Origin of the sequence: Streptococcus orisasini (genome assembly GCF_001431045.1) — a bacterium.
In the GTDB taxonomy this organism is placed as follows: Bacteria; Bacillota; Bacilli; order Lactobacillales; family Streptococcaceae; genus Streptococcus; species Streptococcus orisasini.
On the sequence record NZ_BCLE01000022.1, the window covers coordinates 57,672 to 98,441 of the forward strand.

Sequence of the window (40,770 nt, forward strand, 5' to 3'; positions counted from 1 at the left end):
ACACAAAACTATATCATGTTCGCTTTCATGCAAGCCATTCAATTTGTTGTCGGTGTCTATATCCTTTTAGCTGGTGTACGGCTGCTTCTGGCTGAAATCGTTCCTGCCTTTCGCGGTATTGCCATGAAGCTGGTTCCGGATGCTATTCCGGCTCTGGACTGTCCCGTGCTCTTTCCTTATTCACCCAATGCTGTGATTCTTGGATTCATCACAACGACTATTGGTACTATCGTGGCCATGCTTATTTTGCCCATGCTGGGTCTGGCTATGATTTTGCCGGGTATGCTGACCAACTTCTTTGCGGGAGGGACTGCCGGTATCTTTGGCAATGCTGTTGGCGGCCGCCGCGGAGCTATTATCGGCGGTATTGCTCATGGTTTCTTTATCACCTTACTGCCGGCTCTCTTGGTTACGGCCTTTAATCAACTTGGTTTTGTCAATGCTACAGCTACCGATGTTGATACGGTCGTTGTCGCCCTGCTCTATGCTTGGCTGTTCAGCCCAATATTTAAAGCTATAGGAATCTGATAAAGGAGATGATGGTGTGTTTGGCTTGTTTAAGAAAAAAGATAAAAAAACAGCAGAAGTCATCCAAGAAGTCGAACTTTCTGAAGAAGCAAAGGCCGATCTTTTAAAGAAAATCGAAAATGAAAAAACTCTTGTAAATGATGGCAGAGAAAAATTAGATGAAGAGTTGGCAAAATCCTATGAAAAAATAGGCTTGTGGTATGCTGAACTGAACGACAGCGATGAGGCTATTGCTAGTTTGGAGAAGAGTCTGGAGATTAAATTATCTATGGGAGATGGTTATAAGAAGCTCATGAGCCTCTACAATGCCAAGCGAGCTCAAGCAGCCCGTAGTAAAGACAATGAAGCTATTGATTATTATATGGGCAAGATGGATGAAATGCGCAATATTGCCAAAAAATTGACCCTTTCCAATAATAAATAAAGGAGGATACGATGTACAGGACTTTGAAAGAACTTACAGACAAAGCAGGAAAACTAAACATGACCATTGGCGCCTTTAACATGCACAATCTGGAAATGCTGCCGGATATGATGCGTGCTGCCAAGGAAGTGGGAGCTCCCATCATTATTCAGACCAGTGTTGAAACGGCCAAATATATTGGTTATTCGGTTATCACTGCGGTGGTCAAGGAATTAGCTGATCATTATATGATTGATGCGGCTCTGCATTTAGATCATGCCAGAGACCTAGATGCCATTCAGGATGCTATAGCGGCTGGCTATTCCAGCATCATGTTTGATGGCTCTAATTTACCCTTTAAAGAAAATATTTTAAAAACAAGATTGGTTGTTGATTATGCTCATGCCAGAGGGGTAAGTGTTGAAGGCGAACTGGGAACCATCGGAGGAACGGAAGAAGGCATTTCCGTTTCAGAAGATGACAAAATTTATACTCGGCCGGAAGATGCCCTTACTTTTGTTCAAGAGACTGAGGTCGATGCTTTAGCGGTAGCTATTGGAACAAACCATGGCCAGTTCAAGTCTAAAACAGATGTTAAAATCCCTCTCTTAAAAGAAATTCATCAAACCGTGGATGTTCCCCTAGTTATCCATGGCGGAACAGGGGTCAAAGAAGCGGACTATCCTGAATTAATCAATAATGGCATTCGCAAGTTTAATGTCGGTACAGAATTGCTGGTCAATTGGACACAGGAAGCTAAGACGGCTTTTGGTGAAAGTCCGGTCAATAAATCGCTGCGCTACAATGTTATTCCGGCCAATCAAAAAGTTAAGGAAATCGTCAAGCATAAAATGACTCTGTTTATGAACTTGGAGTCTCCTTTGCATGTGGAATAGAGTGATGAAAAAATATCTTGTTTTATTAGCTGGTCCGCCAGCAACGGGAAAAAGCTATTTGGTGCGTTTGATACGCAAAGCCCTGCCTCAAATCTATACCGTATCGCCTGATGAGTTCAAAGAAGACATGGCTGAAAGTGTCGGCTTTGATAATTTACAGGAAAAGGTAGCTTTGGAAAAACAGGTCTGGTCTTATTATTATCAGGCTTTGGAGCTTTACATGAGTGTCGGAAAACAATTTATTGTGACAGAATATCCCTTTTCCTTTAAACAAAAAAAGCAGCTGCAGGACTTATCACAAAAGCATGATTATTCAGTCATCACAATCCGCTTGGTGGCAGACTTCGAAGTCCTTTGGCAAAGGCGCATGGCGCGTGATTTAGCCGATGACAGGCATTTGAGCTTCATCATGACACATTTTCACCATAGTGATAGGCTTTCTGATCGACGCCTGGCAGATGATTTAATCACCAAGGAGGACTTTCAGAAGATTATTGAAGACAGAAAATACAATGACTTTTCCCTAGGAACCTTGTATGAAATTGATGTCACCGATTTTGCAAAAGTGGATTACAAACCCTTGATTGATGAGCTTCTTAGGCTGTCCAATGAATAAGATCCCCCCCTTTTTGACTGTAGTCAAAAGGGGGTTGTTCTTTTCTTGACAAATGATTTTCTTTTTAATATACTACACTATATAATAAATAGTATAGCACATTTAAAAGGAGGGATGTCCAATTAAACTGAATGACAGACAATTAAAAATTATTGATATTGTTAAGGAAAATCAACCAATTACTGGGGAAAAAATTGGAGCCAAACTGCATGTCAGCAGAGCAGCTTTGCGAGCAGATTTGTCCATTTTGACCATGTTTCATATTCTAGATGCTAGACCTAAGGTTGGCTACTTCTATTTGGGAGAAGGGGATTCTGATTTGCGGCTTAGTGCTGTTAGTGATTTATCGGTCACTGATGTCATGACGGTGCCTGTGATTGCAAGACAAAATGATATGATCTACGATTTAATTGTCAGATTATTTCTGGAGGATTCGTCTAGTATTTATGTCTTAGATGATGAAGATTATTTATGTGGAATCGTGTCTCGTAAGGACTTGTTAAAGGTTACAATCGGAGGTGCAGATGTCAGCCATTTGCCCATCGCTACCGTAATGACACGGATGCCTAACATTTTAACAATCAAAGAAGAAACCTTGGTTCCTCAGGCAGCTGCTTTATTAGTTCGAAATGAAATTGATAGTCTACCAGTTGTGCGAGCCGAAGACGGTAATGAAGAAAAACTTAAGGTATTGGGAAAATTTTCAAAAACAATTGTTGCAAACTTATTTGTTGAAATCATACATCCTGAGTAAGTAGGAGATCAAATGGCAGAAAATACAATCTTATATATCATATCGGATTCTTCTGGAGAGACGGCTCAGTCTATGGCCCAGGCCGGAATATGTCAATTTCCCAATCATAAAGACTGGGAGCTGAAGCGGATTCCTTACGTTAATCATTTGGAAGCACTAAAAGAAGCCTTGGAAGAAGCAAAAGCACAAAAAGCTATGGTCATGTTTAGTTTGGTAGATGAGAAGCTGGCTGATTTTGCCGGTCAGTACTGTCAAAATGAAAAGCTATGCTTTGTGGATTTGATGAGTGACATGCTCAAGCAAATGAGCCGGCAGGTAGAAGAAGTTCCTTTAAGAGAAGCTGGAAAGATCCGTCAGCTGACCAAGTCCTATTTTAACCGCATCGAAGCTATCGAATTTGCTGTTAAATACGATGATGGAAAAGACCCGCGGGGTTTTCTAAAAGCTGACTTAGTGCTGCTGGGCGTCTCCAGAACATCTAAAACACCTTTGAGCATCTATTTGGCTAACAAACAGCTAAAGGTGGCAAACCTGCCTTTGATCCCGGAAGTGCCTTTGCCTAAGGAAATTTTTGAAGTAGACCCTAAAAAAATTGTCGGGCTGACCAGTTCACCTGAACGCTTAAATAAAATGAGAAGTCAAAGGCTTAAGGCAATGGGCTTGAACTCAACGGCCCATTATGCCCAGAAAAATCGTATTTTAGAAGAGTTGGATTATTTTTACAAAATAATGAAAGCGCTTAAATGCCCAGTCGTTGATATCGAGCACCGTTCTATTGAAGAGACGGCCGGATTGATTATGGATAGGCTAAGTGAAGTGGATACGAAGTAGGATGTATCAATTTCAATCATTTTGAATCGAGGTTCCTCAATTATTTCGTTAGAAATACAATGCTAATTAAAGGAGTTCATATGTCAAAAAAATACGTTTACAGCTTTAATGAAGGTAACAAAGATATGCGTAATCTGCTTGGAGGTAAGGGAGCTAATCTGGCAGAAATGACACGGATTGGCCTGCCTGTTCCTCAAGGATTTACCATTACGACGGATGCCTGTAGAGAATATTACCAGCAAGATGAACAAATTAGTCAAGAGATTATCAGTCAAATTGATAGTCAAATAGCCCAGCTGGAAAAAGAGCAGGGTAAAAAATTGGGAGATAATCAAAATCCCTTGCTGGTTTCTATACGTTCTGGGGCAGTGTTTTCAATGCCTGGAATGATGGATACGATTTTAAATCTAGGCCTGACAGATGACAGTCTTAAAGGCTTGGCTCTTGCGACAGGAAATGACTGGTTTGCCTATGACAGCTATCGCCGTTTTATTCAAATGTTTTCGGATGTAGCCATGGGTATTTCCAAAGACAAATTTGAGGCTGTCCTCGATCGCTATAAAGAAGAGAATGGCTATCATGCAGATACCGAATTGACCCTTGAAAATCTGCAGGCAATTGTTCAGGAATTTAAAGCCATTTACCGGGAGGCCATTGGTCAGGATTTTCCGCAAACTCCTCGAGAACAGCTATACTTGGCTATTAAGGCAGTTTTTAAATCCTGGAATAATCCCAGAGCCATTGTTTACCGCAATTTAAATGAGATAGACCATCATTTGGGAACAGCGGTCAATGTTCAGTCGATGGTCTTTGGCAATATGGGAGTACTTTCGGGAACCGGCGTAGCCTTTACCAGAAATCCCGCAACAGGGGAGCATCGTTTATTTGGTGAATACCTTATTAATGCTCAGGGAGAAGATGTGGTAGCAGGCATTCGGACACCTCAAAGCATAGAAGTATTAAAAGAAGACATGCCAGCCATCTATCAGCAATTTACAGAGCTCACCCAGCGTTTGGAAAATCACTACAGAGATATGCAGGATATTGAATTTACGATTGAAAGGGGTAAACTTTATCTTCTGCAGACACGCAGCGGCAAACGAACAGCCAAGGCTGCTATTCAGATAGTGACAGATTTGGCTACCCAAGGGCTGATTACTAAAGAAGAAGCCATAATGCGTGTTGAACCAAAGCAGTTAGAACAGTTACTGCATCCGACTTTTGATGAAAGCTCCTTAAAGCAAGCTAAGGTTCTTGCTAAGGGGCTGCCAGCTTCTCCGGGAGCAGCAAGAGGTAAGGTCTGCTTTTCGGCAGAAGCAGCAACCCGGCTCGCTAAAGAAGGAGAAGATGTCATCTTGGTGCGTCAGGAAACTTCCGCAGAAGATATCGAAGGCATGGCCAGCGCCAAAGGAATCCTGACTGCCCGTGGGGGCATGACCTCACACGCCGCCGTAGTTGCGCGCGGCATGGGAAAATGCTGTGTAGCAGGCTGCAGTGATTTAAGAGTTAATGAGATCAGCAAAACAATCACAGCTGGCGATTTACTGCTAAAAGAAGGCGATACCCTCTCACTTGATGGCAGCAGCGGCAATGTTTATCTCGGGCTTGTAGATATGGAATCTGCTGACATCAGCGGCAGTTTTGAAACCTTTATGAACTGGGTCGATGATGTTCGCGATATGGGCGTCCTTGCCAATGCAGACAATCCTAAAGATGCTCAAAAAGCAGTAGATTTCGGTGCCGAAGGCATAGGACTTTGCCGCACGGAGCACATGTTCTTTGACGAAGAAAGAATTCCGGCTGTCAGACAAATGATATTAGCCGATAATGTAGAAGACAGACAAAGAGCATTGGAAAAAATTCTTCCCTTCCAAAGAGATGACTTTTACCAGCTCTTTAAAGTGATGGATCAAAAATCAGTAACGATTCGTTTGCTGGATCCGCCCTTGCATGAATTTTTACCCCATGACGAAGATACGCTGATTCGTTTGGCAGGAAAGTTGGGGCTGAGCCTTAGTGACATGCGCAAACGCGTGTCAGAACTGGCAGAATTTAATCCTATGCTTGGTCACAGAGGTTGCCGTTTAGCAGTTACCTATCCGGAAATCTTAATCATGCAGGTCAAGGCTATTGCTCAAGGTGCCAGTCTGGCTGTCAAAGAAGGGGCACAAGTCAAGGCTGAGATTATGATTCCTCTGGTGGGAACCGTTCAAGAATTAGCTTATTTAAGACCGATAGTCGATACTATTATGCAGGAAGAATGTGAGAAGACAAAGTGTGCAGTTGACTATAGGGTTGGAACGATGATCGAAATTCCACGGGCCTGTATTACAGCGGATGAGATTGCAGCCTATGCTGATTTCTTCAGCTTTGGCACCAATGATTTGACACAACTGGGATTTGGCTATTCCCGAGACGATGCCGGCAAGTTTTTAGCAGAATATGTTGACAAGGGCATTCTCGAAAAAGATCCTTTCCAAGTGCTGGAACAAAAAGGAATCGGACGTTTAATGGAAATAGGAGTTGACCTAGGCAGGCAAACAAAACCAGATCTTAAAATGGGTATTTGCGGCGAACATGGCGGCGAGCCATCAAGCATTGCCTTCTGTTATGGCATTGGTCTAGACTATGTCTCTTGCTCTCCGTTTCGTGTTCCAGTTGCAAAATTAGCAGCAGCACAAGCCAAGATCAAAGCGCAGGGTAAGACTGATTTTTTGGATAAGTAGGCACATCACAGTTTAGAACCTTGCTTATATTGACAGAAAATAAGGAAAGCTAGGATTTTATCTCGGCTTCAGACAAAAGACAAGCTCTTTTTTTCGAGGCTTGTCTTTTTTTAAAATTCTCTAGACAGATATGTCCTGAAGTGACATTAACTAAGGTATTTACTTGAATTTGGTCAAAATTAAAAGGCCTTCCTGCCATTATTTTTACCAGTTTTTTGAGATTTAAACACGCTAAAGTCAGCCCAACCTTGTCTTCCATTTTGGACTTGCCAATCTCTCTCGTATATCTGAGCTTATAATACTTTTTTGCTGTCCCAAAGAGGCGTTCAATGGCCTCTTTTCAATGTTGGTAGCGTTCCTTCATTCCTCTTTGATGGCGAATGTCCTCACAAATCTCCATATCCTCTTTCCAAAGATATCTCGTGACAACTTTTTGATGCTTTTGACTCTCCGTAAAACCAGCGATAAGCTAAGTTGACCTCAATCTCTTTAATCGTTTGGCGCATGGAGCGAATACCGTAAAAGCATTGTATCAAAGGGATTTTAACCAGCATAACAGGATCTAAACTTGGCCTTACCTCACCAACCGTTTTCTTTTATTATATCCTTAAAAGAAAGAAAAGCCCTTAGAAACTCAATTTCTAAGAACTTTGTCTTCGGTCTGAAAGCTCTTAGAAATTCAATTTTAAGAGCTTTGTCTTCAGTCTGACCAGTCCTCGCTAAACGTGGAGTGGTTTCTTGCTTGGATTACTACTTAAAACGACATGCGTTAAAAGTTAGTTGAACCACCGTGTGCCGAACGGCACGCACGGCGGTGTAAGAAGGGCTAGTGATTAGCCTCTACTCGATTAGCAAGAAGAATTAAATGAAAATTCATTCTAAAAAAAGTTTTTGAGGAAAAATAAAAAGAGCCCTCAAGATGGAAGCTCTTTTCTGATATTGGTATATAGTCCCAATCTACGTTAAGGTTCTGTTAGTGAATGCCGTTTCCCAGCAGCAATGGCTTCTGATTCTTTCATTTGAACAATGTTATTCATATTAGTGTTCCATGGCATACTATCTGTACTGTACCAATAAACATTTGATTTTCCGCCGCCAGTAACATAAACAATTCGATCTTCCTGAGCAGCTGTGGCATTTTCGGTTGCTGCTGTTTCTTTAGCTGCGATAGCATTTTCAACGAGAGCAATGCGATTAGTTAAATCTGCCCTAGTTCCTTCATCTGTAACCAAAGCCGTTTTTTTCTTAGCATCGGTAACATTGCTGGTGGATTGATTATCTTCCAAATACTTAACTGCTGCTTGAGCTTCTTTAATGATAATAGCTTGTTCAACGAGAGCGATGCGATTGGTTAAATTTGCCCTGGTTCCTTCATCCGTAACCAAAGCTGTTTTATTCTTAGCATCGGTAACGTTGCTGGTGGATTGATTATCTTCTAAATACTTAACTGCTGCTTGAGCTTCTTTAATGATAATAGCTTGTTCAACAAGATCAATGCGATGCTGCAACGTTTTCTTTTTTTGTATATTACTTACCTTGCTCAGCTTGTTTTGAGCCTTGGTTAGATTTTCTCTAGTTTGATTGTCCTCTAACTTTTTAACAGCTTTTTCAGCTATTGTTATTTCTTTAGCTGATGTGGTAGCAGCGGATGCTATTGGAGCAGTTAAAAAATTAACACTGGTAGTTGTTGGTAATGGAGAGATTTGAAAACTTAAAAAGACAATAAATGTAATGAGTGATAATAATGATTTTCCCTTTTTCATCTTTGTACTAACCTCCTAATATATTGTAATTATTATAACATAATTGTCATCATTATGTAAATATCCAGAAAATTATCTAGACCTTTTAAAATATTAAACTTATAGGAGCAAATAGTTGTTTAACATTATTGCTAAAATTTAGGAGAACAGTTTTGAAATAGGAAAATTATATGAAAATTTGCTATAATACTTCTTATGAGAATTATTTCCGGAAGTTACGGCGGTCGTCCGTTAAAAACTTTGGAAGGTAAAACGACCCGTCCGACCTCAGATAAGGTTAGAGGTGCCATCTTTAATATGATTGGTCCTTACTTTAGCGGTGGCCGTGTGTTAGACCTTTTTGCCGGCAGTGGAGGCCTTGCTATTGAAGCTGTTTCGCGGGGGATGGACAGTGCTGTCTTGGTAGAGAAAAACCGTAAGGCTCAGGCTATTGTTGAGGCCAATATCAAAATGACCAAGGAAGAAGACAAATTTCAGCTCTTGAAAATGGAAGCTGCGCGTGCTTTGGAGCGCCTGAGCGGGAAATTTGATCTGGTTTTTTTGGATCCACCTTATGCGAAAGAAGAAATTGTCAAAAATATTGAAGAACTCTGCCAACAAAAGCTCCTATCGGAGGATGTTATGGTTGTCTGTGAAACGGATAAATCGGTTGAGCTGCCGGAAGAAATTGCAGAGCTGGGCATCTGGAAACAAAAAATTTATGGTATATCAAAGGTGACGGTTTATGTCAGATAAAATTGGACTTTTTGCAGGCTCTTTTGATCCTGTGACAAATGGGCATGTGGATATCATTGAGCGTGCCAGCAAACTGTTTGACAAGCTTTATGTTGGCATTTTTTATAACAAGGATAAGGCTGGGCTATTTGAGCCTGAGGTTCGTCAGCAAATGCTAAAAGCCGCTGTGGTTGATTTAGAAAATGTCTGTGTAATAATGGCTCGTAATTCCTTAGCTGTTGATGTTGCCAGAGATTTAAAGGTAACGCATCTAGTGCGCGGTTTGCGGGGGTCTGAGGATTTGGAGCATGAAGCCCGCTTGGACTTTTTTAATCGAGAATTAGCGCCGGAATTAGAGACAGTCTATCTGCTGACCAAGCTGGACATGAAGTATATTAATTCAACACATGTGCGTGAGCTGATTTATTTTAAGTCCGATATTAAAAAGTATGTACCGGCCAGTGTTATCAAAGAAGTGGAGAAAAGGTTTGAAAACAATCAAAAAATATAAATGGTGGCTGATTAGCAGTTTTAGTCTTCTTTTGATTTTGGGCTGCTTTTTAGTTCCTCTGCCTTATTATATGGAAATGCCGGGCGGAGCTTACGATATTCGTACGGTTTTAACTGTTAATAATAAAGAAGACAAGGAAAAGGGTTCTTATAATTTTGTAGCAGTTGGAGTCAGCAAAGCGACTGTTTTTCAGGTCATTTATGCCTGGCTGACGCCTTTTACAGAAATTACCAGTGCTCAGGAAACGACCGGCGGCGTCAGTGATGCAGACTACATACGCATTAATCAGTTTTACATGGAAACCTCGCAAAACGGAGCCATCTATGAAGCCCTCAATTTAGCTGATAAAAAGGCTAATCTTGATTATATGGGAGTCTATGTTCTCAATGTCAGCCAAAATTCTACCTTTAAAGGTGTTTTAAACATTGCTGATACGGTAACAGGCGTTAACGGCAAAACCTTTTCCAGCTCAAAGGACCTTATTAAATATGTTTCTAAGCAAAAATTAGGCAGCAAGGTTAGTGTTCAATACACTTCTGAAAATAAGAAAAAATCAGCAAAAGGTAAGATTGTCAAATTATCAAACGGGAAAAATGGCATTGGTATTGGTTTGGTTGACCATACTAAGGTTGCTTCGGACGATAAGATTAAATTCAGTACTGACGGAGTTGGTGGGCCGAGTGCTGGGCTGATGTTCACACTGGATATTTATGATCAGCTTATTGATCAGGATCTTCGTAAAGGCCGGGTTATTGCAGGAACTGGAACCATTGAAGAAGATGGTAAGGTTGGAAATATTGGTGGCGCCGGAATGAAAGTTGCAGCTGCTGATAAAATCGATGCGGATATTTTCTTTGTTCCTAATAATCCTCTTGATAAGGCTGTTTTAAAAGAAAATCCTAAAGCTCTAAACAATTATCAGGAAGCTAAGCAAGCTGCTAAGAAATTAGGCAGCAAAATGAAAATTGTTCCTGTTAAGAATGTAAGGGATGCTATTGATTATTTAAAAACACATCGCTAAAAAGAACAGAACAAGATCGTTTTCTAGAATAGACGGTTTTGTTCTGTTCTGATTTTGTTTTAACATTTATTTTTGGGTATTTGCTGTGAAAGTGCTAAAATAGACCATATGAAAGAACAGATCCGAATTCTGCATATCAATGATTTACATTCGCATTTTGAGGCTTATCCAAAGATCAAGCGTTTTTTTGATGAGCAGTCAAAAACTGATAAGGAAGTACTGAAATGTGACCTTGGTGATAATGTGGATAAGAGCCATCCCTTGACTGATGCGACAGCCGGAAAAGCTAATGTAGCATTGATGAATGACTTGGGGATTGATTTTGCGACAGTTGGTAATAATGAAGGTATTGGCTTAGCCAAATCTGAGATCAATCAGCTCTATGAAAAAGCTGATTTTCAAGTTGTTCTGGGCAATCTGACTGACAGGAATGGCCGTCCTGCTTGGGCTGAGCCTTATGTTATTTATGAGACTGAGGCAGGAACGAAGATAGCTTTTTTGGCTTATACCTTTCCTTATTACAAGACTTATCAGCCAAATGGCTGGCAAGTTCATGATGCCATTGCCAGTCTTAAGAGAGATTTGACACTGCCAGAAGTTAAAAAGGCCGATTTTCGAATTTTACTCAGTCATCTGGGAATTCGTCTGGATGAGAAGATAGCGCGTGACGTTCCTGAAGTTGATTTGATTATCGGGGCTCATACACATCATGTATTTGAAGAAGGAGAAGTTATCAAGGGAACCTATCTGGCAGCAGCAGGTCGCTATGGAGATCATGTTGGTCAGATTGATTTAACCTTTAAGGATCGTGTGTTAACAGATATGGCTATTGAGGCTGTATCTGTCAGTGACCTGGATGCTGAAAAAGGCGATGCTGATTTTGCAGCAGAACTCTTTCAAGAGGGAGAAAGACAGCTGGCAGAAGATTTAGTCTGTAAGCTGTCACGAAAACCAACTCAGAAAGAGTGTGCAGAAATGGTCATGGAGGCCATGCTTAAGTCAGCTGACGCAGATGTCACAATAATCAATAGCGGTTTAGTCGTTGAACCGTTTGAACAAACGGTGACAAAGGCCAGCCTTCATCAGTCTCTTCCGCATCAGATGCGCTTAGTCAAATTTCAAGTGACCAAAGCGGAACTTTTAGACATCTGCCGCGATATTTTTTCACAGGCCAATCTGCTGGCTCATCAGCAGATCCGCGGTATGGGCTTTCGCGGCCGGCAGTTTGGCAAGATTATGACAAATGGTTTTACTTACAAAAATGCAAAAATAGTGTATAATGATAAGGCTACTGGTAAAAAAGATAAAGTGAGTCTTGTTTTAGTTGATCAGTACTATTTTGCACCCTATTTTACTAGCGTTAATTCGCTTCAGGGGCAGCTGCTTTTTCCTGATTTGCTGAGACAGACAGTAGAAAAATATCTGAGAGGAGACCTATGAGGAAAGAAATCTCTCCGGACATGTACAATTACAATAAATTCCCTGGTCCTCAGTTTATCACTTTTGACAATCATGTTAAGAGTGATGAGATCGATTTATTGATTTTAGAAAATGTCAAAAATGCTTTTAATGCGACGGTTTTCAGCCAGCGTTTTTCAGAAATTCTGCTGAAATATGACTATATTGTGGGCGATTGGGGTAATGAACAGCTGCGACTTAAGGGATTTTATAAAGAAAAGTCAAAAGCTAAAAGTCAGCACCCTTATATTGGCTTTCTGGATGATTATCTCAAGGAATACTGCAATTTTGGCTGCGCCTATTTTGTTTTGGAAAATCCAAATCCTAAAGAAATCAAAAATGAAGAAGATGCTTCTCAAAAACGAAGACGCCGTGATAATCGCAGGAAAAAGCGTTTTAATAAAAATACTAGGATGAATCTTCAAGATAAGCTTCGCCGAGAAAAAGCGCAGGAGCGTGAAGTCCTGCAGGAAATTCACGAGGCTAAGAAAAATTTTGTCATTAGGAAAAAAGAAAAGTAGAAAGGACAAAGGAGAGTCTGAAGGGAATCGGCAGTTTTTTAATGTTTGCTGGTTTTCAAGGGTTCTTGATAATATTTATGAAACCATCTATTTACGGCCTAACCCGTGATGAATTGATTGACTGGGCAGTAGAGCACGGAGAAAAGAAATTTCGGGCTGCACAAATTTGGGATTGGCTCTACCGCAAGCGTGTCCAATCTTTTGAAGAAATGACCAATATTTCCAAAGATTTTATTGCCGTTTTAAATGACAATTTCTGCCTGAATCCGCTTAAGCAGCGCATTGTTCAAGAATCGGCCGATGGGACTGTCAAATACCTTTTTGAACTGCCTGATGGTATGCTGATTGAAACGGTGCTTATGCGCCAGCACTATGGGCTTTCAGTCTGTGTCACCACACAGGTTGGCTGCAATATCGGCTGCACTTTCTGTGCCAGCGGCCTGATTAAAAAGCAGCGCGATCTCAACAATGGAGAAATCACTGCTCAAATTATGCTGGTGCAGAAATATTTTGATGAACGCGGTCAGGGTGAGCGTGTCAGCCATGTTGTGGTAATGGGAATTGGTGAGCCTTTTGATAATTACGACAATGTCATTAAATTCTTGCGAACCATCAATGATGACAATGGTCTTGCCATCGGTGCCCGTCATATTACAGTATCAACATCAGGTTTGGCTCATAAAATCAGAGAATTTGCCAATGAAGGTGTCCAGGTTAATCTGGCGGTATCCCTACATGCACCCAACAATGAGCTGCGTTCCAGTATTATGCGGATCAATCGTTCTTTCCCCTTGGAAAAGCTTTTTGCAGCTATTGAATACTACATTGAGACAACCAACCGTCGTGTCACTTTTGAGTATATCATGCTAAATGGGGTCAATGACCATCCTGAAAATGCACAGGAACTGGCTGATTTGACAAAGAAAATCCGCAAGCTTTCTTATGTCAACCTCATTCCTTACAACCCTGTGACTGAGCATGATCAATACAGCCGCAGTCCTAAAGAGCGCGTGGACGCTTTTTACGATGTGCTTAAGAAAAACGGCGTCAACTGTGTGGTTCGGCAGGAACACGGAACTGATATCGATGCAGCCTGCGGTCAGCTGCGCTCAAATACGATGAAGCGCGACCGTCAAAAGGCTGTTGCTGAGGCTGCTCAATAATGTCAGGATTTTGGGAGAAAGATGGCGACTTAACGCCTTTGGGAAAAAGTGCAGTCAGATGGGGGCTCTGTCTTTATGCACTTGCTGTCTGTGCTATGTGCTTTCTGCCGCAGCCTTTTAGGCAGGTCAAAACGCCAGGGATTCAGCACTATGGCCGCCTTGTTGTTCTTTTAACTCCCTTTAATTCCTTGGTTAATTTTGGGAAAATCAACAGTTTTTGGCGTCTACTTTGGATTTTAGGACAAAATCTCAGCAACATTTTGCTACTTTATCCTCTTGCTTTATCTTTGCTTTTGCTGAAAAAAGAACTCCGCAGTTTAAAAAGAATTGCAGTGCTTACTTTTAGCATCAGCTTTTTTATCGAAGTTAGCCAGCTTCTCTTAGATGCCCTTTTCAATGTCAACCGTGTTTTTGAAATCGATGATTTATGGACCAATACTCTGGGTGGTGTTCTGGCTTTTTACTCCTACCAGTGGCTGCAAAGAAAAATCAAAGAAAGATCGGCAGTCAGCTGACTTGACTTAGAGTTGACTCTAAGGTTTATAATAGCATTATTCCCTCATCGTGGGGGATTTTTCTTATGATGATTAATAGAAAGGGCAAAGATGTCTGTTATTAAAAATTTATGGTGGTTTTTTAAACTGGAAAAGCGCCGCTATTTGATTGGGATACTGGCTCTTAGCCTAGTCAGCGTTCTCAACCTGATTCCGCCCAAGGTCATGGGGCATGTTATTGACCATATTACCCGTAAAAGTCTAACGAGAGAAACGCTTTTGTGGGATCTTTTTTACCTATTGCTATCTGCCTTTGCCATGTATGGGCTGCGCTATGTTTGGCGCATTTATATTTTAGGAACTTCCTACCGTCTGGGGCAAATTATGCGTTCTCGTCTTTTTGAACATTTTACAAAAATGTCTCCCTCTTTTTACCAGAAATACCGGACAGGAGATTTGATGGCGCATGCGACCAATGATATTAACTCCCTGACCCGTCTGGCGGGAGGTGGCGTCATGTCTGCTGTTGATGCTTCAATTACGGCTTTGGTCACCCTAATGACTATGTTTTTCAGCATTTCCTGGCAGATGACCTTGATTGCAGTGATTCCTTTGCCTCTAATGGCTTTTGCAACCAGCCGTCTGGGACGCAAGACACATGAGAGTTTCAAGCAGTCTCAGGCTGCTTTTTCAGAGCTTAATAACAAGGTTCAGGAAAGTGTCTCAGGCATCAAGGTAACCAAGTCATTTGGCTATCAGACAGATGAACTAGCTGCTTTTCAGGAAACAAATGAGATGACTTTTGCTAAAAACATGACGACCATGAAGTATGACAGCATGTTTGATCCCTTGGTGCTCTTGTTTGTAGGGGCTTCTTATACCTTAACCCTTTTGGTTGGTGCCTTTTTTGTAAAAAATAACCAAGTGACAGTCGGCAGTCTGGTTACTTTTGTGACGTATTTGGATATGCTGGTCTGGCCTTTGATGGCAATTGGTTTTCTCTTTAATATTGTGCAGCGCGGAGCGGTTTCCTATGAGCGTATCATGAGTCTCTTATCGCAACAATCTGACGTTAAAGCTCCAGAAAATCCTCTGCCAGACATTCACAATGGCCGTTTGGAATATGCTATTGAACACTTCAGCTATGATAATGAGGAGACGCTTAATGATATCCATTTCACTTTAGAAAAAGGACAGACTTTGGGAATTGTCGGACAGACAGGTTCAGGCAAAACCAGTCTTCTCAAACTCCTTTTGCGTGAGTACGATGTCAATCAGGGGGCTATCTATCTCAACAGTCATGACATTCGGGACTACCGTCTGACAGACCTGCGCAGTCTCATTGGCTATGTGCCGCAGGATCAAGTTCTCTTTGCCATGTCTATTTTAGAGAATATCCGCTTTGGCAATCCTCAACTGAGCATGGCAGCAGTTGAAGAAGCTGCCAAATTATCTCAGGTTTATGATGATATTGCAGCCATGCCTCAGGGATTTGAAACCATTATCGGTGAAAAAGGGGTCTCTCTTTCTGGCGGACAAAAGCAGCGGATTGCTATGAGCCGTGCCATGATTTTAAATCCAGATATTCTCATTCTGGATGATTCCCTGTCAGCGGTTGATGCCAAGACTGAACATGCTATCATTGATAATCTCAAGCAAACACGTAAGGATAAAACGACCCTCATAACAGCTCACCGGCTGAGTGCAGTAGTGCATGCTGATCTTATCTTGGTTTTGCAGGACGGTCGGATTATTGAGCGCGGCCGCCATGATGACCTTATTCAAACAGGGGGCTGGTATGCAAGAACTTATGAAGCCCAACAATTAGAAATGAAAGGAGACAGTGATGAAGAATAACGACCACCAAGGCCGCGTGTTTCTGCGCTTGATGTCTTATCTAAAGCCTTATAAATGGCTGACTTTTTTTGCCTTGTTCTTTCTCCTTTCAACGACGGTGATTAAAAGTGTCATTCCTTTAGTTGCTAGTTATTTTATTGACCATTTTCTGACAAATTTTAACCAAGCTGCTGCTTCGCTTTTGCTGGGTTACTATCTCCTTTATGTTTTGCAGACCATTTTACAGTATCTGGGAAACCTGCTTTTTGCCCGTGTTTCCTTCAGCGTTGTGCGCGACATTCGCAAGGACGCTTTTGCCAATATGGAGAAGCTGGGAATGTCTTACTTTGATAAGACACCAGCAGGCTCCATCGTATCGCGGCTGACCAATGACACTGAGAGCATCAGTGAAATGTTTTCAGGGATTCTGTCCAGTTTCATTTCTGCAATCTTTATTTTTAGCGTGACCCTCTATACCATGCTGATGCTCAATTATCGCCTGACCTTGCTCGTCATGTTCTTTCTTCCTTTTATTTTTATTTTGGTCAATCTCTATCGTAAAAAGTCTGTCAGCGTAATAGCCAAAACTCGCAGTCTGTTGAGTGATATTAATACCAACTTGTCGGAAAGTATTGAGGGCATCAGTATTATCCAGGCCTTTGGTCAGGAAGAGCGTTTGAAAGCGGAATTCGAGACCATCAACGAAGAACACTTTAACTATGCTAATCGTTCAATGGCCTTGGACAGTCTTTTTCTGCGTCCGGCCATGTCTCTTTTGAAATTGCTAGCCTATGCCCTGCTGATGGCCTATTTCGGCTTTAACTGGCAAGCAATAGGGATTTCAGCTGGTATGATGTATGCCTTCATCCAGTATATTAACCGTCTGTTTGACCCTTTGATTGAAGTCACGCAAAACTTTTCGACCCTGCAAACGTCTATGGTTTCAGCCGGCCGTGTTTTTGATCTGATTGATGAACAAGGCTATGAGCCCGTTCAAGATGAAGGCAATGCTGAAATTACTGCCGGAAATATTGAATTTAAAGATGTTTCCTTCTCTTATGATGGAGAAAATCAAATTTTAGACCGCATTTCATTTAAGGTCAGTCAAGGTCAGACCATTGCCTTTGTCGGATCGACCGGTTCAGGGAAGTCATCTATTATCAATGTCTTTATGCGCTTCTATGAATTTCAAAAGGGTCAGATTACCATTGATGGAACTGACATCAGAAAATACAGCCAGAAAGAATTGCGCAAAAATGTCGGCCTAGTTCTGCAGGAACCTTTTCTTTACCATGGGACCATTAAATCCAATATCAAGATGTACCAAGATGTGAGCGATGAAGATATTAAAGCGGCGGCCCAGTTTGTTGATGCCGATCAGTTTATCCAAAAACTACCGCAGAAGTATGATGAACCCGTCAGCGAACGCGGATCCAGTTTTTCAACTGGTCAACGGCAGCTTCTGGCCTTTGCCAGAACAGTTGCCAGCGCTCCTAAAATTTTGATTCTGGATGAGGCTACAGCCAATATTGATTCAGAAACCGAGCAAATTGTTCAGAATTCGCTGGCCAAAATGCGCCAAGGACGGACGACGATTGCTATTGCCCATCGCCTGTCAACTATTCAGGATGCAGACTGTATTTATGTCCTTGATAAGGGCAGAATCATCGAGTCAGGCACCCATGATGAGCTGTTGGCCAAAGAAGGAACCTATCACAAAATGTATCAGCTGCAGGCAGGTATGATGGACTAGGGCAAGTCTGTTTGTAGCCGTTTAGCAAAAAAGAGTGAGAAAAATCGATTTCTGCCAAATCTCGATTGAATCTCACTCTTTTTTTTGGTATTTCTATAGCTCTGCAACCTTAATAATAGGATCAGCTGTACTGTAATCTTTTAAATGTTCCATCAAATGAAGAAAATGCGGATTGGTGTTATGCTGGTCAATTGCAGCTTGATTTTCCCATTCTTCAACCATGACAAATTGGTTGGGCAGATCCACAGCTTCATACAGCTGGTAATTGTGATTTCCAGTTTCTGCACGCGATGACTTAATCAGAGGCGTGACATCTGCTAGAAATGCCTCTCTTTTGTCCGCTTTAATAAAAAATGTAGCAGTAATGAGTTTCATTGGAAGTCTCCTTTCTGACAGGGCATCAGTAGTGTTTGCAACTACTTTATTATAGCATTTTTATGCTTGGCTGACTTGTTTTCTACTGTTACAAAATGTGAGGAAGGTATTGGTCTTGGTATGAATTAGTTTAATTTCTCTGAAAAACTCCAAAGTCTCAAATTAATACCGACATCACGATAAATGAGTGGTATTTATTGGCGAGCGAAGTGAGCCTTTGTCTTTAAGCCAAAATTCTGATTTTTTTGGAAATTCAGTAAAAAGTCGTTCAAAAGGGCTTGCATTTGTTTTTTAGAAAGTGTATAATCGTAGGCAAATCAGAAAAGTACCAAGGTTTATGTTTTCAGGGAGTCTGTGGTTATTGCGAACAGATAGCAGGATTTTGGGAAGTGGGCTGATTGTCAATAAAGTGAAGATAAACAATATTCTTCAGGTGTGCACCCCTTACTGTGCAACTCCTTGTTGGAGGAGGTTGAGATGACGGGGAAAGACTATCCTATCCCGTTAACTGAGGTGGCACCGTGTTAGCTAGATGTAACGCCCTCACACAGATTTTTCTGTGTGAGGGTTTTTGTATTTATGTAAAATTTCCCATGTAGGTGCAGTTATGACAGATATCCAGAATCTAAGAAATCAAATTGATCAGATCGATCATCAATTATTAGTCCTATTAGCCCGGCGGCAGCAAATAGTGGAACAAATTGGACGGTTAAAACCAGCTGGCAGTCAAGCAGCTGTCAAAGCTCCTGAGCGAGTGCGGCAAGTCCTTTTAAGCAGGCAGCAGGAGGCAGAGAAACTGGGCTTATCACCAGATGTTGCGCTTACTGTCTGGCAAGCTATGATTGAAGCCTTCACAGCTTTAGAGCTGAGTGTCAATAGCAATCATGAAATGAATAGAAAGTGAGCCTAATCATGAAAAAAATATTAAATGCTGATATTTTGACCCCCATCCTTGCTTATATGCGCGTGCAGGGCGAACACAAAGTGATTTTGGAATCAATCCCGCGCGAAAAGGAAAATGCCCGTTTTTCAATTGTTGCTTACAATCCAGTTTTTGAAATCAAATTTGAAGATGGACAGCTGACAGAAAATGGCAAAGTTATTGACAGTGATCCTTTGGATTATCTCAGTCAGCTGACGGTCAAGTCACAGGAATCTCAGGATTTGCCTTTTAACGGCGGTGCCATTGGTTTTGTCGGCTATGATATGATCAGCCTCTATGAAGGGATTGGCGAGATTCCTCAAGATACCATTGGAACGCCAGACATGCAGTTTTTTGTTTACGAATCTTACCTGATTTTCGACCATAAAAAAGAAAAAGTGGTCATTGTCGAAGATAATATTTATAGCGGCAGAAGCGAAGAAGCTCAGCAGGCAGCACTTGAGAAGGTTTTAGCTGATTTAAAGACCCAGTCTGATGATGAATTTTCAGAACGCGACCTGCACCAGCTGACCTTTAAGAATCACTTGGAAGAAAGTGAGTTCAGGGATATGGTCACTAAGGCCAAACAGCTCATTCGTCAGGGGGACATGTTCCAGTGCGTGCTCAGTCAGCGCTTCTCAGCAGATATTACTGGCAAACCGCTGGACTTCTATCGTAATTTGCGTATCACTAATCCTTCCAATTATCTTTACTTCTATGATTTTGGCGATTATCAGATTATAGGTGCCAGTCCTGAGAGTTTAGTGTCTGTCAAAAATAGGGTAGTCACTACCAATCCTATCGCAGGAACACGTCCTCGGGGAGCAGACGAACAAGAAGATAGGACGCTGGCAGAGGACCTACAGTCAGATGTCAAAGAGACCGCAGAACATCGGATGCTGGTGGACCTGGGACGCAATGATATTGGAAAAATCGCTGAAATTGAAACGGTTAAAGTTACCAAATACATGGAAGTCGAATTTTTCCGCTATGTCATGCATTTGACCAGTGTGGTAAAGGGTCAGCTGTTATCAGAATTAAGCGCCATGGATGCTCTCAAATCAACACTGCCAGCGGGTACAGTATCCGGTGCTCCGAAAATCCGTGCCATGAACCGTATTTATGAACTAGAAAAGGAAAAGCGCGGCATTTACGCTGGTGCCATCGGCTATCTGTCAGCAACCGGCGATATGGACTTTGCCATTGCTATTCGGACGATGATTATTAAAAATCACAAGGCCTATGTTCAGGCCGGTGCAGGAATTGTGTATGACAGCGTACCCGAAAATGAATACTATGAGACCATTAACAAGGCCAAAGCCATGACTAGAATAGGAGAAGTTCTATGATTTTACTGGTTGATAATTACGACTCTTTCACCTATAACTTAGCCCAGTACTTAGGACAGTTTGCTCATGTCAAAGTTCTTAGAAATGATGCAGCAGAACTCTATGAAAGAGCAGATGAAGCCCGCGCACTTGTTCTGTCCCCGGGTCCCGGCTGGCCGGCTGATGCGGGAAAAATGGAGCGTTTAATTAAAGATTTTGCAGGGAAGAAACCAATTTTAGGTATTTGCCTAGGGCATCAGGCCATTGCTGAAAGTTTTGGCGGACGGTTGGGCTTGGCTCATCAGGTCATGCATGGCAAGCAGAGCCAAATGATTGTCAGCAAAGTCTGCCCGATTTTTAAGGGACTGCCTGAGACACTTGACATTATGCGTTACCATTCGATTGCAGTCGAAGAGATTCCAAAAGATTTTGAGATTGTGGCAAGAACCGCAGATGACGCAGAAATTATGGCCATTCAGCACAAAACGCTGCCTATCTACGGTCTGCAGTATCATCCGGAATCAATCGGAACCCCCCAAGGTTTAAAGATGATTGAGAATTTTGTCAAGATAGTAGGAAACATTTAGAAAGGGAATATCATGAAAGAAATCTTTGAAAAATTAGCTGTTCAAACAGATTTATCAGAAGATCAGATGACAGGCGTTGCCGAAAAAATTTTAAAAGGCCAGCTGACAGAAGCACAAATTGCAGCCTTTCTGATAGCTTTAAAAATCAAGGGTGAAACACCTGAAGAAATTTTGGGCTTGGTCAAGGCCATTAAAGAAAATGCCGTTTTGATTCCCAGTCAGGCAAAAAATGTCATGGATAACTGCGGCACGGGTGGTGACAAATCCTTTAGCTTTAATATTTCCACTACCTGCAGCTTTATCCTTGCTGGCGGCGGCATCCATGTCGCTAAACATGGCAACCGCTCCATTTCTTCAAAATCAGGCTCTGCTGATGTCTTGGAGGCCTTAGGAATTACCGTTGATCTGGCTCCGGAAAAACTGGGACAAGTCTTAGATCAAACAGGCATTGCCTTTCTCTTTGCTCAGAAAATGCATCCAGCCATGCGCTATATTTCACCGGCCAGACAGGCCTTGGGGATTCCGACTATTATGAATTTGATCGGTCCTTTAACCCATCCGATGGATCTGGAAACACAGCTCATGGGGCTCTATCAGGCTGATTTGCAGCATGATTTGGCACAGGTTTTAAAACTTCTGGGCCGCAGACGAGCTGTTGTTATCACAGGGCCGGACAATATGGATGAAGCTGCGCTTTATGGTGTCAATCGCTATACACTGCTCAATGAAGGGGAAATTTCACAAGGCAGCTTTACCTTTAAAGACTTAGGCATGCCAGAAGTTGGTCTTGATGATATTAAAGGCGGGGATGCTCAGAAAAATGCCCAAATTCTCATCAGTGTTTTGAAGAATGAACCTAGCCCTTACCTTGAAACAGCTGTTCTTAATGCAGGTCTTGGCTTTTTTGCCAACGGCAAAGCAGATAATCTGGCAGAAGGGATTGATCTGGCACGGGAGATTATCGCATCAGGGAAAGCTTATGCTAAGCTGCAGGCATTACAGGAGGCGCAAGTTGACTAAAGAATTTTTACCAACCATTTTGAAACAAAAACAAGAGGAAGTGGCAAAACTGGCTATGCCAGACTTAAAGCCTCTGCGCAAAAGCTATCGGCTGTTTGACTTTTTAAGAGAGAACAGGCACCAGCTGCAGATTATTGCTGAAGTCAAAAAGGCCAGTCCCAGTATGGGAGATATCAATCTTGATGTGGATATCATTAAGCAAGCAGCACTCTATGAAACTGCCGGTGCTGCAATGATTTCTGTCCTGACAGATCAGGTCTTTTTCAAGGGAAATATTGATTATTTAGCTGATATTTCGCAAAAAGTGCAAATTCCAACATTGGCAAAAGATTTCATCATTGACGAAAAACAGATTGTCCGTAGCCGCAATGCCGGTGCAACAGTGATTTTGCTTATCGTTGCAGCTCTGCCCAAGCAGCGTCTCAAGGAACTCTATGATTTTGCGACTGGCTTGGGTTTGGAAGTGCTGGTGGAAACGCACAATTTGCCTGAATTAGAAATTGCTCACAAAATTGGTGCTCAGATTATTGGGGTCAACAACCGCAATTTAGTAACTTTTGAAGTTGATATCAATACAAGTCTGGAATTGTCAGCTCACTTTCGTGATGACCGTGTATATGTGTCAGAATCCGGTGTTTTCAGCCGGCAGGATAGTGAGCTGCTTGCGCCTTATTTCAATGCTATTCTTGTTGGAACAGCTTTGATGCAGACAGACAGCATTGCTGATAAGATGGAGGAATTGGCTGTTGACAAAGGTTAAAATTTGCGGTTTGTCCAATCGAGATGCTGTACTTACAGCAGTTAAAAGCGGAGCGGATTACATCGGCTTTGTTTTTGCTCCCAGCAAACGTCAGGTTAGCCTTGAGAAGGCTAACGAGTTAGCCAAAGACATTCCTGCGTCTGTTCAAACAGTTGGTGTTTTTGTCAGTCCGAACTTAGATGAGCTGGAGAAAGCCGTCAAAACAGTTCCGCTGGATCTGGTACAGGTGCATGGAGACTTTGATGAGGAGCTGATAAATCAGATTTCAGTGCCAATGATTCGTGCGATTCAAGTGACAGCAAAAGAGTCTGTTTTATCAAGCAAAGCCAGATACTTGCTTTTTGATGCTCCCATGGCCGGCAGTGGTGAGACTTTTGACTGGCAGCTGCTCCGGGATAAATCTATTGAGCAACCTTTCTTTATCGCAGGCGGTTTGAATGCAGACAATGTTAAGGAATGTATCCATCATTTTTCTCCTTATGCTGTTGATGTGTCGTCTGGTGTAGAGACGGACGGTCAAAAAGACAGTCAGAAGATTATCAAATTTATAGAAAGTGTGAAAAAATGACTTATAATCAGCCAAATGAAAAAGGATTTTACGGAAATTTCGGAGGACAGTTTATTCCAGAAACCCTGATGACAGCGGTTATTGAGCTGGATGAAGCTTATCGCAAAGCCAAAGCAGACCCTAGTTTTCAAGAGGAGTTGGCAGCTCTCTTTAAAGATTATGTGGGACGGGAAACCCCCTTATATTTTGCCAAACGTCTGACAGATCATATCGGTGGTGCCAAGATTTATCTGAAACGCGAAGACCTCAATCATACCGGTGCCCATAAAATCAACAATGCTCTCGGTCAAGTGCTGCTGGCCAAACGCATGGGAAAAAATAAGGTCATTGCCGAAACAGGTGCAGGCCAGCATGGGGTTGCCACAGCAACAGCCGCTGCGCTGTTTGATATGGAATGCACTATCTATATGGGAGAAGAAGATGTCAAACGTCAGGCACTCAATGTTTTTCGCATGGAGCTGCTTGGTGCCAAGGTTCATTCGGTGACAGACGGCTCACGTGTTCTTAAAGACGCGGTTAATGCTGCGCTGCGTTCGTGGGTGGCTAACATTGAGGATACCCATTATATTATGGGATCAGCCCTAGGACCAGCTCCTTTCCCGGAAATTGTTCGAGATTTTCAATCCGTCATTGGCAAAGAAGCCAAACGTCAGTATGCTGATATTTCCGGCGGTCAGCTGCCGGATGCTGTCCTAGCCTGCATTGGCGGCGGATCAAATGCTATCGGCCTCTTCTATCCTTTTGTCAATGATAAGTCTGTAGCGATGTATGGAGCAGAAGCTTCAGGACTTGGACTTGATACCGATAAGCACGCAGCAACTTTTGCCAAAGGCCGTCCGGGAGTTCTTCACGGGTCTCTTATGAATGTCCTTCAGGATGAACACGGTCAGATCATGGAAGCTTTCTCTATTTCGGCAGGACTTGATTATCCCGGTGTAGGGCCTGAACATTCCTACTTCAATGAAATCGGCAGAGCAACCTATGATTCTATTACCGATGATGAAGCCTTGGAAGCCTTTAAACTGCTGTCGCGTTTAGAAGGAATTATCCCAGCCCTTGAATCCAGTCATGCTATCGCATTAGCGCAAAAAGTTGCCAAAGAACTGGGACCGGATAAATCTATTATTGTTTGTCTGTCTGGCCGCGGAGACAAGGATGTTATGCAGGTCAAAGAACGTTTTGAGCAGGAAGGAAAATAGAATCATGGCAAAGACATTAACAGCACATTTACAGGCAATCAAAGAAGAGGGGAAAGGACTTTTTATTCCTTATATCATGGCAGGAGACCATCCCAAAGGTCTTGACGGTCTTTTTGAAACCATTTCTTTTCTGGAAAAACAAGGAGTATCAGCTATTGAAATAGGTATTCCTTGGTCTGATCCTGTAGCCGACGGTCCGGTCATTGAATTGGCTGGCCAGCGCAGTTTGGCCAAAGGAACTTCGCTGGCAGCTATTATCAGTCTGCTTCAAGAAAAAAGGACTGAGGTTCCGCTTGTCATTATGACTTACTTCAACCCTGTTTTTCAATATGGCCTTGAACGCTTTGTTGAGGAACTAAAAAAGACTTCAGTTAAAGGCTTGATTATTCCCGATTTGCCTTATGAACAAAAGGATTTCATCGAGCCTTATTTAGACAATACGGATTTAGCTTTGGTTCCGCTGGTTAGTTTAACAACCGGTTTGGATCGTCAAAAAGAGTTGATTGAGGATGCTCAAGGATTTATCTATGCTGTAGCCATTAACGGTGTGACAGGTAAAGCTGGAAACTACCGCGATGACTTGGATCAGCATTTAAAGCAGCTGAGCAGCCTTTCTTCCATTCCCGTGCTGACCGGTTTTGGCGTCTCCAGTCTTACCGATATTGAACGCTTTAATAAGGTTTCAGATGGTGTTATCGTAGGTTCCAAAATTGTTGAGGCTCTGCATGAAGGGCAGAAGCAGGAAATAGCAGATTTTATTAAATCCGGCAGCCATTATCACAAATAAGAATCAAAAGCGGAACGAGTATTGATTGTATTAAGATCATGCTTAGCTTCCGCTTTTTTATGGACTTTCAAAATTTTAATAAAATAAGAAGTTTATTATCTTTTTCTCAGCTAAAAAAGCTCAGAAAGCGTATAATAAAGATGAAAACGTTTTATTTTATTTAGAAAGGAAGTCGAAAACATGGTAGAAAAAACAGTTAAGGGCGCGGCCTTGGGATTTCACGGCCCATTACATGTAAGGGTTGGTCTGGAAGATGGTAAAATCAAGTCTTTAGCCTGTGAACACAGCAGCAAAGCCTTGGTTGGAGATTTAGGAATTGCGCAAATGAAGGCAGCCATGCTCGAAAAAGGATCCGCTGATGTTGACGCTGTATCCGGTGCAACTTTTTCAAGTTTAGCTTTTAAGAATGCTGTTCAAAAAGCCCTGGCTGCCGATGCTGGTAAAATCAGTCAGGAAGAAGCTCTCAAGCCTGAATCAGAAAATCCTTATGCCGTTCAGCCTGACGTTGATGCTGTGACAAGTCCGTCTTTGGCAGTTCTTCAAGACGTGAAGAATACCTCGCCAGCTCAGCCTGTCACTTCTCTTGATCAGGTTTTAAAATACGATGCCAGCTATGATTTAGTGATTGTTGGTTCAGGCGGCGCCGGACTGTCGGCAGCAGTTGAGGCAGCGCGCGGCGGTTTATCTGTCCTGATTTGTGAGAAGGCCGGTATTGCCGGCGGCACAACTAATTATTCAGGCGGTGTCGTTCAGGCAGCAGGTACTCCTTACCAAAAAGCGCTCACTGCTTATCAGGAAGATACCCCTGAAAAACATGCAGAACTATGGATTAAAGCGGGTGAAAATGTTTTAGACGCCGATTTAGTAAGGGACTTAGCTCAGAGTGCACCCCAAAATATCGAATGGCTCAGCCAAATGGGCATCAAGTGGACTTCTGTCTATGGGCACAGTCATATTCCTTATGTGAAAGATGATATTTTTGCGGATCGTATCCACGTCTATGAGAATGGAGGGCAAGGCGGAGACGGTGTTGTTCTGACTCAGGCACTCTTTAAAGAAGCTCTCAAGGCCGGTGCAAAGATAGAATACAACACGACAGTAGTATCCTTGATTCAGGATCAAAAAACCAAAGCAATCCATGGTGTTGCTGCTCTTGTTGGCGGCGAGAAAAAGCTTATTGCTGCAAAGAAGGGCGTTCTTTTGGCAACAGCTAGTATTGATCATAATCCCGCTTTGGCTAAGGCTTACAATCCTCAGCAGTTCAACGATTTGGCCTTTAATACGGTTTTGACTGCAAAAACCAATACTGGTGACGGTATTTTAATGGGACTTTCTGCCGGTGCTGCAGTGACTGGCATGGGCGGCTGCATTGATTTTTGCGGCAAAACAGGCAATGCGACCAATAATCAGATTCCAACAATCCCTTTGATTTTTGTCAATGGTGCTGGTAAGCGCTTTGTTTGTGAAGATGCAACCTATGCCTATCAGTACCGGGCCATCTTCCAGCAGGAAAAGCAGTTTATGGCTCCTACTTACATGATTTTTGATGATAATTCTATCAAGGAGCCCGGCAGCGCTTGGACAGCAGACAGCTTAGCTGAGGATGTGGCTGCCGGACATGTTCTTAAAGCTGATTCAATAGAAGAATTAGCAGATGCTATCCTTGTTCCTAAGGACAGTCTTGCTGAAACTATTCAAGAATGGAATGAAGCAATGGAAACCGGCAGCGATCAGACATTCGGTCGCCGCACAGGTCTGAAAGCTCTGCAGGCTCCATTCTATGCCTATAAGAATTCTGCCAGCAATCTTGGCTCTATTGGTGGTCTCAAAATTAATGTTGACTGTCAGGTTCTGGATTTATTTGATAAAGTTATTCCGCATTTGTATGCAGCGGGTTTGAATGCCGGCGGCTGGATTGCCGGCTATTATCCAGGATCAGGTACAGCTATTTCTGGGATCGTGCATCAAGGCCGCAAGGCAGCGCAGCATTTACTGAAAAGTTAAATCTCCAATAAAATAATAATGGAAGACAGTGAAACCAAGCGTCACAGCTCAAGCGTAGACGCCTGGCTTTCGCTGCTTTTTGTCAAATCTAGCTTACCTGACGCAGTAAAATAAGAGAAGTGTAGGCTAGAAAAAGAAAGGGTACAAAGGGCAGTCTCTCCTTTTGTTTTTTGCGGAGCAAACAATAAGCGATTCCCGCTATGCTGGCAATTTGAATCAACCAAATTACCTCCTGAAAACTAAGTGATAAGGACAGAGTCGCCAGATAAAGAAAATCACCGCTGCCGATATTGATATTTTTTAGAGCAGCAAAAATACCGAACAGAAAGAGGATGATGCTGATGAGATTTAAGGGATAAAAAAACATGAGCGAAAAAGTAAAGGCCAACCATAAAATAAGGGGGTAGGATTGCTCCTTCAAATCATAAAGGGACAGAAGAATTCCCATCAGGAGCAGGTACACCTGTGAAAATGTCACTAGGCTGAGTCCGAAGCCTAGGCCAATGAGACCGCAGAAAAATTCTGTGAGGGCATATCTTAAAGGAATGGCACAGCCGCAAAAACGGCAGTGGTTTTTATTGAGCAACTGTGAAAATATGGGAATCAGATCGCGTAGAGCTAAAGTCCTATGACAGCTGTTGCAAGAACTGCGGGGGAAAATAATGGATTTTTCTGGGAAACGGTCTGCAACTAGGCTTAAAAAGGAACCTATTGAGGCACCCAGCATAAAAAATAAGAAGACTTTCATAATTTTATATTCGTAAAAGAAAAACAAAATAGTTGCTTTTTATTTAGAATCATTCTAATATATGAGTATAAAGAATATTTTACAAGGAGGACTTATTACTATGGCTAACACAAATACGCTCGCTGAAAATATCTATGCGTCAATTACGCATCAAATTGAGAAGAAAGAAGCTTCAGGCAATGAAAAAACCAAGGCTGTACTCAATCAGGCTGTAGCCGATTTATCAAAGGCTGCATCAATTGTCCATCAGGTACATTGGTACATGCGCGGAGCTGGCTTTCTTTACCTCCATCCTAAAATGGATGAATTGATGGATGCTTTAAACGAACACCTCGATGAAATTAGTGAACGCTTGATTACAATTGGCGGCAGTCCATTTTCAACTTTAAAGGAATTTGATGAAAATTCTAAGTTGGAAGAAGAAACAGGAAGCTGGGATAAATCAATGACAGATCATCTGACACGTCTTGTAGAAGTTTACAGCTATCTTTCCAGCCTTTATCAAGTTGGTCTTGATGTGACTGATGAAGAAGGAGATGTTGTTTCTAATGACATTTTTACAGCTGCTCAGACTGACGCACAAAAGACGATTTGGATGCTGCAGGCAGAACTTGGTCAGGCACCAGGACTTTAATGGCAAAGCAGTTACCGAATTTTGTTGGGCTGTTTATCAACCTAAATGACCAAGATTAAAAAGAACTGGGAGTGGAACCAAAATCAAGATTTGACAAAAATTGATTTGGTAGTTCTGCTTTCGTTCTTTTTCTTTTTACAAAAGGGCAAACGTTTGCAAAAATATATTGAAAAGACAGCCTTTTTTTGGTAGAATTTGAGAGATGAAAACATTATATGATGTGCAGCAGCTGTTGAAACGGTTTGGCATTTATGTTTATTTGGGCAAGCGGCTTTATGACATCGAAATGATGAAAATTGAGCTGGAGAAGCTTTATGAGAATGGTCTGGTTTCAAGAAATGACTATTTACATGCTGAATTGATTTTGCGCAGGGAACACAGAATAGAAAAGGAAAAAGAAAATGACTAAAAAGCTTTTAGGTATTGATCTTGGCGGAACAAGTGTCAAATTTGGTATTTTGACTTTGGATGGTCAAGTGCAGGAAAAATGGGCGATTGAGACCAATATTTTAGAAGATGGACAGCATATTGTCCCTGATATTATTGCTTCTATCAAACACCGTTTGGATCTTTACGGATTATCCAAAGATGACTTTGCGGGGATCGGCATGGGTTCCCCTGGAGCAGTTGATCGCAGCCGAAAGACTGTTACAGGAGCTTTTAACCTTAATTGGGCTGAGACTCAGGAAGTCGGAGCAGCTATTGAAGCAGAGCTAGGCATTCCTTTTGCAATTGACAATGATGCCAATGTTGCGGCTCTTGGAGAACGCTGGGTTGGTGCAGGTGACAATAATCCTGATGTTGTTTTTGTAACACTTGGAACAGGCGTAGGCGGCGGTATTATTGCTGATGGCAATCTTATTCATGGGGTTGCTGGTGCTGGCGGAGAAATCGGTCATATTATTGTGGAGCCGGAAGGCGGTTTTGAATGTACCTGCGGAAATAAAGGCTGTCTTGAAACGGTTGCCTCAGCGACAGGAGTTGTCCGTTTGGGCCGTCTTTTAGCAGAAAGCTATGAGGGTACATCAAATATTAAAGCTTCTATTGATAATGGTGATAGTGTCACAAGTAAGGATATTTTCACTGCAGCAGCTGCTGGTGATAAGTTTGCTGATTCTATTGTCGAAAAAGTTGGTTTTTATCTGGGTCTTGCAACTGCCAATATCAGTAATATTTTAAATCCTGATTCTGTGATTATTGGTGGTGGCGTCTCTGCAGCAGGTGAATTTTTGCGTTCACGCGTTGAAAGTCATTTCCAAAAATTTGCCTTTCCGCAAGTCAAAAAATCAACTAAAATTAAAATTGCAGAACTGGGAAATGATGCTGGTATCATTGGAGCAGCTAGTCTTGCCCGTCAGTTTATTGAAGAATAAAGGAGTCATATGTCAACTGTAACGATTATTTTATGGATTATTATTTTTGCTTTTTTGGCTTTCTTTGCTTGGAATTATATCCGTGTTCGCCGTGCTGCTAAGTATATTTCTAATGCGGAGTTTGAAAATATGATGAGAAAGGCGCAGGTTGTAGACTTACGTTCTCCCAGTGAATTCCGCCGCAAGCATATTTTGGGAGCACGCAATCTGCCATCTGAACAGTTTAAAGAATCTCTATCAGCTTTGCGCAAGGATAAGCCTGTCCTGCTTTATGACAATACTCGAGGACAATTGATTGCGCGTGCAGTCTTAATACTCAAAAAAGCGGGTTATAAAGACCTTTATGTTCTTAAAAATGGTCTTGACTACTGGAATGGAAAAGTGAAGGAACAAGGATGACTGTTTTTCGCTTACTATCACAAGCATGCTTTCGGGCATGTTTTTCTTTATTCTAAACGTTTACAGTTGTTTTTTATGCGCTTTTTCTTAAAAATTATGCTATAATTGATAAGTTGAAATAAAATAATTATAAGAGGAATCATGACAAAATTTAGAGACGATATTAGAAATGTTGCTATCATTGCTCACGTTGACCACGGGAAAACAACTCTTGTTGATGAGCTTTTGAAGCAATCGCATACCCTTGATGAACATAAGCAGTTGGAAGAGCGAGCTATGGATTCTAACGATCTTGAAAAGGAACGCGGAATTACTATTCTGGCTAAGAATACAGCGGTCGCTTATAAGGGAACACGCATCAATATCATGGACACACCGGGACACGCGGATTTTGGCGGCGAAGTTGAGCGTATCATGAAAATGGTTGATGGGGTTGTTCTGGTTGTTGATGCTTATGAAGGAACAATGCCGCAGACGCGCTTTGTTTTAAAGAAGGCCTTAGAGCAGAATTTAGTTCCAATCGTTGTTGTTAACAAGATTGACAAACCATCTGCCCGCCCAGAAGAAGTTGTTGATGAAGTGCTGGAGCTTTTCATTGAGCTTGGAGCAGATGATGATCAGCTGGAATTCCCAGTTGTGTATGCGTCAGCAATTAACGGAACTTCATCGCTTTCAGATGATCCGGCTGAGCAAGAGCATACCATGGCACCGATTTTTGACACGATTATTGACCATATCCCAGCACCAGTGGACAATTCAGATGAACCGCTGCAGTTCCAAGTGTCCCTTCTTGATTACAATGATTTTGTTGGACGTATTGGTATTGGCCGTGTTTTCCGCGGATCGGTAAAAGTTGGTGACCAAGTTACCCTTTCAAAACTCGATGGCACGACTAAAAACTTCCGTGTGACAAAACTTTTTGGTTTCTTTGGCCTTGAACGCCGTGAAATTAAAGAGGCTAAAGCTGGTGATTTGATTGCGGTTTCCGGTATGGAAGATATCTTTGTTGGCGAAACGATTACACCGACAGATGCCGTTGAACCATTGCCAATCCTTCATATTGACGAACCGACACTTCAGATGACTTTCTTGGCTAATAATTCGCCTTTTGCAGGACGTGAAGGTAAATTTGTCACATCCCGCAAAGTGGAAGAACGATTGTTAGCTGAGTTGCAGACCGATGTTTCGCTCCGCGTTGAGGCAACCGATTCTCCTGATAAATGGACAGTGTCAGGGCGCGGAGAGCTGCACTTGTCAATCCTCATTGAAACCATGCGCCGTGAAGGCTATGAGCTGCAGGTATCGCGTCCTGAAGTTATCATCAAGGAAATTGATGGCGTGAAAATGGAACCTTTCGAGCGTGTGCAGATTGATACGCCGGAAGAATATCAGGGAGCGGTTATCCAATCGCTGTCAGAGCGCAAAGGTGAAATGCTTGATATGCAGTCAACCGGCAACGGTCAGACCCGTTTGATTTTCTTGGCACCGGCTCGCGGGCTTATCGGTTATCCGACAGAATTTCTGTCAATGACACGCGGTTACGGTATCATGAACCATACCTTTGATAAATACATGCCAGTTATCAATGCTGAAATCGGCGGCCGTCACCGCGGTGCCCTTGTTTCGATTGATACAGGTAAAGCAACGACTTACTCTATCATGTCTATTGAGGAACGCGGAACTATCTTTGTTAACCCAGGTACGGAAGTGTACGAAGGCATGATTATCGGAGAAAATTCGCGCGAGAATGATCTGACGGTAAACATTACCAAAGCTAAGCAAATGACCAACGTTCGTTCAGCTACCAAGGATCAAACGGCAGTTATTAAAACACCACGTATTCTGACATTGGAAGAGTCACTTGAATTCCTCAATGATGATGAATACATGGAAGTAACGCCTGAGTCTATCCGTCTGCGCAAGCAAATTTTGGATAAAAACGCACGGGCCAAGGCTGCTAAAAAGAAAAAATCTGCTGAAGATTAATAGGACCGACCCAGAAAGGAGGAAAAAATGTTTTATGCGATTATCGCTGTACTGCTTTTAATGTATTACATTTTTGTTGCTCCTAAAACAGTCAAAAATACCATGAATATGATTTCAGTGGTAGCAATTGTTGCCTTTTTGATGGTTCTGGCAGGCATGACTTTTATCAAAATCATACAGTCGCCTCCTGAAATTTTTGTCGGTCTGGGCATGACTGCTGTCGGCTGTTATGCTTTACGAGATGTGCTGCGCTTAACGGTCAGACCCAAAAATAAAAGAAATCGTCACTAAAATGAAACTAAAAACAGGAGAAAACTAGCTGGCTTAAAAATTGTCAGCTAGTTTTGCCCTCAGACTGCTATTTGTTGCTGTTTAACCAATAATGAATTTGAGAACTGGACTTGAGTCTGGTTCTTTTTTATTGGCATCACCGGATAATTTAGATTAGGTAAGGCGGCCACCTAACTAGGAGCAGAGTTAAGTGTACTTTTAAAGAAGTGGTTTTTTCAAACAAGCCTTTACCGTCTGCAGTCTTATAATAAGTTGTGTTCTGCACTTGCTTGCAGCCTATCAGATAGTTTTTTGTTTAAGGCAGAAGATGAGCAGACTGTCTAAAAGCTATTCTTGAAACGATAAAAAAGAACAAGGCTGTCTTGCTTTAAAATCTTGAAAAACTCTTTTATTCAGGGTAAAATATTAAGGTATACAAGTTAATGAGAAAGTTAGAATATCAAATGAAACAGGTTAAAAATTTCGAAAATAAAAAAATTTTGGTGCTTGGTTTGGCACGCTCAGGCGAAGCAGCTGCACGGCTTTTGGCAAAACTGGGTGCCATTGTAACTGTCAATGACAGCAAGCCTTTTGATGAAAATCCTTCTGCGCAGACTCTCTTAGAGGAAGGAATCAAGGTGATCTGTGGCAGCCATCCTTTGGAACTTTTGGATGAGGAATTTGCTTATATGGTTAAAAACCCAGGAATTCCATACACCAATCCTATGGTTGTCCGTGCAGCTGAGAAAAATATTCCGGTTATTACTGAGGTGGAACTGGCCTACCTGATTTCTGAAGCTCCTATTATTGGAATTACAGGTTCTAATGGTAAAACAACGACAACGACCATGATTGCAGATGTTTTAAATCATGCTAAACAATCTGCTCTTTTGTCGGGGAATATTGGTTATCCGGCCAGTGAAGTAGCTCAGTCAGCAGTTTCAAATGACACGCTGGTGATGGAATTGTCCTCTTTTCAGTTGATGGGAATAGAAGAGTTTCATCCGCATATTGCTGTCATTACTAATCTGATGCCAACTCATATTGATTACCATGGTTCTTTTGAGAATTATGTTGAAGCCAAGTGGAATATCCAAAAAAATATGACGGTAGCTGATACTATTATCCTTAATTTTAATCAGGAGCTTGCCAAGGATCTGGCTGCCAAAACCAGTGCTAAGGTTGTGCCTTTTTCAACAAAAGAAAAGATTGACGGTGCTTATTTGGAAGACGGGACGCTGTATTTTAGAGGGCAGGCTGTTATGAAGGCAGACGAGCTCGGCGTTCCGGGCAGCCATAATGTTGAAAATGCTTTGGCAACAATCGCTGTGGCGAAATTATCCGGAGTGTCAGATGAGGCTATCAGAGAAACCTTGGTTCATTTTGGTGGAGTCAAACACCGTCTGCAATATTTGGGTGAAGTCAGCGGAGTTAAATTTTATAATGATAGTAAGTCTACTAATATATTAGCAACTCAAAAAGCTCTGTCAGGCTTTGATAATAAAAAAGTTATTTTAATTGCAGGCGGTCTTGACCGTGGAAATGAATTTGATGAACTGGTTCCAGATCTTGTTGGTTTAAAGAAGATGGTGATCTTGGGAGAATCAGCTCCTAGGGTTAAACGTGCTGCAAATAAGGCGGAAGTAGCTTATCTGGATGCCAAAAATGTTGCCGATGCTGCAAAAATTGCTTTTGAAAATGCTGAGGCTGGTGATGTTGTACTTTTGAGTCCGGCAAATGCTAGCTGGGATATGTATAAGAACTTTGAAGTACGCGGAGATGAGTTTATCGCAGCCTTTGAAGCTATTAAGGGAGAATAGCATGGCGAAAAAGAAAATTATCTTTACAGGTGGCGGTACTGTTGGTCATGTTACTCTCAATTTAATTCTCATTCCTAAATTTCTTAAAGACGGCTGGGAAGTATACTACATTGGTGATAAACACGGAATTGAGCATGAACAGATCAGACAGTCAGGTCTTGATGTCAACTTTCACTCGATTGCGACGGGCAAACTGCGGCGTTATTTTTCCTGGCAAAATCTGCTAGATGCTTTTAAAGTGAGCTGGGGAGTTCTGCAGTCTTTGGCTATCATAGCTAAAATTCGCCCTCAGCTGTTATTTTCTAAGGGCGGCTTTGTATCGGTTCCGCCTGTGATTGCGGCTAAGTGTTTAGGAATTCCAGTTTTTGTTCATGAATCGGATTTATCAATGGGCTTGGCTAATAAAATTGCCTATAAGTTTGCGACAACTATGTACACCACTTTTGAGCAGGCTGAGGCCTTGACTAAAACAAAACACGTCGGAGCCATTACTAAAATTGACAAAAAAGACTTGAATCAGGCAACAACGGAGCAAATTGAATCTATCAAAGAGCAGTTTGACCCTGCTTTAAAAACCTTGCTTTTTATCGGCGGATCCGCTGGTGCTAAGGTCTTTAACAACTTTATTACGGATTCGCCAGAATTATTGAAAACTTATAATATCATCAATATTTCCGGTGATAAAGGGTTAAACAGTCTGAGTCCAAATCTTTATCGAGTGGATTATGTGACAGATCTCTATCAGCCGCTCATGGACTTAGCGGATGTTGTTATTACACGCGGTGGTTCCAATACTATTTTTGAGCTTCTTGCCATGAATAAGCTTCATTTGATTGTTCCTTTAGGAAAGGAAGCTAGTCGCGGTGACCAGCTTGAAAATGCGGCTTACTTTGAAAAAAAGGGTTATGCTCAGCAATTGCCTGAAGAAAATTTAAAGGTTGTCAATCTGACTGAAAAAGTCGAAGATTTGCTGGCAAATCGAGATTTTTACCAAAAAAACATGGCGGCTTCAACTGAAATTACCTCTCCAGACAATTTTTACAATCTTTTATTACAAGATATACGAGCTAAAAATAAAGGAAAATAATGGCAAAGGATAAAAAGAATACTGAAAAACAAGAAGTTCCTTTAACAGAGTGGCAGCAGCGCAACTTGGAATTTCTCAGAAAAAAACAGGAAGAAAAGCTTGAAAAAGAAAAGTTAAATGAAAAAAAGATGGCTGAGAAGAAGGCTCAGTTTCAGGCTGACAAGGAAGGAACAAAAACAGATAAGAAAGCTGATTTGGCTGTTAAAGAGCAGCCTGACCTTTCGGAAGAGGACAGCTTTAAACAGCCTAAAAAGAAACTGCTAAAGCCTAAAAAGCCCAAAAAGAAAAAAGTGCGGTCTATTCCTAAGAAGGACTATTGGCAGGCAGTTTTGGTAATTACCATTTCTTCCTTGGTTTTACTTGCTTCTTTGTTTATGATTAGTCCTTTAAGCCGCCAAAAAAATATCAAAGTTTCAGGCAGCAAAAATGCGATTGAAGCGCAATTGATTGATCGAGCAGGAATTAAAAAATCAGACTACCTGACAGCTTTAATTTTTGAAAAAAGCAGGTTTGAAGAGACTTTAAAAAAACAGGATAAGTGGATTAAAGAAGCAAATCTAAGTTATCACTTTCCCAACAATTTTACGCTAAAAGTAAAAGAGCATAGCATTATAGCTTACAAGCAAACAAACAATGGTTATATCCCTATTTTAGATAACGGTAATCAGGCTGATATAGTCAATGCTTCAGAGCTACCTGAATCTTTTATGACCATTAATTTGGACAAAGCAGAGGATATTCAGACTCTTGTTAAAAAGCTGGTAAAATTGAATCGGGACTTGGTCAAGGAAATTAAAACGATTTCTCTGGCTAATTCACAGTCTACTAAAGATTTGCTTTTATTGGAAATGACAGACAATAATACTGTCCGTGTTCCTTTGTCAGAAATTGACAGTAAGCTACCTTACTATCCTAAAATTAAAAAGAATGTGGCTGGCGGCAGTATTATCGATATGGAAGTGGGTCTCTACAGTACCAATTCAGATATTGAAGCTGCACTTGCAGAGCACAAGGCATCTGCTGCAACAGAAAGTTCTTCCGAACAAGATTCTAATGAATCATCAGCTGACAATTCTGATTCAGAGGACTCTTCGGCTGCTGCTTCAGAGGAGAATGGTCAGCTGGTCACAGAGGCAGCTACTTCTCCATGATTCTCATGAAGTTCAAGAAATTAAGTTTCTATAACAAAAAACGTAAAAAGCTTAACATTTTACGTTTTTTTATGGTATAATATTTTCTGAATAATTCTGTTTTTGACAGTTTTTGAAAGTAATAGAATGGAAAGATAGAGAGGTCGAGTGAATGGCTAGAGATGGCTTTTTTACAGGATTAGATATAGGAACAAGCTCGATTAAAGTTTTGGTTGCTGAATTCATTGATGGCAGTATGAACGTTATTGGTGTCAGTAATGTTAAGAGTTCGGGTGTAAAAGATGGTATCATCATTGATATAGACACAGCTGCAGAAGCTATTAAAGCAGCGATTGAAGAAGCTGAAGAAAAAGCAGGAATGTCAATCAGCAAGGTGAATGTCGGTCTGCCGGCCAACCTGTTGCAAATTGAACCTACTCAAGGAATGATTCCTGTTCCTAGTGAGTCCAAAGAAATTAAGGACGAAGACGTTGACAGTGTTGTCCGTTCAGCTTTGACCAAGAGCATCACACCGGAACGTGAAGTTATTTCACTGATTCCGGAAGAATTTATTGTAGATGGTTTTCAGGGAATTCGCGATCCTCGCGGGATGATGGGAATTCGCTTAGAAATGCGTGGCTTGATTTACACTGGGCCAAGCACTATTTTACATAACCTTCGCAAAACGGTTGAACGTGCTGGCATTGAGGTTGAAAATATTATCATTTCACCGCTTGCCCTTGCCAAATCCGTTTTAAATGAAGGAGAACGTGAATTTGGTGCTACGGTCATTGATATGGGAGGCGGTCAGACAACCGTTGCTTCAATGCGTGCACAGGAGCTGCAATTTACAAATACTTATGCTGAAGGCGGAGATTACATTACTAAAGATATTTCCAAAGTCCTTAAGACTTCGCATCAAGTTGCCGAAGCACTTAAGTTTAACTTTGGGGAAGCTAATGTTTCTGAAGCCAGCTCAACAGAAACCGTTCAAGTAGAAGTTGTTGGTGAAAGAAATCCGATAGAAGTTACTGAACGTTATCTTTCGGAAATTATTTCAGCACGCGTTCGTCACTTGCTGGATCGTATCAAGCAGGACTTAGAACGCGGCAGGCTGCTTGATCTGCCTGGCGGTATTGTCATCGTTGGCGGTGCTGCAATCATGCCTGGAGTTGTTGAGGTTGCTCAGGAAATCTTTGGTGCCAATGTCAAACTCCATGTTCCAAATCAAGTCGGTATCAGAAATCCTATGTTTGCTAACATTATCAGTATTGTTGAATACGTAGGAACACTTACTGAAGTTGATATTCTGGCACAGGGGGCTGTTTCTGGTGATGAAAAATTGAGAAGAAAACCAATTGATATTAAACCAACAGGTGTTGCTCCTAAAACTAGAAGTTTCGCTCAAACACAAGAATCTACCACTTTTGAGTCACAGTTGGAGGAGCTGCCGCCTCAAAAAGAGGAAACAGCTAAGCCAAAACAAAAGATGAGTGACCGTGTACGTGGTATCTTTGGCAGTATGTTTGATTAAAATTAAAGTGAGGAAAGATTAAAATGGCATTTTCATTCGATGCAGCATCTGTACAGGGTGCAGTTATTAAAGTTATTGGAGTCGGTGGCGGCGGCGGTAACGCTATTAACCGTATGATTGATGAAGGCGTTGCAGGTGTTGAATTCATTGCAGCTAATACTGATATCCAAGCTCTGAGCAGCTCTAAGGCTGAAACTGTAATTCAGTTAGGTCCTAAATTGACTCGCGGTCTGGGTGCTGGCGGTCAGCCTGAAATCGGCCGTAAAGCCGCAGAAGAGAGTGAAGAAGCTTTAACAGAAGCTCTTACCGGTGCTGATATGGTCTTTATCACAGCTGGTATGGGTGGCGGTTCCGGTACAGGAGCAGCTCCAGTTATTGCTCGAATTGCTAAGGGAGTCGGTGCGCTGACAGTTGCTGTTGTTACACGGCCTTTTGGTTTTGAAGGTAGCAAGCGCGGCAACTATGCGATTGAAGGTATTGATGAACTACGTGATGAAGTAGATACTCTCCTTATTATTTCAAATAATAATTTGCTGGAGATTGTTGACAAGAAGACACCGCTTCTTGAAGCCCTCAGTGAAGCTGATAATGTCCTTCGTCAAGGTGTACAGGGGATTACCGATTTGATTACTAGCCCTGGCTTAATCAACCTTGACTTTGCCGACGTTAAAACAGTCATGGCAAACAAGGGAAATGCCTTGATGGGAATCGGTATCGGAACTGGTGAAGAACGTGTTGTTGAAGCAGCTAGAAAAGCGACTTATTCACCACTTCTTGAAACAACAATTGACGGTGCAGAAGATGTTATTGTCAATGTTACCGGCGGTCTTGATATGACCCTGACAGAAGCTGAAGAAGCTTCTGAAATTGTTAATCAGGCTGCAGGACATGGGGTTAATATCTGGCTTGGTACAGCAATTGATGAGTCCATGAAAGATGAAATTCGTGTAACTGTAGTTGCTACAGGTGTTCGTCCGGATCGTGTTGACCAAGTATCTGGTGTTCGCCGTCAGGCACAGCCTTACAATCAAGCAAGACCTCAGCAAGCTCCTGCTTCAAATCCTTCGCAGCCAAATTTTGAACGCCGTCATAATTTTGACTTTGACTTAAACGAGTCACATGAAATGCCAGCTGCAGAACCAAAACAACCACAGTCAGGAGCACAGTCTCAACAATCTGCTTTTGGTGACTGGGATCTTCGTCGTGAAAGTATTGCCCGTCCTACTGAAGGTGAAATTGACAGTCAGCTAAAAATGAGCAGTTTCTCAGCTGATTCTGATGATGACGATGAACTGGAAACACCTCCTTTCTTTAAAAACCGTTAATGATGGATTTACAAGCAAATAAAGATCATATTTTTCAGGAAGTTGCCGCTTGTGCTCAGGCAGCCGGGCGCAGTAAGGATGATGTTACTGTTATTGCAGTTACGAAATATGTTGACAGTGATATGGCAGAAAAACTTGTTAAAACAGGTGTAAAACATATTGCCGAAAATAGGGTTGACAAATTTCTCGATAAATATCACGCCTTACAAGCCTATGATTTAACTTGGCACTTGATTGGCAGTCTGCAACGGCGCAAGGTTAAAGATATTATTAACTTGGTTGATTACTTTCATGCTCTTGATTCTGTAAAATTAGCTGCTGAAATTCAAAAACGTGCTGAGCATGTTATTAAATGTTTTTTGCAAGTTAATATTTCTGGCGAAGAAAGCAAACATGGATTCAAAGCATCAGAAGCAGTTAATATACTTGAAGAAATTCAAAAATTTGATAAGATAAAAGTTGTTGGTTTGATGACAATGGCTCCAATGGATGCTTCCGAGCAAGAATTAGCAGAAATTTTCAGAGAAACCAATGAGTTAAGGAAAAACCTAAAAGAAAGAAACTTAAAGAATATGCCTTTGGATGAATTGAGCATGGGGATGAGCGGTGATTTTCCGCTTGCGGTTCAAAATGGTGCAACTTTTGTCCGGATAGGCAGTGCATTCTTTAGATGAAACGGAGAAAAATATGGCACTTAGAGATAGCTTTAACAAAATTATTTCTTACTTTGATACTGATGAGGTCAGCGAAGTAGAAGAGCCTGTTGCTGTACCGGCTCGACAGCAGGAGTCATCTAAACGTCCTGCTGCTCAGCAGACACAGCAAAATGTAAAAAGCAGTCAGCATCAGTCTAATCAAGCGGCTCCTAGGCCTAATCAAGGTCAGTCGGTACAGAATCGCCGTCCAAGCGAAGAAAATATTCACCC

The 40,770-nt window shown here is 41.8% G+C and carries 40 protein-coding genes and 3 pseudogenes (1 of these 43 cut by a window edge); 38 read left to right on the plus strand and 5 right to left on the minus strand.

All coding sequences use genetic code 11. The features are described from left to right. The 7 genes from SCSH_RS04280 to ppdK form a co-directional block, all read left to right on the plus strand. A protein-coding gene (locus tag SCSH_RS04280) for a PTS sugar transporter subunit IIC (protein WP_057490659.1) crosses the window boundary here: on the plus strand, window positions 1–528 show its end. It extends 762 nt beyond the left edge of the window; only the last 528 of its 1,290 coding nucleotides appear in the window; its start codon lies off the left edge, out of view; its stop codon occupies window positions 526–528. A 16-nt stretch (window positions 529–544) separates the two neighbouring features. Continuing rightward, entirely contained in the window at window positions 545–952 is a 408-nt protein-coding gene (locus SCSH_RS04285) for a tetratricopeptide repeat protein (protein WP_057490660.1), read from the plus strand. 11 nt (window positions 953–963) lie between these two features. After that, window positions 964–1,827 carry a class II fructose-bisphosphate aldolase gene (locus SCSH_RS04290; protein WP_057490661.1) on the plus strand — a complete coding sequence of 288 codons (864 nt, stop codon included), beginning with the start codon at window positions 964–966 and terminating at the stop codon, window positions 1,825–1,827. A 4-nt stretch (window positions 1,828–1,831) separates the two neighbouring features. Next, window positions 1,832–2,443 carry an AAA family ATPase gene (locus SCSH_RS04295; RefSeq protein WP_057490662.1) on the plus strand — a complete coding sequence of 204 codons (612 nt, stop codon included), beginning with the start codon at window positions 1,832–1,834 and terminating at the stop codon, window positions 2,441–2,443. A gap of 127 nt (window positions 2,444–2,570) precedes the next feature. Next, complete coding sequence (locus SCSH_RS04300) at window positions 2,571–3,197, plus strand: helix-turn-helix transcriptional regulator (RefSeq protein ID WP_503167504.1); 627 nt, start codon at window positions 2,571–2,573, stop codon at window positions 3,195–3,197. 12 nt (window positions 3,198–3,209) lie between these two features. Beyond that, entirely contained in the window at window positions 3,210–4,028 is an 819-nt protein-coding gene (locus tag SCSH_RS04305) for a pyruvate, water dikinase regulatory protein (protein ID WP_057490664.1), read from the plus strand. A gap of 80 nt (window positions 4,029–4,108) precedes the next feature. After that, window positions 4,109–6,754, plus strand: coding sequence for a pyruvate, phosphate dikinase (gene ppdK / locus SCSH_RS04310; RefSeq protein WP_057490665.1), 2,646 nt, complete (start codon window positions 4,109–4,111; stop codon window positions 6,752–6,754). Window positions 6,755–6,803: 49 nt separating this feature from the next. On the opposite strand, the pseudogene SCSH_RS10880 reads toward ppdK, so the two are convergent. The 3 genes and pseudogenes from SCSH_RS10880 to SCSH_RS04315 all read right to left on the minus strand — a co-directional run. Beyond that, a pseudogene (locus SCSH_RS10880) lies at window positions 6,804–7,202 on the minus strand (transposase); the annotation flags it as partial. Window position 7,203: 1 nt separating this feature from the next. Next, window positions 7,204–7,329, minus strand: a pseudogene (locus SCSH_RS11460) (transposase); the annotation flags it as partial. Between the two features lie 387 nt (window positions 7,330–7,716). After that, window positions 7,717–8,517 (minus strand): hypothetical protein, encoded by an 801-nt coding sequence (locus SCSH_RS04315; protein ID WP_057490666.1) that lies wholly within the window; start codon window positions 8,515–8,517, stop codon window positions 7,717–7,719. 195 nt (window positions 8,518–8,712) lie between these two features. Here SCSH_RS04315 and rsmD point away from each other — a divergent pair, with 195 nt between their 5' ends. From rsmD to SCSH_RS04360, 9 genes are all read left to right on the plus strand, one after another. Further along, complete coding sequence (gene rsmD, locus SCSH_RS04320) at window positions 8,713–9,252, plus strand: 16S rRNA (guanine(966)-N(2))-methyltransferase RsmD (protein WP_057490667.1); 540 nt, start codon at window positions 8,713–8,715, stop codon at window positions 9,250–9,252. Then, on the plus strand, window positions 9,242–9,742 hold the full coding sequence (coaD, locus tag SCSH_RS04325; RefSeq protein WP_057490668.1) for a pantetheine-phosphate adenylyltransferase: 501 nt from the start codon (window positions 9,242–9,244) through the stop codon (window positions 9,740–9,742). Before rsmD ends, coaD begins: the two co-directional genes overlap by 11 nt. Next, window positions 9,720–10,763 (plus strand): SepM family pheromone-processing serine protease, encoded by a 1,044-nt coding sequence (locus SCSH_RS04330; RefSeq protein WP_057490669.1) that lies wholly within the window; start codon window positions 9,720–9,722, stop codon window positions 10,761–10,763. The genes coaD and SCSH_RS04330 overlap by 23 nt, the downstream gene beginning before the upstream one ends. Before the next feature lie 108 nt (window positions 10,764–10,871). Further along, window positions 10,872–12,203 carry a bifunctional metallophosphatase/5'-nucleotidase gene (locus tag SCSH_RS04335; protein ID WP_057490670.1) on the plus strand — a complete coding sequence of 444 codons (1,332 nt, stop codon included), beginning with the start codon at window positions 10,872–10,874 and terminating at the stop codon, window positions 12,201–12,203. After that, entirely contained in the window at window positions 12,200–12,742 is a 543-nt protein-coding gene (locus SCSH_RS04340) for a YutD family protein (protein ID WP_057490671.1), read from the plus strand. Before SCSH_RS04335 ends, SCSH_RS04340 begins: the two co-directional genes overlap by 4 nt. A 77-nt stretch (window positions 12,743–12,819) precedes the next feature. Next, on the plus strand, window positions 12,820–13,905 hold the full coding sequence (gene rlmN, locus SCSH_RS04345) for a dual-specificity RNA methyltransferase RlmN (RefSeq protein WP_057490697.1): 1,086 nt from the start codon (window positions 12,820–12,822) through the stop codon (window positions 13,903–13,905). Then, on the plus strand, window positions 13,905–14,420 hold the full coding sequence (locus tag SCSH_RS04350; RefSeq protein WP_057490672.1) for a VanZ family protein: 516 nt from the start codon (window positions 13,905–13,907) through the stop codon (window positions 14,418–14,420). The genes rlmN and SCSH_RS04350 overlap by 1 nt, the downstream gene beginning before the upstream one ends. Before the next feature lie 90 nt (window positions 14,421–14,510). Further along, complete coding sequence (locus SCSH_RS04355) at window positions 14,511–16,256, plus strand: ABC transporter ATP-binding protein (protein WP_057490673.1); 1,746 nt, start codon at window positions 14,511–14,513, stop codon at window positions 16,254–16,256. Beyond that, window positions 16,246–17,988 carry an ABC transporter ATP-binding protein gene (locus SCSH_RS04360; RefSeq protein WP_057490674.1) on the plus strand — a complete coding sequence of 581 codons (1,743 nt, stop codon included), beginning with the start codon at window positions 16,246–16,248 and terminating at the stop codon, window positions 17,986–17,988. Before SCSH_RS04355 ends, SCSH_RS04360 begins: the two co-directional genes overlap by 11 nt. A 93-nt stretch (window positions 17,989–18,081) precedes the next feature. Here SCSH_RS04360 and SCSH_RS04365 read toward each other — a convergent pair whose 3' ends face one another. Continuing rightward, window positions 18,082–18,363: a putative quinol monooxygenase gene (locus SCSH_RS04365; RefSeq protein ID WP_057490675.1), complete on the minus strand. Its 282-nt coding sequence runs from the start codon at window positions 18,361–18,363 to the stop codon at window positions 18,082–18,084. 607 nt (window positions 18,364–18,970) lie between these two features. Here SCSH_RS04365 and SCSH_RS04370 point away from each other — a divergent pair. The 9 genes from SCSH_RS04370 to SCSH_RS04410 all read left to right on the plus strand — a co-directional run bounded on the left by SCSH_RS04370 (window position 18,971) and on the right by SCSH_RS04410 (window position 27,538). Next, on the plus strand, window positions 18,971–19,267 hold the full coding sequence (locus tag SCSH_RS04370) for a chorismate mutase (RefSeq protein ID WP_057490676.1): 297 nt from the start codon (window positions 18,971–18,973) through the stop codon (window positions 19,265–19,267). A gap of 5 nt (window positions 19,268–19,272) precedes the next feature. Then, complete coding sequence (gene trpE, locus SCSH_RS04375) at window positions 19,273–20,634, plus strand: anthranilate synthase component I (protein WP_152972512.1); 1,362 nt, start codon at window positions 19,273–19,275, stop codon at window positions 20,632–20,634. Continuing rightward, window positions 20,631–21,200: an aminodeoxychorismate/anthranilate synthase component II gene (locus SCSH_RS04380; protein WP_057490678.1), complete on the plus strand. Its 570-nt coding sequence runs from the start codon at window positions 20,631–20,633 to the stop codon at window positions 21,198–21,200. Before trpE ends, SCSH_RS04380 begins: the two co-directional genes overlap by 4 nt. 12 nt (window positions 21,201–21,212) lie before the next feature. Then, window positions 21,213–22,220 carry an anthranilate phosphoribosyltransferase gene (gene trpD, locus SCSH_RS04385; protein ID WP_057490679.1) on the plus strand — a complete coding sequence of 336 codons (1,008 nt, stop codon included), beginning with the start codon at window positions 21,213–21,215 and terminating at the stop codon, window positions 22,218–22,220. Next, window positions 22,213–22,980 (plus strand): indole-3-glycerol phosphate synthase TrpC, encoded by a 768-nt coding sequence (trpC, locus tag SCSH_RS04390; RefSeq protein WP_057490680.1) that lies wholly within the window; start codon window positions 22,213–22,215, stop codon window positions 22,978–22,980. The genes trpD and trpC overlap by 8 nt, the downstream gene beginning before the upstream one ends. Beyond that, window positions 22,967–23,548 carry a phosphoribosylanthranilate isomerase gene (locus SCSH_RS04395; protein WP_057490681.1) on the plus strand — a complete coding sequence of 194 codons (582 nt, stop codon included), beginning with the start codon at window positions 22,967–22,969 and terminating at the stop codon, window positions 23,546–23,548. Before trpC ends, SCSH_RS04395 begins: the two co-directional genes overlap by 14 nt. After that, on the plus strand, window positions 23,545–24,747 hold the full coding sequence (gene trpB / locus SCSH_RS04400) for a tryptophan synthase subunit beta (protein WP_057490682.1): 1,203 nt from the start codon (window positions 23,545–23,547) through the stop codon (window positions 24,745–24,747). The genes SCSH_RS04395 and trpB overlap by 4 nt, the downstream gene beginning before the upstream one ends. Window positions 24,748–24,751: 4 nt before the next feature. Beyond that, window positions 24,752–25,534 (plus strand): tryptophan synthase subunit alpha, encoded by a 783-nt coding sequence (gene trpA / locus SCSH_RS04405; protein WP_057490683.1) that lies wholly within the window; start codon window positions 24,752–24,754, stop codon window positions 25,532–25,534. 180 nt (window positions 25,535–25,714) lie between these two features. Continuing rightward, window positions 25,715–27,538 carry an FAD-dependent oxidoreductase gene (locus tag SCSH_RS04410; protein WP_057490684.1) on the plus strand — a complete coding sequence of 608 codons (1,824 nt, stop codon included), beginning with the start codon at window positions 25,715–25,717 and terminating at the stop codon, window positions 27,536–27,538. A gap of 88 nt (window positions 27,539–27,626) precedes the next feature. On the opposite strand, the gene SCSH_RS04415 is transcribed toward SCSH_RS04410, so the two are convergent. Further along, on the minus strand, window positions 27,627–28,286 hold the full coding sequence (locus SCSH_RS04415) for a prepilin peptidase (RefSeq protein WP_057490698.1): 660 nt from the start codon (window positions 28,284–28,286) through the stop codon (window positions 27,627–27,629). Between the two features lie 100 nt (window positions 28,287–28,386). On the opposite strand from SCSH_RS04415, the gene dpr reads away from it, so the two are divergent. From dpr to SCSH_RS04480, 13 genes and pseudogenes are all read left to right on the plus strand, one after another. Continuing rightward, window positions 28,387–28,920: a DNA starvation/stationary phase protection protein gene (gene dpr, locus SCSH_RS04420; RefSeq protein ID WP_057490685.1), complete on the plus strand. Its 534-nt coding sequence runs from the start codon at window positions 28,387–28,389 to the stop codon at window positions 28,918–28,920. A 202-nt stretch (window positions 28,921–29,122) separates the two neighbouring features. Continuing rightward, window positions 29,123–29,329, plus strand: coding sequence for a YqgQ family protein (locus tag SCSH_RS04425; RefSeq protein ID WP_057490686.1), 207 nt, complete (start codon window positions 29,123–29,125; stop codon window positions 29,327–29,329). Next, window positions 29,322–30,293: an ROK family glucokinase gene (locus SCSH_RS04430; protein ID WP_057490687.1), complete on the plus strand. Its 972-nt coding sequence runs from the start codon at window positions 29,322–29,324 to the stop codon at window positions 30,291–30,293. Before SCSH_RS04425 ends, SCSH_RS04430 begins: the two co-directional genes overlap by 8 nt. 9 nt (window positions 30,294–30,302) lie before the next feature. Continuing rightward, a complete protein-coding gene (locus SCSH_RS04435) occupies window positions 30,303–30,692 on the plus strand; it encodes a rhodanese-like domain-containing protein (RefSeq protein WP_057490688.1) in 390 nt (129 codons plus the stop codon). A 141-nt stretch (window positions 30,693–30,833) separates the two neighbouring features. Beyond that, window positions 30,834–32,678: a translational GTPase TypA gene (gene typA, locus SCSH_RS04440; protein ID WP_057490689.1), complete on the plus strand. Its 1,845-nt coding sequence runs from the start codon at window positions 30,834–30,836 to the stop codon at window positions 32,676–32,678. Window positions 32,679–32,705: 27 nt separating this feature from the next. Beyond that, the gene (locus SCSH_RS04445) at window positions 32,706–32,969 is read left to right on the plus strand and encodes a DUF3165 family protein (protein ID WP_057490690.1); all 264 of its coding nucleotides are present in this window, start codon (window positions 32,706–32,708) and stop codon (window positions 32,967–32,969) included. A gap of 443 nt (window positions 32,970–33,412) precedes the next feature. Next, window positions 33,413–34,768: a UDP-N-acetylmuramoyl-L-alanine--D-glutamate ligase gene (gene murD / locus SCSH_RS04450; protein ID WP_057490691.1), complete on the plus strand. Its 1,356-nt coding sequence runs from the start codon at window positions 33,413–33,415 to the stop codon at window positions 34,766–34,768. 1 nt (window position 34,769) lies between these two features. Continuing rightward, the gene (locus SCSH_RS04455; protein ID WP_057490692.1) at window positions 34,770–35,855 is read left to right on the plus strand and encodes a UDP-N-acetylglucosamine--N-acetylmuramyl-(pentapeptide) pyrophosphoryl-undecaprenol N-acetylglucosamine transferase; all 1,086 of its coding nucleotides are present in this window, start codon (window positions 34,770–34,772) and stop codon (window positions 35,853–35,855) included. Continuing rightward, window positions 35,855–37,006 (plus strand): cell division protein FtsQ/DivIB, encoded by a 1,152-nt coding sequence (locus SCSH_RS04460; RefSeq protein ID WP_057490693.1) that lies wholly within the window; start codon window positions 35,855–35,857, stop codon window positions 37,004–37,006. The genes SCSH_RS04455 and SCSH_RS04460 overlap by 1 nt, the downstream gene beginning before the upstream one ends. Window positions 37,007–37,157: 151 nt before the next feature. Further along, a complete protein-coding gene (gene ftsA / locus SCSH_RS04465; protein ID WP_057490694.1) occupies window positions 37,158–38,519 on the plus strand; it encodes a cell division protein FtsA in 1,362 nt (453 codons plus the stop codon). A 23-nt stretch (window positions 38,520–38,542) separates the two neighbouring features. Continuing rightward, window positions 38,543–39,844 (plus strand): cell division protein FtsZ, encoded by a 1,302-nt coding sequence (ftsZ, locus tag SCSH_RS04470; protein WP_057490695.1) that lies wholly within the window; start codon window positions 38,543–38,545, stop codon window positions 39,842–39,844. Between the two features lie 2 nt (window positions 39,845–39,846). Beyond that, the gene (locus SCSH_RS04475) at window positions 39,847–40,518 is read left to right on the plus strand and encodes a YggS family pyridoxal phosphate-dependent enzyme (RefSeq protein WP_057490699.1); all 672 of its coding nucleotides are present in this window, start codon (window positions 39,847–39,849) and stop codon (window positions 40,516–40,518) included. A 13-nt stretch (window positions 40,519–40,531) separates the two neighbouring features. Next, window positions 40,532–40,770 (plus strand): annotated as a pseudogene (locus tag SCSH_RS04480) (cell division protein SepF); the annotation flags it as partial.

Bases quoted from the DNA above. Each gene is read 5' to 3' on its own strand.
- SCSH_RS04290 (WP_057490661.1), top strand. From the start codon at position 964: ATGTACAGGACTTTGAAAGAACTTACAGACAAAGCAGGAAAACTAAAC.
- SCSH_RS04295 (WP_057490662.1), top strand. From the start codon at position 1,832: ATGAAAAAATATCTTGTTTTATTAGCTGGTCCGCCAGCAACGGGAAAA.
- SCSH_RS04305 (WP_057490664.1), top strand. From the start codon at position 3,210: ATGGCAGAAAATACAATCTTATATATCATATCGGATTCTTCTGGAGAG.
- ppdK (WP_057490665.1), top strand. From the start codon at position 4,109: ATGTCAAAAAAATACGTTTACAGCTTTAATGAAGGTAACAAAGATATG.
- SCSH_RS04315 (WP_057490666.1), bottom strand. From the start codon at position 8,517: ATGAAAAAGGGAAAATCATTATTATCACTCATTACATTTATTGTCTTT.
- rsmD (WP_057490667.1), top strand. From the start codon at position 8,713: ATGAGAATTATTTCCGGAAGTTACGGCGGTCGTCCGTTAAAAACTTTG.
- coaD (WP_057490668.1), top strand. From the start codon at position 9,242: ATGTCAGATAAAATTGGACTTTTTGCAGGCTCTTTTGATCCTGTGACA.
- SCSH_RS04335 (WP_057490670.1), top strand. From the start codon at position 10,872: ATGAAAGAACAGATCCGAATTCTGCATATCAATGATTTACATTCGCAT.
- SCSH_RS04340 (WP_057490671.1), top strand. From the start codon at position 12,200: ATGAGGAAAGAAATCTCTCCGGACATGTACAATTACAATAAATTCCCT.
- rlmN (WP_057490697.1), top strand. From the start codon at position 12,820: ATGAAACCATCTATTTACGGCCTAACCCGTGATGAATTGATTGACTGG.
- SCSH_RS04350 (WP_057490672.1), top strand. From the start codon at position 13,905: ATGTCAGGATTTTGGGAGAAAGATGGCGACTTAACGCCTTTGGGAAAA.
- SCSH_RS04355 (WP_057490673.1), top strand. From the start codon at position 14,511: ATGTCTGTTATTAAAAATTTATGGTGGTTTTTTAAACTGGAAAAGCGC.
- SCSH_RS04360 (WP_057490674.1), top strand. From the start codon at position 16,246: ATGAAGAATAACGACCACCAAGGCCGCGTGTTTCTGCGCTTGATGTCT.
- SCSH_RS04365 (WP_057490675.1), bottom strand. From the start codon at position 18,363: ATGAAACTCATTACTGCTACATTTTTTATTAAAGCGGACAAAAGAGAG.
- SCSH_RS04370 (WP_057490676.1), top strand. From the start codon at position 18,971: ATGACAGATATCCAGAATCTAAGAAATCAAATTGATCAGATCGATCAT.
- SCSH_RS04380 (WP_057490678.1), top strand. From the start codon at position 20,631: ATGATTTTACTGGTTGATAATTACGACTCTTTCACCTATAACTTAGCC.
- trpD (WP_057490679.1), top strand. From the start codon at position 21,213: ATGAAAGAAATCTTTGAAAAATTAGCTGTTCAAACAGATTTATCAGAA.
- trpB (WP_057490682.1), top strand. From the start codon at position 23,545: ATGACTTATAATCAGCCAAATGAAAAAGGATTTTACGGAAATTTCGGA.
- trpA (WP_057490683.1), top strand. From the start codon at position 24,752: ATGGCAAAGACATTAACAGCACATTTACAGGCAATCAAAGAAGAGGGG.
- SCSH_RS04410 (WP_057490684.1), top strand. From the start codon at position 25,715: ATGGTAGAAAAAACAGTTAAGGGCGCGGCCTTGGGATTTCACGGCCCA.
- SCSH_RS04415 (WP_057490698.1), bottom strand. From the start codon at position 28,286: ATGAAAGTCTTCTTATTTTTTATGCTGGGTGCCTCAATAGGTTCCTTT.
- dpr (WP_057490685.1), top strand. From the start codon at position 28,387: ATGGCTAACACAAATACGCTCGCTGAAAATATCTATGCGTCAATTACG.
- SCSH_RS04425 (WP_057490686.1), top strand. From the start codon at position 29,123: ATGAAAACATTATATGATGTGCAGCAGCTGTTGAAACGGTTTGGCATT.
- SCSH_RS04430 (WP_057490687.1), top strand. From the start codon at position 29,322: ATGACTAAAAAGCTTTTAGGTATTGATCTTGGCGGAACAAGTGTCAAA.
- SCSH_RS04435 (WP_057490688.1), top strand. From the start codon at position 30,303: ATGTCAACTGTAACGATTATTTTATGGATTATTATTTTTGCTTTTTTG.
- typA (WP_057490689.1), top strand. From the start codon at position 30,834: ATGACAAAATTTAGAGACGATATTAGAAATGTTGCTATCATTGCTCAC.
- SCSH_RS04445 (WP_057490690.1), top strand. From the start codon at position 32,706: ATGTTTTATGCGATTATCGCTGTACTGCTTTTAATGTATTACATTTTT.
- murD (WP_057490691.1), top strand. From the start codon at position 33,413: ATGAAACAGGTTAAAAATTTCGAAAATAAAAAAATTTTGGTGCTTGGT.
- SCSH_RS04455 (WP_057490692.1), top strand. From the start codon at position 34,770: ATGGCGAAAAAGAAAATTATCTTTACAGGTGGCGGTACTGTTGGTCAT.
- SCSH_RS04460 (WP_057490693.1), top strand. From the start codon at position 35,855: ATGGCAAAGGATAAAAAGAATACTGAAAAACAAGAAGTTCCTTTAACA.
- ftsA (WP_057490694.1), top strand. From the start codon at position 37,158: ATGGCTAGAGATGGCTTTTTTACAGGATTAGATATAGGAACAAGCTCG.
- ftsZ (WP_057490695.1), top strand. From the start codon at position 38,543: ATGGCATTTTCATTCGATGCAGCATCTGTACAGGGTGCAGTTATTAAA.
- SCSH_RS04475 (WP_057490699.1), top strand. From the start codon at position 39,847: ATGGATTTACAAGCAAATAAAGATCATATTTTTCAGGAAGTTGCCGCT.